The organism is Streptomyces sp. NPDC047917, assembly GCF_043204345.1.
Classification (GTDB): domain Bacteria; phylum Actinomycetota; class Actinomycetes; order Streptomycetales; family Streptomycetaceae; genus Streptomyces; species Streptomyces sanglieri.
Genome location: NZ_JBIDCA010000006.1, coordinates 422,598 through 480,076 on the forward strand (window position 1 = coordinate 422,598; position 57,479 = coordinate 480,076).

General features: G+C 72.5%; 46 protein-coding genes (1 of these 46 only partly in view). 16 read left to right on the plus strand and 30 right to left on the minus strand.

Going from position 1 to position 57,479, the window contains the following annotated elements:
• Positions 1-338 precede the first annotated feature (338 nt).
• The 6 genes from ACGF8B_RS17215 to ACGF8B_RS17240 all read right to left on the minus strand — a co-directional run bounded on the left by ACGF8B_RS17215 (position 339) and on the right by ACGF8B_RS17240 (position 8,204).
• Positions 339-1,604, minus strand: coding sequence for an MFS transporter (locus tag ACGF8B_RS17215; protein WP_392739299.1), 1,266 nt, complete (start codon positions 1,602-1,604; stop codon positions 339-341).
• Positions 1,601-3,046 (minus strand): CitMHS family transporter, encoded by a 1,446-nt coding sequence (locus ACGF8B_RS17220; protein ID WP_392739128.1) that lies wholly within the window; start codon positions 3,044-3,046, stop codon positions 1,601-1,603. The genes ACGF8B_RS17215 and ACGF8B_RS17220 overlap by 4 nt, the downstream gene beginning before the upstream one ends.
• Positions 3,047-3,217: 171 nt before the next feature.
• Positions 3,218-3,838, minus strand: a complete 621-nt coding sequence (locus tag ACGF8B_RS17225) for a TetR family transcriptional regulator (RefSeq protein WP_392739129.1) — start codon at positions 3,836-3,838, stop codon at positions 3,218-3,220.
• Between the two features lie 120 nt (positions 3,839-3,958).
• Positions 3,959-5,242: a hypothetical protein gene (locus ACGF8B_RS17230; RefSeq protein WP_392739131.1), complete on the minus strand. Its 1,284-nt coding sequence runs from the start codon at positions 5,240-5,242 to the stop codon at positions 3,959-3,961.
• Entirely contained in the window at positions 5,239-6,042 is an 804-nt protein-coding gene (locus ACGF8B_RS17235; protein ID WP_392739301.1) for a hypothetical protein, read from the minus strand. The genes ACGF8B_RS17230 and ACGF8B_RS17235 overlap by 4 nt, the downstream gene beginning before the upstream one ends.
• A gap of 74 nt (positions 6,043-6,116) precedes the next feature.
• Complete coding sequence (locus ACGF8B_RS17240) at positions 6,117-8,204, minus strand: right-handed parallel beta-helix repeat-containing protein (protein WP_392739133.1); 2,088 nt, start codon at positions 8,202-8,204, stop codon at positions 6,117-6,119.
• A 155-nt stretch (positions 8,205-8,359) separates the two neighbouring features.
• On the opposite strand from ACGF8B_RS17240, the gene hmgA reads away from it, so the two are divergent.
• From hmgA to ACGF8B_RS17255, 3 genes are read left to right on the plus strand one after another with little or no spacing between them, the layout of a single operon-like run.
• Positions 8,360-9,688, plus strand: coding sequence for a homogentisate 1,2-dioxygenase (gene hmgA, locus ACGF8B_RS17245; RefSeq protein ID WP_392739135.1), 1,329 nt, complete (start codon positions 8,360-8,362; stop codon positions 9,686-9,688).
• Positions 9,689-9,740: 52 nt separating this feature from the next.
• Entirely contained in the window at positions 9,741-10,517 is a 777-nt protein-coding gene (locus ACGF8B_RS17250) for a GntR family transcriptional regulator (RefSeq protein WP_392739137.1), read from the plus strand.
• Positions 10,518-10,549: 32 nt separating this feature from the next.
• The gene (locus ACGF8B_RS17255) at positions 10,550-11,824 is read left to right on the plus strand and encodes a type ISP restriction/modification enzyme (RefSeq protein ID WP_392739139.1); all 1,275 of its coding nucleotides are present in this window, start codon (positions 10,550-10,552) and stop codon (positions 11,822-11,824) included.
• A gap of 17 nt (positions 11,825-11,841) precedes the next feature.
• Here the strand turns inward: ACGF8B_RS17255 and ACGF8B_RS17260 are convergent, their stop codons facing one another.
• Complete coding sequence (locus tag ACGF8B_RS17260) at positions 11,842-12,549, minus strand: TetR/AcrR family transcriptional regulator (protein WP_392739141.1); 708 nt, start codon at positions 12,547-12,549, stop codon at positions 11,842-11,844.
• 64 nt (positions 12,550-12,613) lie between these two features.
• Here ACGF8B_RS17260 and ACGF8B_RS17265 point away from each other — a divergent pair, with 64 nt between their 5' ends.
• Positions 12,614-13,591, plus strand: coding sequence for an ATP-binding cassette domain-containing protein (locus ACGF8B_RS17265; RefSeq protein ID WP_392739142.1), 978 nt, complete (start codon positions 12,614-12,616; stop codon positions 13,589-13,591).
• Positions 13,592-13,662: 71 nt separating this feature from the next.
• Entirely contained in the window at positions 13,663-14,415 is a 753-nt protein-coding gene (locus ACGF8B_RS17270; RefSeq protein ID WP_392739303.1) for an ABC transporter permease, read from the plus strand.
• A gap of 15 nt (positions 14,416-14,430) precedes the next feature.
• Here ACGF8B_RS17270 and ACGF8B_RS17275 read toward each other — a convergent pair whose 3' ends face one another.
• The 3 genes from ACGF8B_RS17275 to ACGF8B_RS17285 all read right to left on the minus strand — a co-directional run bounded on the left by ACGF8B_RS17275 (position 14,431) and on the right by ACGF8B_RS17285 (position 16,654).
• On the minus strand, positions 14,431-15,039 hold the full coding sequence (locus ACGF8B_RS17275; protein ID WP_392739144.1) for a TetR/AcrR family transcriptional regulator: 609 nt from the start codon (positions 15,037-15,039) through the stop codon (positions 14,431-14,433).
• Between the two features lie 240 nt (positions 15,040-15,279).
• Entirely contained in the window at positions 15,280-15,543 is a 264-nt protein-coding gene (locus tag ACGF8B_RS17280) for a hypothetical protein (RefSeq protein WP_206433474.1), read from the minus strand.
• A gap of 301 nt (positions 15,544-15,844) precedes the next feature.
• Positions 15,845-16,654: an SGNH/GDSL hydrolase family protein gene (locus ACGF8B_RS17285; RefSeq protein WP_392739146.1), complete on the minus strand. Its 810-nt coding sequence runs from the start codon at positions 16,652-16,654 to the stop codon at positions 15,845-15,847.
• Between the two features lie 229 nt (positions 16,655-16,883).
• On the opposite strand from ACGF8B_RS17285, the gene ACGF8B_RS17290 reads away from it, so the two are divergent.
• Positions 16,884-17,978, plus strand: coding sequence for a DUF5925 domain-containing protein (locus ACGF8B_RS17290; protein WP_392739148.1), 1,095 nt, complete (start codon positions 16,884-16,886; stop codon positions 17,976-17,978).
• Between the two features lie 36 nt (positions 17,979-18,014).
• Here ACGF8B_RS17290 and ACGF8B_RS17295 read toward each other — a convergent pair whose 3' ends face one another.
• Positions 18,015-18,404, minus strand: a complete 390-nt coding sequence (locus ACGF8B_RS17295; protein ID WP_392739150.1) for a GntR family transcriptional regulator — start codon at positions 18,402-18,404, stop codon at positions 18,015-18,017.
• 80 nt (positions 18,405-18,484) lie between these two features.
• Between ACGF8B_RS17295 and ACGF8B_RS17300 the strand changes: the two genes are divergently transcribed.
• Positions 18,485-19,405, plus strand: a complete 921-nt coding sequence (locus ACGF8B_RS17300; RefSeq protein ID WP_392739152.1) for a GNAT family N-acetyltransferase — start codon at positions 18,485-18,487, stop codon at positions 19,403-19,405.
• Entirely contained in the window at positions 19,386-19,880 is a 495-nt protein-coding gene (locus ACGF8B_RS17305; protein WP_392739154.1) for a DUF402 domain-containing protein, read from the plus strand. Before ACGF8B_RS17300 ends, ACGF8B_RS17305 begins: the two co-directional genes overlap by 20 nt.
• Before the next feature lie 68 nt (positions 19,881-19,948).
• Here the strand turns inward: ACGF8B_RS17305 and ACGF8B_RS17310 are convergent, their stop codons facing one another.
• The 3 genes from ACGF8B_RS17310 to ACGF8B_RS17320 are packed head-to-tail and all read right to left on the minus strand — an operon-like array spanning position 19,949 to position 24,005.
• Positions 19,949-21,733, minus strand: coding sequence for a glycoside hydrolase family 3 protein (locus ACGF8B_RS17310; RefSeq protein ID WP_392739156.1), 1,785 nt, complete (start codon positions 21,731-21,733; stop codon positions 19,949-19,951).
• Positions 21,734-21,761: 28 nt separating this feature from the next.
• The gene (locus tag ACGF8B_RS17315; RefSeq protein ID WP_392739158.1) at positions 21,762-23,168 is read right to left on the minus strand and encodes an MFS transporter; all 1,407 of its coding nucleotides are present in this window, start codon (positions 23,166-23,168) and stop codon (positions 21,762-21,764) included.
• A gap of 39 nt (positions 23,169-23,207) precedes the next feature.
• Positions 23,208-24,005 (minus strand): tyrosine-protein phosphatase, encoded by a 798-nt coding sequence (locus ACGF8B_RS17320; RefSeq protein WP_392739159.1) that lies wholly within the window; start codon positions 24,003-24,005, stop codon positions 23,208-23,210.
• A gap of 229 nt (positions 24,006-24,234) precedes the next feature.
• Between ACGF8B_RS17320 and ACGF8B_RS17325 the strand changes: the two genes are divergently transcribed.
• Entirely contained in the window at positions 24,235-25,041 is an 807-nt protein-coding gene (locus tag ACGF8B_RS17325; RefSeq protein ID WP_392739161.1) for a GntR family transcriptional regulator, read from the plus strand.
• Positions 25,042-25,066: 25 nt separating this feature from the next.
• Here ACGF8B_RS17325 and ACGF8B_RS17330 read toward each other — a convergent pair whose 3' ends face one another.
• The 4 genes from ACGF8B_RS17330 to ACGF8B_RS17345 form a co-directional block, all read right to left on the minus strand.
• The gene (locus ACGF8B_RS17330; RefSeq protein ID WP_392739163.1) at positions 25,067-26,614 is read right to left on the minus strand and encodes a methyltransferase domain-containing protein; all 1,548 of its coding nucleotides are present in this window, start codon (positions 26,612-26,614) and stop codon (positions 25,067-25,069) included.
• Between the two features lie 95 nt (positions 26,615-26,709).
• Positions 26,710-27,603, minus strand: a complete 894-nt coding sequence (locus tag ACGF8B_RS17335; protein ID WP_392739165.1) for an esterase/lipase family protein — start codon at positions 27,601-27,603, stop codon at positions 26,710-26,712.
• Positions 27,604-27,785: 182 nt separating this feature from the next.
• Positions 27,786-28,826: a hypothetical protein gene (locus ACGF8B_RS17340; RefSeq protein WP_392739167.1), complete on the minus strand. Its 1,041-nt coding sequence runs from the start codon at positions 28,824-28,826 to the stop codon at positions 27,786-27,788.
• The gene (locus tag ACGF8B_RS17345; protein ID WP_392739168.1) at positions 28,823-32,359 is read right to left on the minus strand and encodes a DNA polymerase III subunit alpha; all 3,537 of its coding nucleotides are present in this window, start codon (positions 32,357-32,359) and stop codon (positions 28,823-28,825) included. The genes ACGF8B_RS17340 and ACGF8B_RS17345 overlap by 4 nt, the downstream gene beginning before the upstream one ends.
• Positions 32,360-32,548: 189 nt before the next feature.
• Between ACGF8B_RS17345 and ACGF8B_RS17350 the strand changes: the two genes are divergently transcribed.
• On the plus strand, positions 32,549-33,589 hold the full coding sequence (locus tag ACGF8B_RS17350) for a DUF3533 domain-containing protein (RefSeq protein WP_392739170.1): 1,041 nt from the start codon (positions 32,549-32,551) through the stop codon (positions 33,587-33,589).
• A gap of 89 nt (positions 33,590-33,678) precedes the next feature.
• Here ACGF8B_RS17350 and ACGF8B_RS17355 read toward each other — a convergent pair whose 3' ends face one another.
• Positions 33,679-34,716, minus strand: a complete 1,038-nt coding sequence (locus ACGF8B_RS17355; RefSeq protein ID WP_392739171.1) for a hypothetical protein — start codon at positions 34,714-34,716, stop codon at positions 33,679-33,681.
• Positions 34,717-34,913: 197 nt separating this feature from the next.
• On the opposite strand from ACGF8B_RS17355, the gene ACGF8B_RS17360 reads away from it, so the two are divergent.
• From ACGF8B_RS17360 to ACGF8B_RS17380, 5 genes are all read left to right on the plus strand, one after another.
• Entirely contained in the window at positions 34,914-36,323 is a 1,410-nt protein-coding gene (locus tag ACGF8B_RS17360) for a hypothetical protein (protein WP_392739173.1), read from the plus strand.
• Between the two features lie 63 nt (positions 36,324-36,386).
• On the plus strand, positions 36,387-37,655 hold the full coding sequence (locus ACGF8B_RS17365) for an AAA family ATPase (protein ID WP_392739175.1): 1,269 nt from the start codon (positions 36,387-36,389) through the stop codon (positions 37,653-37,655).
• Positions 37,652-38,896 carry a VWA-like domain-containing protein gene (locus tag ACGF8B_RS17370; RefSeq protein WP_392739176.1) on the plus strand — a complete coding sequence of 415 codons (1,245 nt, stop codon included), beginning with the start codon at positions 37,652-37,654 and terminating at the stop codon, positions 38,894-38,896. The genes ACGF8B_RS17365 and ACGF8B_RS17370 overlap by 4 nt, the downstream gene beginning before the upstream one ends.
• 183 nt (positions 38,897-39,079) lie before the next feature.
• Positions 39,080-39,577, plus strand: a complete 498-nt coding sequence (locus ACGF8B_RS17375) for a phospholipase (protein WP_392739178.1) — start codon at positions 39,080-39,082, stop codon at positions 39,575-39,577.
• 189 nt (positions 39,578-39,766) lie between these two features.
• Positions 39,767-40,642: an alpha/beta fold hydrolase gene (locus tag ACGF8B_RS17380; RefSeq protein WP_266916898.1), complete on the plus strand. Its 876-nt coding sequence runs from the start codon at positions 39,767-39,769 to the stop codon at positions 40,640-40,642.
• A gap of 133 nt (positions 40,643-40,775) precedes the next feature.
• On the opposite strand, the gene fxsT is transcribed toward ACGF8B_RS17380, so the two are convergent.
• The 4 genes from fxsT to fxsA form a co-directional block, all read right to left on the minus strand.
• Complete coding sequence (gene fxsT, locus ACGF8B_RS17385) at positions 40,776-44,705, minus strand: FxSxx-COOH system tetratricopeptide repeat protein (protein WP_392739181.1); 3,930 nt, start codon at positions 44,703-44,705, stop codon at positions 40,776-40,778.
• Positions 44,689-46,050 carry an FxsC protein gene (gene fsxC, locus ACGF8B_RS17390; protein ID WP_392739183.1) on the minus strand — a complete coding sequence of 454 codons (1,362 nt, stop codon included), beginning with the start codon at positions 46,048-46,050 and terminating at the stop codon, positions 44,689-44,691. The genes fxsT and fsxC overlap by 17 nt, the downstream gene beginning before the upstream one ends.
• 204 nt (positions 46,051-46,254) lie before the next feature.
• On the minus strand, positions 46,255-48,501 hold the full coding sequence (fxsBH, locus tag ACGF8B_RS17395) for a radical SAM/SPASM protein FxsBH, inactivated beta-hydroxylase extension form (RefSeq protein ID WP_392739185.1): 2,247 nt from the start codon (positions 48,499-48,501) through the stop codon (positions 46,255-46,257).
• 67 nt (positions 48,502-48,568) lie between these two features.
• Positions 48,569-48,736: an FxSxx-COOH cyclophane-containing RiPP peptide gene (gene fxsA, locus ACGF8B_RS17400; RefSeq protein WP_392739186.1), complete on the minus strand. Its 168-nt coding sequence runs from the start codon at positions 48,734-48,736 to the stop codon at positions 48,569-48,571.
• 226 nt (positions 48,737-48,962) lie between these two features.
• On the opposite strand from fxsA, the gene ACGF8B_RS17405 reads away from it, so the two are divergent.
• Positions 48,963-49,889 carry a DUF4231 domain-containing protein gene (locus ACGF8B_RS17405; RefSeq protein WP_392739187.1) on the plus strand — a complete coding sequence of 309 codons (927 nt, stop codon included), beginning with the start codon at positions 48,963-48,965 and terminating at the stop codon, positions 49,887-49,889.
• A 648-nt stretch (positions 49,890-50,537) separates the two neighbouring features.
• On the opposite strand, the gene ACGF8B_RS17410 is transcribed toward ACGF8B_RS17405, so the two are convergent.
• The 7 genes from ACGF8B_RS17410 to ACGF8B_RS17440 form a co-directional block, all read right to left on the minus strand.
• Positions 50,538-51,017, minus strand: a complete 480-nt coding sequence (locus ACGF8B_RS17410; protein ID WP_342280408.1) for a hypothetical protein — start codon at positions 51,015-51,017, stop codon at positions 50,538-50,540.
• A 212-nt stretch (positions 51,018-51,229) separates the two neighbouring features.
• On the minus strand, positions 51,230-52,129 hold the full coding sequence (locus tag ACGF8B_RS17415) for a S1 family peptidase (RefSeq protein ID WP_392739189.1): 900 nt from the start codon (positions 52,127-52,129) through the stop codon (positions 51,230-51,232).
• A 253-nt stretch (positions 52,130-52,382) separates the two neighbouring features.
• The gene (locus ACGF8B_RS17420) at positions 52,383-53,198 is read right to left on the minus strand and encodes a DUF1684 domain-containing protein (protein WP_392739190.1); all 816 of its coding nucleotides are present in this window, start codon (positions 53,196-53,198) and stop codon (positions 52,383-52,385) included.
• A gap of 4 nt (positions 53,199-53,202) precedes the next feature.
• Positions 53,203-54,483, minus strand: coding sequence for an NtaA/DmoA family FMN-dependent monooxygenase (locus ACGF8B_RS17425; RefSeq protein ID WP_392739305.1), 1,281 nt, complete (start codon positions 54,481-54,483; stop codon positions 53,203-53,205).
• A 17-nt stretch (positions 54,484-54,500) separates the two neighbouring features.
• Positions 54,501-55,568, minus strand: coding sequence for an LLM class flavin-dependent oxidoreductase (locus ACGF8B_RS17430; protein WP_392739192.1), 1,068 nt, complete (start codon positions 55,566-55,568; stop codon positions 54,501-54,503).
• Positions 55,569-55,686: 118 nt separating this feature from the next.
• Positions 55,687-56,439 (minus strand): amino acid ABC transporter ATP-binding protein, encoded by a 753-nt coding sequence (locus ACGF8B_RS17435; protein WP_392739307.1) that lies wholly within the window; start codon positions 56,437-56,439, stop codon positions 55,687-55,689.
• A 308-nt stretch (positions 56,440-56,747) separates the two neighbouring features.
• On the minus strand, positions 56,748-57,479 hold the final stretch of the coding sequence (locus tag ACGF8B_RS17440) for an FAD/NAD(P)-binding protein (RefSeq protein ID WP_392739193.1). It continues 1,113 nt past the right edge of the window; 732 of the gene's 1,845 nt are visible here — the last part of the coding sequence; its start codon lies beyond the right edge, outside the window — the gene reads right to left on this strand; the stop codon is at positions 56,748-56,750.

Here is a 57,479-nt window from a genome sequence, read left to right on the forward strand (position 1 = left end):
CGGGGCGGGCGAACCGGGCTAGCCGGTGGCAGGCGGGGGTGCGGGCGCCCCCCGGGTCGCGGTAAACGTGGGGTTTCCCGCCCGCGGGGGGGGGGGGGGGGGGGGGCGCCGCCGCCCCCCCCCGCCCCCACGCTGAGGACCAGGAAGAGGGCGACCCGGCGCCGGTGCGGGCGGGCGAACGCGGCGATGCGCCGCAGGGTGTTCCGGTCGAAGGGGCGTCGGTCCGCTTGCGCGTTCATGACGTTGTGGAGCTGTGTCCACGCTGTGGTTTCCATGCTCATGGGAGGAACGTACGACCTCCAGTGGACTTGAGGTCAACGGCCGGGCGTCGGCGGGGGTCAGGCACGGTTCCGGTCGGTGGGATGCCGCCGGGGCCGCGGCGGTGCCGGTACGTGCGGGGCGGTACCGGCCTTCTCCTCCCGCCGACCGCTCCGTACGCCGAGCCCCGCCGCCGCGAGGAGGAGGGCGCCGAGCATGACGAAGGGGGCCGCGGTGCCCGCCACCCCGGCGATCAGTCCGGCCGAGGCGGGGGCCGCGACCTGCCCCAGGCGGTTCCCGGTGAGGCGGAGGGCGAGCGCGGTGGAGCGGGCCTCCGGCGGGGCGGCCCGGACGACGGTGGTCATCGAGAGCGGCTGCCCGACGCCGAGGCAGAAGCCGAGCACGGCGAGCATCACGGCCAGCACCGCCACGGGGACGGGCAGGGCGATGCCCGCGCACAGCACCCCGGCCAGCAGGCAGGTGGTGGTGAGCAGCGCGGTGCGGCCGAGGACCCGGAGCATCGGCGTCATCACCAGCCGGCAGGCGATGGTGGCGGCGGCGCGCAGGCTGAGCAGCAGGCCGACGGTGGCGGGGGCGATGCCCCGGTGCTCGCCGACGACGGGCAGGTACGCGGTGAGGATGTCGGTCGCGGAGAGCACGGCGAGGCTGATGAAGATCCCGGCCGGAACCCCGCGGGCCCGCAGGATGCGGCCGACGGGGACCTTCGCGGCCGGCTCCGTCCGGTGGGCGGCGGGTGCGGAGCGGTGCTCGATGCGCCGGAGCGAGCCGAGGGAGACGGCGACGACGGCCGCCGCGACGAGCAGGGCGAGTGCACTGGTACGGGCCATGGCGCCGTCCCGCTCGGAGATCAGATACCCGGCGGCGATCGGTCCGATGAGCTGGCCGAGGGAGGCTCCGATGGTGAAGTGCCCGAAGTTGCGGTCCTGTTCGGCCGGTCCGGACTGCCGGGCGACGATCGACTGGGCGCCGATGACGAAACAGAGGTGGCCCAGACCCATCACCCCGCTCCAGGCCGCCATCGCGGTCAGCGAGCCGGCCCGGCCGCTCAGGGCGCAGCCGCCCGCGATCAGCACGACGCCGAAGGGCAGCAGGGGCGCGCACCGGCCGTGGTCGGTCCGGCGCCCGAGCGGTACGGCGGCGAAGAGCGGGAGGAGCGCGTACACCCCGGTGATCACGCCGATGGCACGCTCGTCCGCACCGAGCGAGAGAGCCCGGTAGGAGACGGCGGGCCGCGCCATCGACACCGCCCCCTGCGCGAAGGTGAAGGCGATGACGAGGCGCAGCAGCCAGCTCCTGCCGGGTTCCTGGAGGGGGCGCACGGTCAGATGATGCCGAACAGGAGTCCGGCGCAGAGCACCACCAGCGAGGTGAGCGCCGCCCACTTGACGGTGAACCTGGTGTGGTCGCCGAATTCGACCTTCGCCATGCCGACGAGTACGTAGACGGCCGGGACCAGCGGGGACGACATGTGCAGGGGCTGGCCGACCAGGGAGGCGCGGGCGATCTCCAGCGGGGAGACCCCGTGGGCGGCGCCCGCCTCGGCGAGCACCGGGACGACACCGAAGTAGAAGCCGTCGTTCGACATGAAGTACGTCAGCGGGATGCTGAGGATGCCGGTGACGATCGCCATGTGCGGGCCCATGCCGTCGGGGATCGCGCCGACGAGCCAGTCGGCCATGTGCTGGACCATGCCCGTGCCGGAGAGGACGCCGGTGAAGACGGCGGCGGCGAAGACCATGCCGGAGACGTTGAGGACGTTGTCGGCGTGGGCGGCGATCCGGGCCCGCTGGTCGGGCATGTGGGGGAAGTTGACGGTGAGGGCGAGGGCCGCGCCGAGCAGGAAGAGCACCGGGATCGGCATCAGTTCCATGATCATCGCGGTGAGCAGGGCGATGGTGAGGCCGGCGTTGAACCAGTAGAGCTTCGGGCGCAGGGTGGCCCGGTCCGGGTCCAGGCCCTTGAAGCCCTCGTCCGTGTCCGTGTCCTCGTCCGTGGCCCGGTGCTCCGCCGCGTCGCCGCCCGCTCCCGTGCCCACACCCGTTCCGGCTCCGCCGGAGTTCCTGCGGATGCGGTCGCCGCTCCCGCCCGCCCCGACGAGCACGGTCTCCGGCTCCACGGCCGTGCCGGTGGCCGGCGCCTCGTCGAGGGTGAGCATGCCGAGGCGCTTGCGCTCGCGCCGGCCCAGCACGACGGCGAGGAGGAGTACGGCGACCAGGCCGATGCCGAGCGCCGGGATCATCGGTACGAAGATGTCGCCCGCGTCCAGCTTGAGCGCGGTGGCGGCGCGGGCGGTGGGGCCGCCCCAGGGGAGGGTGTTCATGACGCCGTTCGCCGTGGCGGCGACGCCGGTCATCACGACCAGGCTCATCCTGAGGCGCTTGTAGAGCGGATACATCGCCGAGACGGTGATCATGAAGGTGGTGGAGCCGTCGCCGTCGAGGGAGACGATGGCGGCGAGCACCGCCGTACCGACGACGATCCGCATCGGGTCGGCCTTGCAGAAGCGCAGGATGCCGCGCACGATCGGGTCGAAGAGGCCGACGTCGATCATCACACCGAAGTAGACGATGGCGAACATCAGCATCGCGGCGGTCGGGGCCAGATTGCCGACGCCGTCGATGACGTAGTCACCGAGCTTCGCGCCCTGTCCGACCGCGACGCAGAACAGCGCGGGGATCAGGACCAACGCCGCGATCGGCGACATCTTCTTCAGCATGATCAGGACCAGGAAGGTCGCAATCATGGCGAAGCCGAGGATTGTCAGCATGTGGACACCTATCGCTCACCCTTGAACTCCCGCCGGACTCGGCGGTGCGGATGACGTTAGGGCGCGATTCGAAGCGTTAACAAGACGTTGACATGCGAGCAATACGAGCAAAACCCCAGGTCAACGCGGGGGTCACCGAGGGAGCACAACGGGCCGCCGGTGCCTGCGCGGTCACTCCAGCACGCGTGCCAGATAGGCCCGGAGCATGATGCGGGTCTCGGCGACGATGGCCCGGTCGCCCGACGGATCGGTACGGAAGGCGAGTTGGAGGAGGGCGTCGGCGGCCTCGACGCAGACCAGGACGGTGCGCGAGAGATCCTCGTCGGGGGCGCCGCCCAGATGCCCGGCGAGCAGTTCGGCGAGCCGGCCGGCGACCCGCTGGTTGGCGGCGTTGGCGGGGTCCTCCTCGGGGGCCACCGCGCCGAAGTCGACCAGGGCGAATCCGGCCACGGAGCGCTTCATGGCCAGGTATTCGTCCAGCACGGCATCGATGGCGCTGCGCCAGTCCGTGGCCGGGATGGCGGCCAGGCGGCCGGTGATGCGTTCGGCGTAGCTGTCCAGATTGCGCTGGGCCAGCGCGTCGGTCAGCGCCCTCTTGTTGGAGAAGAACCGGTACACGGAGCCGATGGGCACCCCTGCGCGGAGGGCCACGGCGCGGGTGGACAGCTGCTCGTAGCCGGTCTCGTCGAGGAGTTCGGCGCAGGCGTCGAGTATCCGGGCGAGGCGCTCGGCACTGCGCTGCTGTACGGGGGCGCGGCGGAGGTTCGTGTTCGCATGGGGCACGGGCTCCATGATGCCGTGGGTCTCCTCTGCGGCGGATGGCCGGTGGGTTCCGCGTGCCCGGCGGCCGGGTGGCCGCCGGTTCTCCGGATGCCCGGCGGGTGGGTGGCCGCCCGGTTTCCGGCGCGGCTCTCAGGCGATGAGCAGCGACAGACCGCCGATGGTGTACGTGATCATCAGGACCAGCAGCGGGAGTTGTCCCGCGACGGCGCGGCCGGGCGGGAAGAGGCGTACGGAGCGGTCGTGGGCGGCGATGACGCCGAGTACGTGGCCGAGGACGATCGCGGCGACCTGGAGCGTGGCGACACCACCGGGACCCAGGGGCGATTCGGGCGGGGCCGGGTTGTCGGCGCCGAGTGCCACCATGACCGTGCGTGGCCCCTCGGTGACGAAGAGTGTGAAGTAGTGGGCGATCAGATAGCCGAGGGCGATCGGTACGAGCGAGTGGGCGAAGGCGGTGAGGGGGTGGTGCAGCCGGCCGGAGATCAGCCGGACGGCACCGGCGCACAGGGTGTAGAGGGCGGCGACGAGCGCGACGGCGCCCAGGAGTCCCAGGGTGGCGGTGGTGGTGCGGCCCAGGGACGAGGTCTGGACGGTGGTGATCCAGGACGGGGCGTCGGAGAAGCCGTCGTAGGCGGTGGAGCCGAGCATGACGCAGACGGTGGCGACGAGTCCGGGGGTCGGCGGGGTGGCGTCGAGTCCGTTGAACGGGGAGCGGAACACGAGGCGGCGGTCGGCGGGGCGGCGGCCGAGCGGGGAGAGCCGGGCGAGGAGCCCCGAGTAGACCTCGAAGGCGTCCCCCCGGTCGAACCATCCGGCGCCGTACCGGGCGGCGCCCGCGAGGTGGACGCCGGCGTAGCCGCCGAGGAAGACGAGGAGGGCGTCGGCCGACGCGGGATCGGGGGCGACGAGTTCGAGCCAGGTGAAGGCGAGGAGCCCGGCGGCGGCGGGCCACAGCCCGAGCCGTACGGGAAGGGGGCGGCCCGCGGCGGGGTCGCGTCCCATGGCACGGCGGACGAGGAGGTGGACGGTGCGCAGTGGGTTGAGCAGCCGCCAGACGGGGCCGAGGAGGAGCGAGGCGGGGACCAGTCCGACCCACAGGAGTACGTACACGGCGCCGGGGGCCGGGTTGCGGTCCGGGTCGTCGGGGCCGAGGAGGAGCTGGAGTGTGACGTACAGGGCGGCGGCGAGGCCGAGTGCCCGCAGGGCGATACGGGTGGGGCGGGCGTCGGCGAGGCGCTGGAGGGCGGACGGGACCGGCCGGCCCGCCCGGTCGCCGCGGAACCGGGAGGCGGACCAGAGCAGGCCGAGCGCGAGGAAGGAGACGAAGAGGGCGGCGAAGGCGCCGGCGAAGGCGTAGAAGGGGGACAGCGGAAGGTCGTGCTGGGCCCCGATGCCGTGGGCGAGGACGCTCACCGTACGACGAGCTGGGTCAGGAGCAGGTCGGACTCGTGGGTCTCGACCTCGAAGAGCCCGCTGCGGTCGGCGGTGAAGGTCAGGGTGACGGTCCTGCCCGCGGGCAGGGCGGCTTCCTTGTCGTAGCCGTGGACGTGGAGGTGGTCGGCGCGGTCGCTGCGCACCCGGAGCTGGACGGTCCGGCCCTTCTTGATCTCGGTGCGGCCGGGTTCGGGGCTGACCTTGCCGTGGGAGACGGTGATCTCGACGAGTGTCGTGTCGGGCCGGGGTGTTGCGGCTCCGGTCTTCCCGGGGGCGGATGTGGCCTCGGAGAGGGAGGTGGTGGCCTGGACGGGGGCGGAGTTCACGGCCCAGGCGGTGTGGTCGTCGGCGTAGAGCCGTGCGGTGAGTTCGGTGCCGCCCTTTCCCGCGCCGCGGACGAGGGAGGCGGGAAGGTGGTACCAGGAGCCGTACATCCGGGCGAGGGGGCGGCCGTCGAGGAACAGCCGGGCGTGGCCGCGTCCGAGGAGCGCGGCGCCGCCCACGCTGTCCGGGGTGAACCGGAAGTTCCGTACGGTGAGGTGGACGTTCCAGCCGTCCTCCGAGTCCGGCCGCACGGCGACCGTCACCGAGGGGGCGCCCTCGGCGTCGACCTGGCGCAGCCGGTTGCCGGAGCCGTCGTCGGCGGTGAGCAGCCGGCCGACGCTGCCGCCGGCCTGCTCATGGCTGGTGCCGGGCTTGTGGTGGGTGGTGGCCCGCCCGCCGCAGGCGCTCGCCCCGAACACGAGGGCGGCCGCGGTGAGCGCGGTGACCGCGGCCACGACGGGCCGGGCGGTCCGGCCGGGTCGGACGGTGCGGCGCGGTCGGGCGGTCCGCAGGGGCCTGTGGGAACGCTTCACGACGCGTCTCCTTCCGGGGCAGGGGCAGAGGCGGGGGCGGGGGCGGCAGCCTGCGCGGAACCCGTGGTACCGGGGGCGTCCGAGGCATCGCGCTCGCCGTGCCGGGCGGCGGCGATCACGGCCCACACCACCCAGACCACGCCGAGCAGTCCACGCACCCAGGCCGGGCTGAGCGGGATCCACGGGATCATGAACACGGCCTTGTCCACGGCGTCCAGCAGCGTGAGCCCGCCCAGCACCACCGTGGTCCAGCCCAGCCAGGGCCGCTCCCGCCGGAGCACCAGACCGGTCCCGGTCCACCACACCCCGGTCAGCAGCAGCGCCAGCGCGGGCACGTAGGAGGCGGCCAGCCCCATCGTCGATCCGGCCACATCGAGCGCGAGGCCGATCAGACCGAGCCCGGTGACCACCGTGGCGAGCCGGCTGCCGCGCAGTCTGCGCCACCACAGCACCCCGCCGACCAGCGCGAGCACCACCGCGACCGTCAGCGCCACCTGCACCTCGATGCGCTGGATGCCCCGCGCCCCGTACCAGTCGCAGCCGGCCGGCAGCCGGCGCGCCTGCACGTTGTAGTCGGCGCAGACCAGCAGTTGAGCGAGCTTGACCGGTTCGCCGACCAGCCGGTCGGTGTTCCCGGTCACCGAGCCGCGCCCGGCACCGCAGGCCGGCAGGGCACGCGGGGAGGACGGACCGGCGTCCGACTGCCAGCAGTTGCCCTCGCCCTGGCCGTCCCACCACACATCGGTGCGGTTGGGCCGGGAGTTGCCCGCCTTGTCCTTGCCGAGGTGGTTGCCCGCGTACCGGTTGTGGTGCGAGGTGTCGGTCTGCTTGGACAGCGCGCCCTCGCCGCGGATGAAGGCGGGAACGGCGGTCAGGACGAAGGCGGCGCGCTTCTGTCCGTAGATCCAGTTGTTCTCGTACCGGTTCCAGTTGCCGCCCGCGGTGATGATGCCGGAGCCGGGCGGCATGGAGATCTGCGGGCAGACGACGCCCTCCTCGTAGCCGCGGTCCACAGGTGGTTTGGCGCAGGTGCCGTCGGCGACGTAGGGGTAGTAGTCGGCGTTGTTGTCGTGGATCAGGTTGCGTTCGAAGCGGGCGTGGTTCTGTGGCAGTCCGGGGTGGCCGGGGAAGGCGCTGTCCATCGAGGCGCCGCCCATGTTGTGGTCGAACTCGTTGTCGTGGACGTAGACGGAGTCGCCCGCGGTGCCGGAGTAGCCGACCATGTTGTGGTGGCTGCGGCAGCCGGTGATCTCGATGGAGTAGCGCGGCACGTCGTAGCCGTAGCCGTCGTTGATGTTCGACGCGCTCCCCGGGTAGATGCCCGAGTCGCCGTTCCCGTACGACTCGCAGTTCTTGTACAGCCCGTGGTCACTGGCGAAGGTCAGGAAGCCGTACTCGTCGTTCCACCGGGTGAGGACGGAATCGATGACGAAGCCGTCCTGGGCCAGGACGTACAGGGAGTTGAAGGTGGTGCGCTGGGCGGTGAAGTTGCGGAAGTAGATCCCGTCGGAGCCGTCCGCGCGGATCGCGTTGAGCTTCTGGTACTTGGCGTCGATGACCACGTCCGTGCGCTCGGCGCCGGTGCCCTCGATCTGGAGGTCCTTCTTGCCGAGGATCGCCACCAGGTTCTGGTTGTGCGGGCACCGCGCCTGCTGGGCGTACGACAGGATCTGGTAGCCGAGCTGGGAGTTGGGCGCCTTCAGCCGGGTGCACTCCCCCGTCGGCTTGGGCAGCGAGGGCTCCTCCTCGTACAGGCCGGGCAGGACGGCGATGTTCATGCCGGGCCGGTCCACCGCGTCGACGGCCTGTTGCAGGTGCCGGTAGCCGGACTTCCGGCACCGTTCGAAGAGCTTCAGGTTCCGGGTCCGCAGCGCCTCCGGGAAGCCGGACACCCGGCGCTCGAAGTCCGCCCGGTCGCTCTTGCAGACCAGCAGGTCGGGCTCGCCCGTGCGGTACACGGGGACGCTGCCGGTCCCGTCGGGCAGGGTGACCGGACGTTCTTCGTGCGCCTGGGCGGCCGGGGCCGCGAGGAGGGCGGCGGCGAGCGCCGCCAGAACCACCAAAAGTCTTCGTGTCCACGACATGTGCGGGAGAGTAGAGCATTGTTCAACTTTTGGAACCCCCCTGCGCACCACGCATTTGAACCGCCGGACACCCGGGTGCGTCACAGATGCCGTTGACTCACCCCCATTCGATTCCTACGGTTACCCATAGGATTCCTTCGGCACCGGGAGCGCACATGAGCGGCATCGAGCAGGCGAGGAAGACGGCGGAAGCGCTGGAGCATTCCGCCGGTTTCGGCAATCAGCACAGCTCGGAGGCGGTGGCGGGCGCACTGCCGCACGGCCGCAACTCCCCCCAGCGGGCACCCCTGGGGCTCTACGCGGAGCAGCTGAGCGGCTCCGCGTTCACCGAACCGCGCGCCCACAACCGCCGTTCCTGGCTCTACCGGATCCGCCCGTCGGCCGCGCACCCGCCGTTCGTCCGGATCGGCAACGGCGCGATCCGCACCGCCCCGTTCACCGAGTCCGTGCCGGACCCCAACCGGCTGCGCTGGGATCCGCTTCCCGAGCCCGCGGCCGGAACGGACTTCCTGGCCGGCCTGTGGACCCTCGGCGGCAACGGCGACGCGACGCAGCGCACCGGCATGGCCGTGCACCTCTACCACGCCGACTCGTCCATGACGGACCGGGTGTTCAGCGACTCGGACGGCGAACTGCTGATCGTCCCGGAACACGGCGGCCTGCTGCTCCGTACCGAACTGGGCCTGCTGCGCGCCGAGCCGGGGCATGTCGCCCTGATTCCGCGCGGGGTCCGGTTCCGCGTGGAACTGCTGGACGCGACCGCCCGCGGCTACGTCTGCGAGAACTACGGCCAGCCGTTCACCCTCCCCGACCTCGGCCCGATCGGTGCCAACGGCCTGGCGAACGCCCGGGACTTCCTCGCCCCTGTCGCCGCGTACGAGGACGACGACCGCCCGGTGGAAGTGATCAACAAGTTCTGCGGGAACCTCTGGTCGGCGACGTACGGCCATTCCCCGCTCGACGTGGTCGCCTGGCACGGCAACCACACCCCGTACGTCTACGATCTGCACCGCTTCAACGTCATCGGCTCGATCAGCTACGACCACCCCGACCCGTCGATCTTCACGGTGCTGACGTCGCCGTCCGACACGCCCGGTCTGGCCGGGGTCGACTTCGTCGTCTTCGCGCCGCGCTGGCTGGTCGGCGAGGACACCTTCCGGCCGCCGTACTTCCACCGCAATGTGATGAGCGAGTACATGGGCCTGATCGAGGGCGCGTACGACGCGAAGACGGCGGGCAAGGGCGGCTTCGTCCCGGGCGGCGGTTCGCTCCACAACATGATGTCGGCGCACGGCCCGGACCGGGAGACCTTCGACCGGGCCAGCGAGGCGGAGCTGAAGCCGCAGAAGATCGACGACGGCCTCGCCTTCATGTTCGAGACCCGCTGGCCGGTGACGGCGACGGAGCAGGCGGCCGGCGCCGGCCATCTCCAGCACGGCTACGACGACGTGTGGCAGGGTCTGAGCCGCAACTTCCGGCCGTAGGCGACCGGGCAACCGTCCCCGGTCCGGCCCGGTCCGAACGAAAGGCCCCCAGGTGCCTCAGACGCCCAAGATCCCCCCGGGGCCGGCCTTCGCCCCCGACTCACTGGTCCTGAACCGCAAGCTGCCGCTGTGGTACCAGGTCTCGCAGTCGTTGCGCGCCTCGATACTGGGCCGTGCCAGGGACGCCTCGGCGCGGCTGCCGACCGAGGAGCAGCTCGCCGCGCACTACGGCGTCAGCGTCCTGACGATGCGCCAGGCGCTCAAGGAGCTGGAGACCGAAGGGCTGATCAGCAGGCACCGGCGGCGCGGCACGTTCATCGAGCCGCGCGCCCGCCGGGTGTCGCCGGTCCGGCTGCTGGGTTCGATCGACGCGATCGTGGCCCAGCAGTCGGGCGAGCGGACCGCGGTGCTCGGCCACGGCCCGGTCGCCGTGCCGGACGAGCTCACCGAGTACTTCCCCGACTGCGCGGAGCTGGTCAGCTACCGCCGGCTGCGCCGCGACGGCGACAGCGACGAGCCCACCAACTGGGCGGAGAACGTGGTGCGTCCCGACATCGCGGCCCGTCTGGACGTCGCCGATCTCGAACGCTGGCCGATGACCAAGGTGCTGCGCGACCGGGTCGGTGTCCAGATCTCGCGCATCACCGACACGGTCGAGGCGCGCCTCGCCGACCCGGCCACCGCCGAACTCCTCCAGGTCCCGCTGCTGAGCCCGATCCTGTTCTACACGGGCGTGACGTACGACGAGGGCGGCCGGGTGGCCGACGTGGCGCGGATCCGCTACCGGGGCGACCGGTTCTCCTTCTCGGTCACCGTGGAGGCGCACTGACGCACTGCCCCGTGCCGCGGGGCGCGGCTACGATGCCCGGGAGGGCGGGCGGACGTGGCGACGGGGAGGACGACACGGTGGCGGCACGGGCGGCGGGCGGCTGCGACGATGCCCGGGACACGCGAGCCCCGCTCCTGGACGAGCTGATGCCCTGGTCCGTACGGCCGCTGCGCACCGGCCGCCCCTGGGTGATCGCCCCCGACGCCGCCTCCCTCCGGGCGCGCTGGGACCGGCTGGTACGGGCCCCGGACGACGAACGCGAGCGGCTGTTCCGGGCGACCCGCTCCCGTACCCCGCGGACCCCGGTGGCGGCGCTGCCCGGACAGGCCACCGGCACCGGCCGGTTCGCCCGCGAGGAGGGGCCGTGCCCGGAGCCGGTACGGATCGCGCACGGCCCGTTCGACGAGCAGTGGCTGCTCCCCGACCACCGGCTGATCGATGCCGCCCGCCCCGAGCTGTGGCGGGTCGCCGACGGGCACCAGCTCTTCGCCGTGGAGCACGGGTACGTGCCCCGGGACACCGGGCCCGCCCTGTCCGTGACGGCACTGCTGCCGGACGGCCACTCCCCGGCGGGCCGGCCCGGCCGGATCCGGCCGCTGTTCCGGCGCCCGGACGGCCGCGAGCCCAATCTGGCCCCCGGGCTGCTGACCCTGCTGCGGGCCCGCCACGGGGACTCGGTGACGGCCCGTGCCGTGCTGGCCTGGGCGCTCGCGGCGGCCCGCCACTCGCCGGCCGGCTGCGTGGTCCCGCTGCCCGCCGACACCGCGCGCTGGACGGCCGGGGTGGAGCTGGGCCAGGAGCTGTTGCGGCTGCAACTGCGGGGTGCGCGCGGCACGGAGCGCCCACGGCTGCCCGGCGGGCGCCGGCCCTATGTGCGGGCCGCGGTTCCGCCCGTACCGGACGGCCTGGCGTACGACCCGGACAGCGAGACGCTCACGGTGGGGACGGGCCGCATCTCGCCCGTGCCGCCCGGGGCGTGGGGGTTCCGGGTGGGCGGGGTCCGGATGCTGGAGCTCTGGTTCGGGCGGCGGTCGGCGGCGGGCGCGCTGGACATGGACGGCCTGGAGGCGGTCCGGCCGCACGCCTGGCCCCAGGAGTGGACCTCCCAGCTGCTGGAACTGATCACCCTGCTCGCCCTGCTCGACGCACTCCGCCCCCGCCAGGAGGTCCTGGCCGACGGGCCGGGGATCACGGCCGCCGAGCTCCGGGCGGCGGGCGTGCTGCCCGTCGCGACCGCCGCCCGGCGGCCCGCCTCGGTGCTCGGTCATCAGGAGGAGGGCCCGGACGGACAGTTCGCGCTGCTGTGAGTGGACACCGGGCGGGGCTACCGGGCGAAGGAGTCCAGCACCCGGTGGAGCGCCCGGTCGAAGACCCCGTCCAGATCGATCGGCCCGGAGTCCTCGGCGAACCCCGCCGCCATCCGGGGATACTTCCCGGTCGCGATCTGGCTGATCAGATAGCCGGTGCGGGCCTCGTGCTCCTGCTCCTCGGTCCAGGGCAGCGACCGGCTGCGCTCCGCCGTGGCGATCTCGTTGGCCACATAGGTGGTGACCACGCCGTTCACCATGGCGATCAGCTCCATCTTCTCGCCGAACCGCGCGTCGACCCCGTCCAGACAGCTGAGCGCGTACTCCAGGTACCGCAGGGAGTTCGGGCTGAAGCCGTACACGGGTGACATCAGCCGGGGCACCCAGGTGTGGCGGTGCATCATCGCGCGGGTCTGGTGGGCGAGCGCGACGAGGTCGGCGCGCCAGTCGCCGGACGGCTCCGGGAATTCGTAGTCGCCGCTGACCGCGTCGAGCATCAGCTCGTACAGATCCTCCTTGCGCGGCACGTAGTTGTAGAGCGACATCGTGCCGCAGCCGAGCTCCGCCGCGACCTTGCGCATCGACACCGCGTCGAAGCCCTCCGCATCGGCGATACGGACGGCCGCCGCCGCGATGTCCGCCCGGCTGAACGCGGGCCGGGGGCCCCGGCCCGCACGCTCGGGGCGGGCCCAGATCACTTCGGGTACAGCGGGTCGCCCCACCATCGATCATCACCTCGCCCACCATCGTAGTTACGTACACCGTACGTAGTGCGGTACGGTGGGCCGCATGACAACTACGTACGCTGTACTTAGTGAAGGTCTGGAGAAGCGATACGGCGATGTCCACGCGCTGCGGGGGCTCGATCTCGCGGTCGCCGAGGGTGCCGTCTGCGGAGTGCTGGGGCCGAACGGCGCGGGCAAGACCACCGCCGTCCGGGTGCTCACCACGTTGACCGCGCCGGACGGCGGCAGCGCCCGGGTGGCCGGCCACGACGTGGTGCGCGAGGCCGGCGCGGTGCGCGCCGCCATCGGGGTCACCGGGCAGGACGCCTCGGTCGACGGCGAGCTCTCCGGCCGGCAGAACCTGCGGCTCTTCGCCAGGCTGCAACGGTTCCGCGGCGGCTCGGCACGCACCCGCGCCGACGAGCTCCTGGAGCGTTTCGAGCTGGCCGAGGCGGCCGACCGCCCGGCCCGCACCTACTCGGGCGGCATGCGCCGCCGCCTCGACCTCGCCGCCAGCCTGCTGACCCGCCCGCGGGTCCTCTTCCTGGACGAGCCGACCACCGGCCTCGACCCGCACAGCCGCAACCAGATCTGGGCGGCGGTACGGGAGCTGGCCGGCCGGGGCACGACCGTGCTGCTCACCACGCAGTATCTGGAGGAGGCCGATCAGCTGGCCGACGACATCGTGCTGATCGACCGGGGCCGGGCCGCCCACCGCGGCACCCCCGCCGAGCTGAAGTCCCGCATCGGCAGCTACGCCGAGGTGGTGGTCGCCCACGAGTCGGCGCTGGTCCCGGCGGCCGGCGTGCTCGACCAGCTCACCGGCGTCGAACCGGTGCTCGACCACGAGCGCCGCACCGTGGGCGCCGTCGCGACCGACGCCACGCTCACCCTCCCGCGCATCGTCCGCGAACTCGACGCCGCGGGCGTGCCGCTGGTCGACGCGAGCCTGCGCCCGCCCACGCTCGACGAGGTCTTCCTCCGTCTGACCGACCGCGGCGACGGCCGCACCTCCCCGCCCGTGAAGGAGACGGCAGCATGAGCAGCACGACACCGGTCCACGAGCGGCCCGCCACGTCCGCGGCCGGCACCCCCGTCGCCGACGGCCTGGCCATGCTGGGCCGCCATCTGCAGCGGATCAAGGCTGCCCCGGGCGTGGTGATCCTGACCCAGACCATGCCGATCACCATGCTGCTGTTCTTCGGGTACGTCTTCGGCAGTGCGCTGGCCGTGCCCGGCCAGGAGTACCGGGCGTTCCTGGTGCCGGGCCTGATGGCCGCGACGGCGGCGGGCGGCATCATGACCGGGATGTTCCAGTCCGCGCAGGACTGCCATCGCGGGGTGATGGACCGCTTCCGCGCGCTGCCGATGAGCCGGGCCGCCGTGCCGTTCGGCCAGACCGCCGCCGATCTGCTGACCACGGCCGTCGGCCTGGTCCCGCTGGTGCTGGTCGGGCTCGCGGTCGGCTGGCGGATCGAGGGCGGCCCGCTCGCCGCCCTGGGCGCCTTCGGGCTGCTGCTGCTGTTCCGCTTCGCCACGTCCTGGGTGGGCTGCTGGCTGGGCCTGCTGATCCGCAACGAGGAGGCGGCCGGACAGCTGGGCAGTACCACCTTCGTCCTGCCACTGCTGTCGAGCGCGTACATCCCGACCGGCAATCTGCCGCACTGGCTGCGCACGATCGCGGAGTGGAACCCGATCAGCGCCGTGGCCGCGGCCGTCCGGGACCTGTTCGGCAACGCGTCCCCGGCCGCCGACGCCGCCTGGCCGGTCACCCACCCGGTGGCCGGGACGCTCGCCTGGTCGGCGGTGCTCCTCGCGGTGTTCGTCCCGCTGTCCGTACGCCGGTACGCGCGCGGCGGCGAGTGACCGTCACCGGCCCGTTCACCGGGGCAGCGCGCAGGGCCGGTCCAGGGCGCCGAGCAGGCTGATGAAGCTCGACTCCAGGAAGGCCCCCAGCTCGCCCGGTACGTCCGGCCCACCGCGCGGCCAGCTGGTCACGGCCTCCTCCGCGAACGCCGTCCAGGCGCGGGCGGCGACGGCCAGCCGCGGTGAGTCCGGCATCCCGAGCCGGCGCTGCCCCTCCGCCACCCGCCGGGCGAGGGTGTCCCTGGTCGCCTCGACGATGTCCTCCACCGCGGGGTGACTGCCCGCGGCACCGCGGACCAGGGCGAGATAGACCCTGCGGTGCTCCAGCACGTACCGCACGAAACCGGCGATGAACGATCGCAGCCAGGGAACGGGCCCCAGCGAGGGGTCCGGTTCCGTGGCCGCGACGAAGTCGTCGCACTCCTGCCGCACCACGGCGCGGTAGAAGTCGCGCTTGGAGTCGAAGTAGTGGAAGAGCAGCCCGCGTGAGATCCCGGCCCGCCGCGCCACGTCGTCCGTGGAGAGTTCGTCCAGCGAGCGGTCGGTGAGCATGTCCAGGCCGATGGCGACCAGCTGGGCCCGCCGTTCGTCGGGGCTCAGTCGCGCGGCTCGCTTTCCGGACATGCATACAGTCTAGAAGTGCTTCGGCGCCGAAGTATTTCCGAAGGTCCCGGCCGTCGCCCTCCGATGCCCCGCAAACACACCGAAGCGCTGCCGCGGGCCCTGGGGATGACGGGAGGGCGTACAGCAGCGCAGCGCCGGGACGGTGCGGTCACCGCGGCCCCGAGCGGGGGGCCGGGCGACGGACCCTGGCCGGGGAGCCCGGGCGGTGGACCGGTCGAGCGGTCGTGACGGGCCGTCGGGTCAGCGGCGGCTGCCGAAGAGCGAACGCCTCAGCCGTCGCAGCGGCGCGAAGAGCGAGACCCGCGCACTCTTGCTCCGACGGCGGTGGGCGGCATCGCGCGAGGTGAGCTCGCGCATCAGCAGGGTCGCCTCCGCAGCCTCCCGCTGTGGCACGGCAGGTCCGCCGAGCACCGCGAGATGGCGGTCGAGGCGCGAACTCGTCGCACCGCTCCCGCATGTGATGGCAGGCACACGCGGCCTGCTCCGCATCGCTATCTGTTCCATGTCACTCCCCACCCGTACGAGGGCACCCGGCCCGGGCAGGTTAACCCTATCGCCCCGCGACGACACTCGTGTATCCCGGTGGCGGGATTACGCACACACATACGGAGGTTGACACCTCACTCGTGAATCTGCCCGATTTCAGGGCGAGTTGGACAGAACGGAAACGGACGAAGACGCTCCGCCCGCGGTCCCGCACCGGGACCGCGGGCCGTCCGGGCACCACGCCGGACGGAGACCCCTGCGAACGGGGCCTCCCGCCCGACCGGCGCGCGGACGGGGCCCGGCGCACGGGCCGGCGGGATCAGGCCGCCGAACCGAAGGCGGGCAGGTATCCGCCCGACTGTCCGGCGGCGGTGGGGTGATAGGACTCACCGATGTTCAGCCAGTTCACGCTGTGCAGCCAGACACTGCCGGAGCAGATCTCGTGACCGGTGAACTTCCCCGCGACATCGGCGAAGGCGAAGCCGTGGTCGGCCGCGCGCTTGGCGGTCGTCGAGTTGAGAAGGTCGGCCGCACCGTTGATCGCGGTGCGCACCTTGTCGCTCAGGCCGACGGCGCAGCTGCCGCCGATCTTGTAGAAGCGGGGGTAGCCGAGCACGACGACACGGGCGGACGGCGCCTTGGCGTGGATCGCCGTGTACACCGAGTCGAGGTTGCCGGGCAGGGTGGACTCGACATAGCCGCGGGCCGTGGCGATCCGGTCGAGGCAGGTGGCCTCCGACTGGAGGACACAGGTCGTCATGACATCGGCGAAGCCCGCGTCATTGCCGCCGATGGAGATCGAGACCAGATCGGTCGAGGAGTTCAGCGGGCCGAGCTGACCGGCCTTCACATCACCCGTACGAGCACCCGAGCAGGCGGTGAAGGAGAACGAGGCGGGCGAGTTGGCGGCGGCCCAGAGGGCGGGATATGCCTTGGTGCTGCGCTTGCAGCCGCCACTGGCACTGTCGTAACTGCCGGACCCCACACCCGAGGAGTACGAGTCGCCGAGGGCGACGTAGTCGACGGCCCGGACGGAGGTGGCGGCACCGGCGGCGGCCGCACCGGTCAGGGCGAGTACGGCACCGAGCAGGAGCGAGGACGAGAGCGTCGCGAGTCTGGACAGTTTCATGGAACCTCCCTGGGGCCGACCGGCGGGATCTCCGCCCGGTCCGCCGAGACCGTGGTAGCAGCACCGGCACCCTCGCCGGTAGTGTGCATGCCAACTTTTTCTTTGCAGGGCCGAGCTCCCCCACGCGCCCCTTGAGCGCCCGTCATGTCCGGTGCCGCTGCCGGAAAAGGGGGAGGAAGACAGTGAAACCCGGGTGCGCCGGGTATCCCCGTGCCGGATCATGGGCGCCATGTCCGCCACCCCTGAGTCCGCTCTGCCGATCCGGCTCACCGTCGACGACAGCGATTCCCCGTCCGACGTGGTCGACGCGCTGTTCCTCGGCCGTTTCGCGACCGGCGAGCAGCCGTACTCGCACAGCTCCTCGCTGGAACGCGTCAAGGCCGGGGCGACGTTGCTGCCGCCGGCCGCCAAGGTGCTGCGCACCGCCCGCGACGACAACCGCAGCGCCACGCTCGCCGAGGGCGACGGCTGGACGCTGCTCGTCTCACGGTGGAGCCGCGGCGCCGACATCACGATCACCGCGACCAGTCCGGAGCTGGCCGAGCGGATCCTCGAACGGGCGACGGACGGCGCCCTGGACGAGCCGGAACCCCAGCCCGAGAACGTGACGATGGGCTTCTGGTACGTCTCCCCGCATCGCGGCCCGCACCGCACCACCCGGCAGATCTCCGCCGGCACCTGGGACGAGGTCCGGGGCAACTACACGGCGCCGGTGGCCGATGCCATGGACCGGCTGATGAAGGTGACGCCCGACGACATCGCGGGCCGGCTGCTCCTGCTGCACGGCCCGCCGGGCACCGGCAAGACGTCCGCGCTGCGCACGCTGGCCCGCTCGTGGCGGGACTGGTGCCAGGTCGACTGCGTGCTCGACCCCGAGCGGCTCTTCAACGACGTCGGCTATCTGATGGACATCGCGATCGGCGAGGACGAGGGCACGGCCAAGGGCCGGTGGCGGCTGCTGCTGCTGGAGGACTGCGACGAGCTGATCCGCGGCGAGGCCAAGCACACCGCGGGCCAGGCGCTGTCCCGGCTGCTGAACCTCACCGACGGGCTGCTCGGCCAGGGACGCAACGTGCTGGTGGGCGTCACCACCAACGAGGATCTGGAGCGGCTCCACCCGGCCGTGGTCAGGCCCGGCCGCTGCCTCGCCAGGATCGAGGTCGGGTCACTGACCCGCAACGAGGCGGTGACCTGGCTGGGCACGGAGGAAGGGCTCGGCCGCGAGGGCGCGACGCTCGCCGAGCTGTACGCGCTGCGGCGCGGCAGCGGTCCCGCCTCGGTGCCCAAGCAGGAGTCCGGGGCGGACGCGGGCCTGTACCTCTGAGCCGGCCGGCCCGCCGCCCCGTCCCGGCTCGGTCCGTCACGTCCCGGCTGAGTCCGTCCCGTACGCCGCGCGTACCGCGTCGCGCACCAGGGACAGTGCCTCGTCCCGGGACAGGCCCAGCCGCCGCGCCTGGTCCGCGTACTCCTGTGCCGCGGCGGCCGCATGACGGTCCGCCGCGTCACCGGCGGCGGCGACGAACGTGCCGTTGCGGCCGCGGGTCTCGATCACCCCGTCGGCCTCCAGCGCGCGGTACGCCTTCGCGACGGTGTTGGCGGCGAGGCCCAGCTCCTCGGCGAAGCCGCGTACCGTCGGAAGTCTGAAACCGACGGGCAGCGCGCCGGAGCGGGCCAGTTCGGAGATCTGCGTGCGCAGTTGCTCGTACGGGGCGGTACCGGCGTCCGGATCAAGAACGATCTTCAGGGTCACGCGCCGATTCTCCCCCACGTCCGCCGCGGCGTCGGAAATTCGGGGGCGGCCGGTTGCGGCCCCCGCGTAACGTCCGGCCCATGACTGTCATTGTTCGTGACTTCCTCCCGGCCGACGCGGAAGGCTGGGTACGGGTCTGGCGGGCCGCCCTGCCGTATGTGGTGACGACCCCCGAGTCCGTCGTCTTCCGGCTGGCCTCCGCCCACCCCGGCAAGCGCTACCGGATGCTGGTCGCCGAGGTGGACGGGGAGCTCGTCGGAACCGCGCAGGCCGGCCTCGCCCACGACAGCCCCGAACCCGGCCAGGGCTTCTGCAACACGTACACGCACCCGGACCGCACCGGGCTCGGCGCGGGCGCGCTGCTGGTGCGCACGGCCGAGGAGCACCTGGCGCGGGAGGGCGCGACCACGGTCTACACCTGGGTGCTCGACACCCCGTCGAACCGGGCCTTCGCCGACAGTCGCGGCTATGTGCCGAGCCGGTCGGCGTACTTCTCCCGGCTCGGTCTGGCGGACGGAGCGCTGCCGCCCCGTCAGGAGCCGCCGCCGGGCGTGGAGCTGCGTACCGCCGCGGACTTCGCGGACGACCCCCGTCCGCTCTTCGAGGCGGACGCCGAGACCACGGCCGACGAGCCGAGCGACACCCCGGCCGTGCTGGACGACTACGAGGACTGGCTGAACCACACCTGGCGTGCTCCCGGGCTCGACCGCGAACTCACCTCGGTCGTGGTGGCGGACGGCGAGGTGGCGGCGTTCAGCGCGGCGGAGACCGACGGCCTGAGCCGTTACTGGTCGGGGATGACCGGCACCCGCAGGGCGTACCGCGGCCGGGGCCTGGCCAAGCTCGCCAAGAACGACTCGCTGCACCGGGCGCGCGCCGCCGGATACACGGACGCGTACACCGCCAACGACGCCGACAACGCACCGATGCTGGCCGTCAACCGATGGTTCGGCTACGAGATCTGTGCCACGAATGTGCGCCATGTCCGCAAGCTCGGCTGAGGCCGCCGTGGTGGTCGCCCTGGTGAAGGCCGGGCGGACCAAGATCCGGTATCCCGCGGACGTGGTACGCGACGACGGGGTCCGGGTGACGGTGCGCGCGCCGTGGGCGGCGCCGGGCGTCCGTGACTTCGGCTTCGTGCGGTTCGAGCCGGGCGATGTGTTCACCGAGCACTACTGGCGCGACCGCTGGTTCGCCGTGAAGGAGGTCCGCACCGGCGCGGGCCGGCTCAAGGGCTGGTACTGCGACATCACCCGACCCGCGGTGCTGCGGGACGGGGAGCTGCTGGTGGAGGACCTGGACCTGGATCTGTGGGTGTCGGCGGACGGCTCGTCCGTACTGCGGCTGGACGAGGACGAGTTCGAGGAGAGCGGGCTGGCCGGACGCGATCCGGCGGCGGCCGGGGCGGCGCAGCGGGCGCTGGACGAGCTGGAGCGCCTGGCCCGCACCGAGGGGCTGGCGGGGCTGCTGGCCTGACCGGCGCGCGTTCCGGCTTCCGGGCGGACCGCCGCGGGTTCGCCCGGAAGCCGGTTCCGCCCCCTCGGTCAGCCGCCGGCGCGACGGCCGCAGCGGAACAGGGGGTTCGGCATGCTGAACGGGACGTCCCCGAAGGAGGCCTCGACCTCGGCCATCGAGGACGGCAGGTCGAAGGGCAGCACCCCCTCCGCGTCGCGGCGCCCGAACACGACGTCCAGCACCAGATCGTCGTCAGCCCCGAAGCTCCCGGTCAGCAGGGCGGCGGCGGAGGAGAGCCCGGTGAGGACGGCGGGGCGGTCGAGGAAGACGTCGACGGCGGTGGGCACCGTGGCGCACAGCGCCTCCAGCCGCCGGATCTCCTCGGGCGGGAATTCCAGGGAGCCGGAGTGGAAGTGCCGCTCCAGCGGTGACTCCCGCCGCTCGTAGGGGGCCTGGAGCCGTACGACGGCGAGGTCGGCCTCCTCGGGGCGGTCGACGACCCGGGCGTAGCGGGCCGCCACGGCCGGGTCCACGTTCTCCACGTACACGGCGGGCGACGCCGGGATCCGGTTCAGCGCGCCGCGGCGGGGAGTGAGCCGGACCAGCGAGCGGCGCTGGGCCCGCCGGCCCAGCTCGCGGGTCGCGGGGCTGCCGACGAGCGCCTCGGCGGCCTCGGGGTCCGCATAGGGGTCCTCGAAGAGGCCGAGCCGGAACTTGTCGCGCAGGATGCGGCGGGCGGAGGCGTCGATGCGGTCCTCCGTCACCGATCCGTCCAGGACGGCATCGGTCAGCAGGGTGGTCCTGGTCTCGCCGCCGAGCTGGTCGACCCCGGCGTCCAGCAGTCTCAGCAGCTGTTCGGTGAGGGAGAGGTGTTCCACGCCCCAGTTGCGCGGGGGCAGTTCCCCCAGCCCCGGGATGTCCAGGCCGGTGAGCACGTTGAAGTCGCTGCACACCACGCCGTCGAAGCCGAGGCGTTCGCGCAGCAGCCCGGTGATCGCCTCCCGGCTGAAGCTCGCGCCGACCTCCGGAAGTCCGCTGCCGCCGGGGATCGAGTAGCAGGTCATCATCTGTGCGGTACCGGCTCCGAGGGCCGCCTCGAAGGGCTTCAGGTGCTGTTCGAGGTTGTTGCCGGAGAACGCCTGCCACTTGCCGCGGGCGAAGTGCGAGTCCTCCCCGTCCGCCTGGGGGCCGTGACCGGGGAAGTGCTTGGTCATGCAGGCGACACCGGATGCGAGGGAGTCGCCCTGCATGCCCCGGACGTAGGCGGCCAGCATCCGTCCGGCGCGGTCCGCGTCCTCGCCGAAGGTGCCGCTGATCCGGGCCCAGCGCGGTTCGGTGGCCAGATCCGCCATCGGGTGCAGGGCCAGCCGGATCCCGACGGCCCGCAGTTCGCCGGCGACGGCGCGGGCGAACTCCTCGACCAGGGCGGGGTCGTCGGTGGCGGCGAGCCCGATCGGTTCGGGGCCCGGACTGAATCCGCCGCCGGTGTGGCCGGTGGCGGGGTTGGACACGACTCCGTGCCGGGGGTCGGAGGAGAGGGTGACGGGTATCCCCAGGCGGGTGGCCGCGGCAAGGTCCTGGACGTGGTTGTTCCAGCGGGCCATCTCCCCCGGGGAGGGCACCTGCATCATCGCGAAGTGGTTGATGTGCCGCTCGCCGATCAGCTCCGCGCCGGAGCGGTACGGTCCCCGGTCGCCGGCGAGCATCCGCCCGTGGCACAGGAGACCGGCCTTCTCCTCCAGGGTCATCCGGGCCAGCAGATCGGTGACCCGGTCCTCCACCGGGAGCCTCGGGTCCTCGTACGGCTCCATGGTGCCGTTGTGGTTCAGGTCGCGGAAGAGTGTTCCGTCGTGATGGCGTACGCGTTCGGGCACGGAGCGGTCTCCTGTCGGGCGGTGGCGGTCAGTCACGGACGAGCCTCGGGTGCCGGATCAGCGGGGTCAGGGCGGTGGCGAGCAGTGCGGCGACGGCGCCGCCGAGGAAGAGCGCGAAGTAGTTCTTCTCCGCCGACGCCCCGACCGGGTCGCTGCCGAGGGCCAGGAGCACGGGGGCGAGCACCGGGGCGAGGGTCTGGGGCAGCGCCTTGGCGATGTTGAACACCCCCAGGTAGCGGGCCGAGTCGCCGCCGTCCGGCATCACCCGCAGGACCAGGGCGAGGTCGACGGCGTAGAAGGCGCCCAGTCCGACGGCGGCCACCGCGGTGGCGAGATAGACCGGCCACACGGACGCGGAGAACATCTTGATCACCATGGCCGTGGTCATCAGTGTTCCGGAGCCGACGACGAGCGCCCGGTAGGCGCCCGTGCGCGAGGCGACCCGGCCGAAGACGGCGGCGGCGAGCACGTTCCCGGCCAGCGAGACCAGGCCGGTGGCGGAGACCAGTGCGGCGGCCTCGGAGACCGACATGTCCAGCCGGGCCATCAGGAAGTACAGCCCGTAGGCGCCGATCAGTGCGTTGGCGAACTGGAGCAGAAAACGCTGGCACCACACCACGGTGAAGGCCGGGGAGGTGCGCGGGTCGAACAGCAGGCTGCCGAGGACGCTGCGCAGGTTCACCGCCTTCCCGGTGCGGGCCGCGTCGCCGGGGACGGCGGGCTCGCGCAGCAGGAGCCAGGCGAGTACGGCACCGAGGGCGCCGATCGCCGCAGGGATCAGGAACAGTGCGGTGGTGTTGCCGGGAATCGTGCCGACCAGGACGAGCCCGGGGACGACCCCGGCGAATCCGGCGGCGCCGAACAGCCCGGACATGGTGGCCTGTTGCGCCGGCGGCACCCGGTCCGCGATCACGGCGGAGAGTGCGGCGAGCGCGGCGTTGTAGGCGGCCTGGGCGAGGAGCCAGCCGAGGACGAGCTGGGTGGTCGAGTGGGCGGTGGCCATCACCGCTCCGGCGGGCAGTCCCACCACGAGACCGCCGGCGATCCACGGCCTGCGCCGGCCGAAGCGGCCCGTGGTGCGGTCCGAGAGATGTCCGAAGACGGGATTGAGCAGCAGGGCGGCGATGGCGCCCACCGCCATGACGGTGGCGAGCACCTGTTCCTTGCGGTCGGGTGCGATCTCCTGGACCTTGAGGCCGAGGGTGGCCACGAGGGGCGTCGCGAGCGCGAAGGTGATCATCAGCTCGGTGACGATCAGCGTCACGAGGAGGCGGCGCGGCGCGGTGGGCCTGATGTCCGCCGCAAGCTCGTCCGGCACGGGCGCCTTCGGTACGGGGGCGTCCGGCACGGGGACGTCCGGCACGGGCGTCTTCGGTACGGGGGCGTCCGGCACGGGCGTCTTCGGTACGGGCGCCTTCGGCCTGGTTTCGGTCATGGTCTGTGTCCCTGGGGGCTGTTGCTCGGTGGCGGGGTGTCAGAGCCCGGAAGGGGCGGCGGGGACGGACTGCCGGGCCGGGGCGGCCTTGGTCCGGAACGAGGCGATCACGGCCGGGTCGGCACCGCAGCCGCGCAGGAACTCCTCGGTGCCGCCGTGGCGGGCGCGGATGCCGTCCATGAAGGCGCGGATCGCCCCGGCGGGTGCCTCCAGCAGCGCGGGCGGAATCTCCTGGCCGCCGTGGGCCGTCGCGCTCCCGGTGTTCGCGGCCGCGTCCTTGGCGTTGAGCGCGCCGAGGCCCGTGGTGCCGGCCAGCGCGGAGAAGATCCGGGGCAGGGCCTCGGCCGTGCGGGCGTAGTCGTCGGCGATCCCGTCCGCCGGGACGCCGGCCAGGTCGAGCAGCAGGGCGGTGATCAGCCCGGTGCGGTCCTTGCCGGCGGCGCAGTGCACCAGGGCCGCGCCGGGGGCCGTGACCGCCGTGACCGCGTCCGCGATCGCCCCGGGCGAGCTCTCGGCCAGGGTGAGGTAGAAGCGGCCGAGGTCTTCGGCGGTGCGCAGCGAGCGGGGGTCCATCGTCGCCATTTCGGCGGTGGCGTCCAGCGGGGCCCACCGGACCCGGATGCCGGCCTCCTCGGCCGCCGCCCAGTCCGCGTCCGAGCGCTCGGTGCCGCCGCGCAGGTCCACGATCGTGCGGACGTCCCGTGCCAGCAGTTCGCGGACGGTGTCCTGATCCGCGACCGGGAAGGGCCGCGCGGAGCGGAAGAGGATTCCGGGGCACATCCGGTTACGGTGGGAATCGGCCGTCAGAGCGGGGTCGCGGAAGTTCAGCAGGGGCACGGGGACCTCACGGGTGGTGCGGGGGCGGTCGGTGGTCTGGTCGTCACCGCCGTCGTCGCCCGGAAAAGGGCTCCACGGGGAGACATCTAGATGTCTAGATGCCTTGGGTGCGACTGTCCGGCCCTGCGGGTGACCGGCGCATGAACATCGGTGAAATGACCGGGTCGCGACGCCCGGCGGTGCCGGATCCCCGTCCCGGACGGCCCGCGGGGCTTCGTACTATCCAGGGGTGCCGAACCACCGAAGGACCAGTCCGCGCTATCTGCAGTTGGCCCGACTCATCCAGGAACGCATCGACGCCGGAGAGTTCCCGGCCGGCTCCCGGCTGCCGAGCGAGCCCGAGATGTGCGCCGAGTTCGGCGTCAACCGGCTGACCGTCCGTGAGGCCGTCGCGGAGCTGGAGCGGGCCGCCACCATCGAGATCCGCCGGGGCGTCGGCACCTTCGTGCGCCCGCCCGTCGCCCGGGTGTCGATCGCGGTCGACCCCCGCAGCCAGCGGTTCGACATGGGCAGTACGCACACCTCGCTGCCCGAATCCACCGCCGGACAGGGCATGGACGTGCAGGAGACGATCACCGCCGCCCTGCCCGCGGGCACCGCCACCACCGATGAGGAGGCGGCCCGCCATCTGGGCCGGCCCGTCGCCGTCCTGTCCCGGGTGGAGAGCGTGTTCTCCATCGGCCCGGAGTCCTGGGGCATCAGCACCTACTGGATGCCGTCCGCCCTGCTGCCCCGGGAACTCGCAGCCCCCGGGCCGGTGGAGAACCTGGTCCGCACCCTGGCCGACAGCGCGGGCATCACCCTGGAGTACGACTGGCGCGCCTTCAGCGCCATCGGGGCCGACATCGGCGACGCCGACATCCTGGGCGTACCGGCCGGGAGCCCCCTGCTGGTCCGCGAGGGCGTCAGCTGCACCCCCGACGGCGAGCCGGTGCTCTACGTCCGCCGGCGCATCCAGGGCGAACGCGCCCGCTTCGTACTGAACTTCCGCGACCCCGGCCCGCCCCCGCCGCAGACCCCGGCGCCCCCGGCCTGATCCGGCCGAAGGACCCACGGGCTCGTCAGTCCCGGGGCCGCGCCCACACATCGGTGTACGGCGCCGGTTCCCGAGGGGCCGGGCGCGGCTGGTGGAATCCGGCGACCAGCTCCACCTCGTACCCCGCGGCGTCCTCCAGGTAGGCGGCGATGTGCCCCTCGCCGCCCGCGTGCGGGTAGCGGTCCGCGAAGAGCGGCCGCCAGCCGTGTTCCGGGGCCCTTTCCACCAGGGCGTCGAGGGTGGCCCGGTCGCGGACGTGGAACGCGAGGTGGTTGAGCCCGGGGCGGTGCCGGTCGTGCGGGCCCGGGGCCAGATCAGGCGACTGCTCGACCACGACATAGCTGTCGCCGCGCCGCCAGCTCCGCCCGTGCTCCCAGCGCTGGTACGGGACATGGCCCAGCTCGCCGAGGAGCCAGCCCCACCCCTGCTCGGCCACCGCCAGATCGGGCACCCACAGCTCGATGTGGTGCACCTCGCCGGTGCCGGACCGGGCGGCGGGCAGCGGAACGGCGCGGCGGACGCCGTCCGGCTCGTACGCCACGGTGTCGCCGTCCTCGTGCCAGTGGATCAGGAAGTGCTCCCCCGCCCGGTAGCCCTCGATCCCCGCCCGGCAGTAGGCGACGACATCGTCCGGGAGGGCGTCCAGCGGGAACCAGGCCAGCTCGGAGCACTTGTCGGGTTCGCGGTTGTACGGCGGACGGTCCGGGTCGTACTCCGCCTCGAAGAACCAGCCCGTCCTGGGGCTGCCGCCGGGGCCGCGGTGCTGCATGACCAGGGCGACCCGCAGCTCGTCCGGCCCCAGTTCGACGCCGATCTCCTCGGCCGCCTCGCGGATCATCGCCTCGCGGACGTCCTCGCCGTCCTCGACGTGTCCGGACGGGCCGTTGAACAGGCCGTCCGCGTAACCCGTGCCGGCCCGGCGGGCGAGCAGGACCTCGGGGCCCCGGCGGAGGATCAGGTGGACGTCGACGACCTCGGTGTGCCGGTGCGGCGGCTCGGCGCGGGCCACCAGGGCGTAGCGCTCGTCGTCGACCCGCCTGCCCCACAGGTCCGGATCGTCGGAGAGCCGCTCGTGGTGGACGCGTTCGGTGAACTCCGAGAGCAGTCCGGTCAATTGCCCGGCGGGGAGGCCGACACCGTTCCAGACGCCCTCGACCAGGATCAGCCGGCCGCCGGGCCGCAGCAGGGTGAACCAGTGGCGCAGGGCCGCAGCAGGGTCGGGCAGCAGCCACACGACGTGCCTGACCATGATCACGTCGAACCGCTGATTGCCGACCGGTGGCCGGGCCGCGTCCCCGAGCAGGAGGGCGGTGCCCGTCCCGGCGAGCTTGGTCCGGGCCTGCTCCACCATGCGCGGGGAGCGGTCGACGGCGGTGACCCGGTGGCCCTGCCCGGCGACGAGGAGGGCCAGGCTCCCGGTACCGCACCCCAGGTCGAGCACCTCGGAACGCCCGTCGGGCAGCCAGCTCTCCAGCCGCTGCGCCCAGGCGTGCCGGACCACCGGGTCGAGCAGCCCGTGGTCGGGCTCCTCGTCGAAGGAGTCGGCGGCGGAGTCCCAGTCGATCGTCGTCATGGGTAGATCGTGCCAGCCGCCGCCGACGGCGGTACGAGGGATCCGTCGGCCCGCACGCCCGGACCCCTCGTACCGCGACTGCCTGCGTGTCCGTGCTATCCGACGGCCGAGGCGCAGGTGGTGGGAGTGGCGTGCGCCGGGTCCAGGGAGTTCGCCACCTCGTGGTAGGCGATCCGGTCGACGGTGCCGATCGCCACGTGCTCGGAGAAGTCGACCGGGCACAGGTCCTGGAGCAGGACGTTGCGTACGTCCGGCCCGTCCAGGAACTGTGTGCGGTACGGGGTCACGACCTCGTCGTACCTGGTCGCGATGACGGTGTAGTGCACGCCGGGCACGGTGTCGGGGAGCGAGTTGAGCTCGGTGATGAACGGGGAGCCCGCCACCTGGTCGGCGAGACCGGGGGTGTGGGCGTTCAGCAGGTCCTCGGCCCCGGGGAAGTACGGCAGCAGCTTCGTCAGGCCGAGCAGGGTGGTGCCGTGGTTGTCGGGCGCGAGCCCGATCATGGCGTTCACCTTGGCGGCCCCGCCGAGGAACTTCAGGTAGTAGTTCGGCATCATGCCGCCCTGGGAGTGGCCCACGAGGTCGGCCTTGGCCGCTCCGGTGGCGGCGAGCACCTTGTCGACGAACGCGGAGAGCTGTCCGGCGGACTTGTCGACCGGGCCGAGTCCGTTGAAGAGCGGCACACCGGGCAGCTGCCCGTAGTCGAGCGAGTAGACGCAGTAGCCCCGGTTGACCAGGTATGGGGCGAGGACCAGCCAGTTGTCGATCGAGTTCCCGAAGGTTCCGTGGACCAGGACGACGGGGCGGGGATGGGCTGCGGAGGGCTTGCAGGAGTAGTCGTTCCAGCCACGGGAGGTGGCTGTCGCGGCTGTGGGGGCGGCTGCAGCGGCAGCGGCCGTGGGGGTGGCGGCTGCGGCGACGGCGAGGAGCAGTGCGGCGAGGGTTCTCCGCGCGCGTGGGGTGCGCGACGCACGTGTCCAGGGCAGCATCGTGTGGTCTCCTTGCGGCTCAAGGGAGTTGCGATGTCTGTACACCCTGCGGCCCGGACCACAGTTCTGACTGCTGATTCATCCGTGTTCCCGGGCCAAATTACGCGTGAGTAAGGTGGCCTGGGAAGTTACGCGTCGGTAAAAAGTGATGATCCGTCGATCGGGCGAACCCGAGGGGGCGATCAGGCCGCGAGCCGCCCCGGCATCACGGCCCGGGGGCCGAACCTGTCCCGCAGCCGGTCCGCCACCGCCTCGATCCGCCGCGCCCGCTCGTCCACCGGGTCGAACGACAGCTGGTGCGCGGCCCGCTCACCGTCCATCAGTCCCTCCGCGCGCAGCGTGATCCCCCGCACCCGGGCCCGTTGCAGGGCGAACGAGTCGTGGATCCGGTACGCGAGCGCGGTGAGCGCCGCGGAGTGGGCGGTGGGTTCCCGGAGCGTACGGCTGCGGGTCAGCGTCGAGTATCCGGTCCGGTCGGCATAGCGCACGCCGACCGCGAGGCCGCGGCAGACCTGCCCGTCCCCTCGCATCCTGGCCCCCAGCTCCTCGGTGAGCGACATGAGCGCGCGGCGCTGCCGTTCCCGGTCCAGCTCGTCGCGGGGGAAGGACCGTTCGGCGGCGATCGACCGGGCCGCGGCGCCCGGCAGGACCGCCGTGCGGTCGATGCCGTGTGCCCGCTCCCACAGTTCGCGCCCGGTCCGTACGCCGGTGATCCGCTGGAGGGTGCCGAGCGGGGCGGCCGCGATCCGGCCGACGGAGTCGAGCCCGTACGCGCACAGGGTGCGGGCCGTCGCCGCGCCGACGCCGTCCAGTGCCGCGGCCGGCCGGTCCGCGAGGAACTCCGCCGCCCCGCCCCCGGGCACCACGAAGGTCGTCCCGGGCGCGGCCCGGCGGGCCGCCATCCTGGCCAGCATCGGGTTCTCCGCCGCCCCGACGGCGCAGTCCACGCCGTGCAGGGCGAGCGCGCGGATCCGGATCACCGAGGCCAGCCCCCGCACGTCCAGCCCGAAGTAGCGCAGCGCGCCGCGCACATCGGCGAGCGCCCCGTCGGGCGGGGCCGCCTCGACCACCGGGGTGAGCGCGCCGAGCAGGGCGAGCAGCCCCTCGAAACCGGCGCTGTCCGGGAGGCCGCCGCCGACCTTGCGGAACCGCAGGGACAGGATGCCCGGCACCTTGGGTGCGGTGCTCGTTCCGCGGTCCCCGGGCTCCGGTGCGGTGCTCATCCCGCGCTCCCCGGGCTCTGGTGCCACAGCTTCCTGCCGGTGGCGACGCCTTCGCCGGGCGGCTGGAGATCGGACCAGGGGTTCATCTCGTATCCGGTGGGCAGCTGGATGCGACGGCCGTTGCCGGCGGGACCGCCCTTCTCGCCCTCTCTGCCCTCTCTGCCCTCTCTGCCCTCTCCGGCCTCTCCGGCCTCTCCGGCCTCTCCGGCCGAGGGCTCGCGCGCCAGCCGGTCCGCGACCGCGTCGAGTCCGCCGGTACGCCGCAGCTCGGCCAGCTCCGCCAGGTTCCAGGCCGCCGCGCCGACCACGCTCAGGCTCCGCGGGCCGCGTCGCTGCACCACTCCGCGCACCAGCAGCAGCCAGGAGTGGAAGACGGTGTGCGCGCAGGCGGCGTGGCTGTCGTCGAAGAAGGCCAGGTCGACCAGGCCCGTGCCGTCGTCCAGGGTGGTGAAGACGACCCGGCGGCCGGAGCGGACCGGTGGGGTCTGGGTGGCCGCCTTGGCGCCCGCGACCAGCACGGTGTCCCCGTGCCGTGCCTCGCGCAGCCGCTTGGCGGAGACCGTGCCGAGCTCCTTCAGGAAGGCGTGGTGATCGTCCATCAGGTGGCGGGAGACATCCATGCTCAGGACGCCCAGCTCGGCGCTGAGGCGTTCCGCCTCGTCCAGGTCGGGCAGGCCGATGGAGCCGGTCCGGTGTCCGCCGCCGAGCGGCAGCTGCGCGCCCGGTCCGCCGCCGGGGCCCGCGCCCCGCTGGGCGCGGTGCAGTTCGGACAGGTGCAGCAGCAGATCGCGCCGGTTGCCGCCGAACGCGTCCAACGCGCCCACCCGGGCCAGCCGTTCGGCGGCCGGCCTGCCCGGCCTGGCGCGCTGCCAGAAGTCGAGCAGCGAGGTGTAGGGCTGTCCGGCCTCGATCCGGGCGACCTCGGCCGCGCCGATGCCGTGGACGTCCGAGAGCGCGAGCCGCACCCCCCAGACACCCTCCCCGCCCTCATCATCGGACACCAGTTCGATTCGATGGGTGGCCGCCGACCGGTTCACGTCCAGTCCCAGCACCGGCACCCCCCGCCGCCGCGCGTCCGCGAGCAGCAGCCGCTTCGGGTACATCCCGGGGTCATGGGTGAGCAGCCCGGCGTAGAAGGCCGCCGGGTGGTGCGCCTTGAGCCAGGCCGACTGGTACGTCGGTACGGCGAAGGCGACCGCGTGCGCCTTGCAGAAGCCGTAGCTGCCGAACGCCTCGATGATCTCCCAGGTGCGGGCCGTCACTTCGGCGTCGTATCCCTTCTCCGTCGCCCGCAGCGCGAACCACGTCCTGATCCGGTCCTGCGATTCGGGGTCGGAGAGCCCGCGCCGCACCCGGTCGGCCTCGTCCCGGCCGCAGCCGGTCATGATGTCGACCATCTCGATGATCTGCTCGTGGAAGACGACCACCCCGTACGTCTCGCGCAGCGGCCCTTCCAGATCGGGGTGCGGGTAGCGCACGGGGGCCCGGCCGTGCCGGGCCTCGATGAATGGCCGCACCATGTCGGCGGCGACCGGTCCGGGGCGGAACAGCGAGATGTCGACCACCAGATCGTGGAAGCCGGCCGGCTGGAGCCTGCCGACCAGGTCGCGCTGGCCCGGCGACTCGATCTGGAAGCAGCCCAGCGTCTCGGCGCTCCTGATCATCCGGTACGTCTCCGGGTCGTCCGGCTCCACGGCGTCCAGGTCCACGGCCCGCCCCGAGGCCCGTCCGATCTCCGCGACCGCGTGCGCCATCGCCGACTGCATCCGCACACCCAGCACATCGAGCTTGAGCAGACCCAGGTCCTCCACGTCCTCCTTGTCGAACTGCACCATCGGGAAGCCGTCGCCACTGGTGGGCACGGTGGGCACCCGGCGCAGCAGCGTGGCGTCCGACAGGAGCACCCCGCACGGGTGCATGGCGATGCCGCGCGGCAGTGCGTCCAGCGCCTCCACCAGCTCCCAGAGCCGTCCGTACCGGTCCTTCTCCCGTGCCACTTCGCGCAGTTCGGGCAGTTCTTCCATGGCCGCGCGGGCGTCGCGGGCCCGGATGTGCGGGAAGGCCTTGGCGAGCCGGTCGGTCTCGGCCGGGTCCATGGAGAGCGCGGCGCCCACGTCCCGGATGGCGTGGCGCACCCGGTAGGTCTCCGGCATGGCGACGGTCGCGACCCGCTCGGTGCCGAAGCGGTCGATGATCGCGCGGTAGACGTCGAGCCTGCGGGCGGACTCCACGTCGATGTCGATGTCCGGCAGCACGAAGCGGCGCCTGGAGAGGAAGCGTTCCATCAGCAGCCCGTGCTCGACCGGATCGGCGTGTGCGATCCCGAGGAGATGGTTGACCAGAGATCCCGCACCGGAGCCCCGGGCGGCGACCCGCACCTTCATCCCCCTTGCGTCGTCCACCACTTGGGCGACCGTCAGGAAGTAGGAGGCGAAGCCGTGGTACGCGATGACGTCCAGTTCCTGGTGCATCCGCTCCCAGTAGTCGCGCCTGCGGTCGTAGCCGCGCAGCACCATGCCGGCGGCGGCACGGGAGGCCAGCACCCGCTGGGCGGTGCGCCGCCCGGCGCCGACGAGTTCCGGTTCGGGGAAGTGGACCGAACCGAGACCGAGGTGGTCCTCGGGGTCGACGACGCAGGCGTCGGCGGTGCGCCGGGTCTCCCCGAGCAGCCGCGCCCCGGCGTCCTCGCCCAGACCGGCGGCGGAGGCGATCCGCCCGGCGGTCCGGGCCATCGCGCGGGCGTCCTTCAGCCAGCGCTCCCCGCTGTCGAGCGGGGCCCGGCGGGGGTCGACGGGGACCAGCCGGCGGGCCGCGTCCAGCACATCGGCGACCGGGCCCTGCCCGGCGTCGGCGTACCGTACGGCGTTGGTCAGCACGGCCCGCACCCCCTGCTCGGCGGCGAGGCCGACGGTACGGGCAGCGAGCCGCAGCGAGCCGGGTCCGGTGCCTTCACGCCCGTGGTGGACGGCTTCGAGGCGCAGGTCGTCGCCGTAGATCTCCCGCCAGCCGGCGAGCAGTGCCGCGGCCCGGTCCGGGCGGCCGGCGGCCAGCGCCCTGCCGACGTCGGAGGCGGGGCCGAGCAGCACGGTGAGCCCTTGGGCGGGCAGGTCGGCCCGGCCGACCAGGGGCCGCCCCGCACCGTCGGGCGCGGGGGCGTGGGCGGCGGTGACGAGACGGCACAGCTCCGCCCAGCCCCGGGCGCCGTCCCGGGCGAGAAAGGTGACCCGGGGCGCGGATTCGTCGATGAAGGCGCCGCCGCGGACCGGGGTCCGCGGCCGCCGCGCGGGCGCGCCGCTTCCCGGGCGCTCCGCCGTCGCGGGCCCCACCGCGAGCTCCACCCCGAAGAGCGGCCGTATCCCGGCCTTCTCGCAGGCCCTGGCGAAGCGGACCGCACCCGCGAGGGTGTCCCGGTCGGTCAGCGCCAGCGCGTCCATTCCCCGCTCGGCGGCGCGCTCCGCCAGCCGCTCCGGGTGCGAGGCCCCGTACCGCAGGGAGAACCCGGAAACGGTATGCAGATGCGTGAACCCTGGCATCTGCACCTCCTGGACCGTTCCGTACTCACCACCCCCTCCGCTCCACCATAGACCAAGTTTCGAACATTCGTGCGATACCCCGTGTCCGGAACCTCTCCGGCTCCCGGACCCGCGACCCGCGAGGCGCCCGGTCAGCCATTCGGCCCTGCCCCGCCTGCACGAACTACCGGCGCCCCGGAGCGTGGGGGCATGACTTTCGCTGACGAGGTGAAGAACGCCGTCACTCCACGGGCCGCACTGCTCGTCATCGGTGTGCTCGGACTGCAGCTGCTGTTCATCGCGTCCTACGTCGGGGCGCTGCACAAACCGAAGCCGACCGATGTACCCTTCGGCGTCGTCGCACCGCGGCAGATCTCCGCACAGCTCCTCACCGAGCTGAAGAATCTTCCCGGCGGCCCGCTGGACCCCCGCGAGGTCGCCGACGCGGCCACCGCCCGCGAGCAGGTCCTCGACCGCAGGATCGACGGCGCCCTGCTGGTCGACCCCAGGGGCACGACCGACACCGTGCTGGTCGCCTCCGGCGGCGGCACCTCGATGGCCACCACCCTGACCAAGATCCTCACGGAGGTCGACCGGACCCGGCAGCGCACGGTGCGGACCGTGGACCTGGCCCCGGCCTCCGGCCAGGACTTCAACGGGATCTCGTCGTTCTACCTGGTCGTGGGCTGGTGCGTCGGCGGCTACCTCTGCGCCTCGATCCTGGCGATCAGCGCGGGCGCCAAGCCCGCCAACCGCCGGCGCGCGGTGATCCGGACCGGCGTCATGGCGCTGTACTCGATCGTGGGCGGGATCGGCGGCGCGATCATCATCGGCCCGATCCTCGGCGCCCTGCCCGGAAGCTTCTGGGGCCTGTCCGGCCTGGGCGCGCTGACCGTCTTCGCGGTCGGCATGATCACCCTCGCCCTCCAGGCCCTCACCGGCATCGTCGGCATCGGCCTGGCCGTCCTGATCGTGGTGATCGCGGGCAACCCGAGCGCCGGCGGCGCCTACCCGCTGCCGATGCTCCCGGACTTCTGGCGGGCGATCGGCCCCGCGCTGCCGCCCGGGGCGGGCACCTGGGTGGCCCGCTCGATCGCCTACTTCAGGGGCAACGCGGTCACCGGCTCCCTGCTGGTGCTGTCCGCATGGGCGGTGGTGGGCACGGCCATCACCCTCCTGGTCGCCGCCCGCCGCAGCCCGGAGGAACTCAGCGGCGAGCGGCCGCCGTTCGGCTCGACGCCGCTCTCCTGACCGTCCCGGCCCGTCCCCTTCCGCGCGTGGAAACGGCCGCCCTCCCGCATGGGGCGGCGGCCGCTCTCACACCGTCCGGGCCGGGCCCGTCATCTCAGCGTCCCCGCCAGCTTCTCCAGCCTGCGGGCGAGTTCGTCCCCCTGGCCCGCGACCTTGGTGGCCTTGCCGGACCAGAAGTCCGGGCCCGTCAGCCGCCCGTACCGCTCGATCCACGACGCGGCCTCACGGTCCATCCGCTCGGCCTTCGTCCGTACGTCGGCGTCCGCCGGCGCCGCGAGCACGTTCAGCTCGTCCACCAGGCGCTGGACCTTCCGCACCAACGGGCTGGTGCGCCGCCCGGGCCGGCGGTCCGCCCCGGTGGCGGGCGGCGGACCGGGAGCGGCCACCGGAGGAACCGGGGACGCCTCCACGGCGGGGCGACGGCTCGCACGCCCCAGACCCCGCATACCTGGGACCCGCAACCCCTCGGGCGTCATCGCGCAGGCGTCGAGCGGCACCCAGTCGGTACTGCGCCGCGCTTCCTCCGCCCTGATCCGGATGCGCCGCGCCACCCCCTGCGTCTCGCAGCGGAAGCGCAGCACCCAGCCGTTCGCCGCGTACATCTCCGCCACGGTCTCCGGGTGCGCGGACCCCGGCCCGAAGACCCAGTCCAGGCCTGCCGCGTCGCGTGCCGACTCCTCACACGCCGAACGCCATTCGGGGTGCGACAGCCTCCGGAACTGGAACCGCACCCGCTGCCGGCTGTCACGGACCCGGAGGTCGACGGCGTCCCCCGGGCCCGAGCCCAGATCACGCAGCACGGCCCGTGCGTCGATACCGCTGCCGCGGGCCCAGAGGGCGAGGTCCTGCTTGACGAAGAGATGGTCCGCGCTGTCCGCGCCGTTGGCACGGCGATGGCAGGAGGCGTTCGGCGCGTGGGCGAAGTGGCAGACCTTGTCCACATAGAGCCGGTCGGACAGCTTGCCGCCGCAGCCCCCGAGCTGGGTGCCGCACCAGTACGTGTACGCCGGATGACGCCGGCGCAGCCGCCGGAGCTCGTCGGCCTCCTGCGGCAGCACGATGCCCAGGCCCGACGAGGCGCTCCCGATGACCGCGGTCTGCACCAGCCGGCGATCCGATTCAGACATGCCGTCCTGCCCCTGCCCCCGAAACTCAGCAATCCGCTCCCACCCGCACAAACATTGAAGCATGCACATAATTCACAACGAAGATCGGTCCGGACCGAAACACCTGGCGGATCGGGGCAGCGGGAGCTACGCTGCCCGGCGATGACAACTCACTCTGTTAGCAGATTGGGGGCCCCGTCCGCGCAAGGTGAGTGCTGATGCTCACTCAGGACGCGAACAGGGATTCCCGCCTTTCCTTCTGGGCGCGCGTGCGAGAGTTCGCCGTGCCGCCCTCCATGATCGAGACCGCGACCGCCCGCCGCCAGGTCGGCGACTGGGCTGGGGCATGCGCCGCCGCGGGTGTCGATGTCGATCTCGGCCTCCGCTCCGTGGCGCGCGCCCACGGCCGCGAACTCGCGTCCCGGATCCGGGACGACCTCCGCCATCTGGCTCCTGACCTGCTGCGCTGGCATCTGCCTCGGATCGCTCCCCGTGGGCTGCTGCGGCCGGGCCTGACGATCACGCTGGCCCGGTACGACGCCGAGGGGCCCGGCGGTGTGCGTCCGGTGCGTCTGGTGGTACGGACTCCGCCCGCCTGGGCGGATGCCGGGCAGCGGATCGGGCTCGCGCTGTGGGACGGGTCGGACTCCGGCACCGAGGCCCGCCGCCATCCGCACCACCGCCCGAACCCTCGGTTCCGCCTCGATCTGCACCGCCATCTGTGGGACGCGCGCAGGGCCGGTGAGCTGCGGATCCGGTCCGGGGCGACCGGTCCGCCGTCCTCCGGCGACCGCCCCGCGATACCGCCGCAGGTGCCGGAGGCGGTGCCGTCCGGGTACAGCTGCGCCGTCGACCGGTGGGCGGACGAGGCGGGGATCCTGCTCCGGGCCGAGGGACGGTCCGCCGGGACCGTCGCCGTGCGGTTCGGGGCCCGGCGCCGGCTGCTCCTGGACCTGGTGGCGGAGGGGGACGGCCCCGGGCCGCCCGTGCTGCGGATCGCCGCGGCGACCACGGCCGCGGACGGCGGTGCCTCCGCGCTGCCGGTACTGCCCGACGCGGCGACCTGGGTGCTGCCCGACCTCGACCTGCTCCGTACCGGGTCGATCGAGGCCGGGCGGCTGCACCCGCTGGTCCTCGCGGCCCTGGTGCCGGATCACACGGCGGTCGCTCCGGCCCGGCCTCCGAGCCCGGTGGGGCAGCCACGCCTCGTGGACTGCCGGGGAGCCCAACACCGGATCGGTCCGGTCGACGGGGTACTGGCCCCGCTGGACCACGACCCCGCCGAGATCCGCCGGGAGGAGCTGCTGGTCGCACTGACCGGCACTCCCCTCCCCTGCCTCCAGGCCATCGACGAGGCGCACCGCCGCCCGGACTGCCTCACCGGTGTACGCGAACGCCTCGACCACGGCGACATCGCCGGTGCGCTGGCCGTCGTCGAGGGTCTGCTGGGCCCCGGCGCGCTGCTGCGCAGCGGCGAACTGCGGGACGAGCTGGAGGCGGCGGCGCGGCGGCGGATCACCTACGGGCTGTTCCGGGCGGGCCTGGTCGAAGGGCCGGACCGCCTCCACCCGTACCGCAGCCGGCCCCGTGACCGTCGCTCGCACCCGCGCCACGTGATCCGTCGCTGACCCGAATTCCGCACTTCTCCCGTACGCCTTACGCCTCACCACGAACCCACAGGTGATTCAGACATGCCCACACGCACCCCTTCCGCCCCGTCCGGCCCTCGCTCCGGCCACGCCTCCCAGCTCGACATCGCCGGTGAACTGACGGCCCTGCTGCGCGACACCACCACCGAACCCCGCCCCGACATCCAGCTGGAGGCCCTGGCCCTGGCCGTGGCCGCCGATCTGCCCGTACTCCTGTGGGGCGAGCCCGGCATCGGCAAGACCGCCGCGCTCACGCAGCTCGCCGTGTCCCTGGACCTCCCGCTGACCACGGTCATCGCCAGCGTCCATGAGCCGTCCGACTTCTCGGGGCTGCCCGTCCTGGGGGACGACCCCGCGGAACAGGGCGTCCCGATGGCCCCGCCGGACTGGGCGGTGCGGCTGGTACGGGCGGGCCGGGGGCTGCTGTTCCTGGACGAGCTGTCCACCGCGCCGCCCGCCGTTCAGGCCGCCCTCCTGCGTCTCGTGCTGGAGCGGCGGATCGGCGCCCTGCGACTGCCGCCCGGGGTGCGGATCGTGGCCGCCGCCAATCCTCGTTCCTCGGCGGCCGACGGCTGGGAGCTGAGTCCACCGCTGGCCAACCGGTTCGTGCATCTCCAGTGGACCCACGACCACGAGGTGGTGGTGCGCGGCCTCGCCGGGACCTGGCCCCGGGCGACACTGCCCCGGCTCGAACCCGAACGGCTGCCGGAGGCCGTGGACTTCGCACGCCGGGCGGTGTGCGGGCTCCTCTCCGCCCGGCCGACGCTCGTGCACCGGCTGCCCAGCGGCGAGACGCGCCGGGGCGGTCCCTGGCCGTCGCCCCGCAGCTGGGACATGACGCTGTGTCTCATCGCGTTCGCGACCGCCGCCGGTTCCTCCCGGGATGTGCTCTCCCTGCTGGTCCGGGGCACCGTGGGGGACGGTCCGGGGCTGGAGCTGCTGGCGAGCCTGGACCGGATGGACCTGCCGGACCCCGAGGCGCTGCTCGCCGACCCGGCGGGCGCCGAACTGCCCGAGCGGGGGGATCTGCGCCAGGCGGTGCTCGACGGCGTGGTGGCGGCCGTCCGCAACCGCCCGGAGAAGTCCCGCTGGGACGCGGCATGGTCGCTCCTGGTCCGGGCGCTGGAGACCGGCACCCCGGACGTGGTGGTCGTCCCGGCGACCACGCTCGCCTCGCTGCGCCGGCAGGACTGGGACGTTCCGGCGTCGATCGAGCAGCTCGCCGGAGCGGTGTCCCTGTCCCGACGCGCCGACCTGGCGGCGGCCCGTACCGCGGACCGGGCCGCCGCGGCCGCGAAGGCCGGCCGATGACACCCGGCGCACCGGGGGCGCTGGACCTCGACAAGCTCCTCGCCGCCCGCCTCCAGGCCGTCCGGGCCCGCCCCTATCTGGCGACGGCCCTGTTCGCCCTGCGCGTCGTGGAGTCCCGGCGGGTTTTGACGATGGCCGTCGACCGGCACTGGCGGTGCTACGTCTCGCCCGGCTTCGTGGACCGGACCCCGGTGGAGGAGCTGGCCGGGGTGTGGGTGCACGAGGTCTCGCACCTGCTGCGCGACCATCACGGGCGCGGCGACCGGGTCGCCCGGCAGCAGGGGCTGACCGGCCCCGCGGAACGGCTGCGGATGAACATCGCCGCCGACTGCGAGATCAACGACGACGTGTTCGGCGAGGGACTGGTCCGGCCGGAGGGCGCCGTGGATCCGGACGCCCTGGGGCTCCCCCGGGGGCAGCTCATGGAGGACTACCTGCGCCAGTTCCGGCTCGGGCCGCACACTCAGGACCTGGCCTGGCTGGACTGCGGCAGCGGCGCCGACGGGCTCGACCGGGAGTGGGACCTGGGGCCGGACGGCGCGCACGGCCTCAGCGAACAGGAACGGGACGCGGTCCGGTTCAGGGTGGCGCAGGGCATCACCGGCCGCCCGGGGAACGCCTCGAAGGGGTGGCAGCGGTGGGCGGAGGAGGCGTTCCATCCGCCGCAGCCGTGGCGGGATCTGCTGGGTGCGGCGGTCCGTTCGGCCGCCTCCGGGTCCGGCGCGGGCGAGGACTACACGTACGGCCGCCCGTCTCGGCGCTCGGCCGGTGTGCCCGGCGCCGTTCTGCCGAGCCTGCGGCGCAGACCGCCCCGGGTCTGCGTGGTCATCGACACGTCCGCGTCGGTCAGTGACACCGAGCTGGGCAGCGCGCTCCTGGAGGTCGCCGCGATCTCCCGTGCCGTCGGCGGCCGTCGCGACCTGATCACCGTCCTCCCGTGCGACGCGGCGGCCCGGGTCGCGCACCCGTTGTGCCGCGCCGAGGGGATCCCGCTGGTGGGCGGCGGGGGTACGGATCTGCGCACCGGCTTCGCCAGGGCCCTGCGGACGCAACCGAGGCCCGATGTCGTCGTGGTCCTGACCGACGGTCAGACCCCCTGGCCGAGTACGCAGCCGGCCTGCCGGACGGTGGTGGGTCTGTTCCCCCGGTCGTGGGACGAGGACGATCCGTACCACGTTCCGGGCTCCCCGCCCGAGTGGGCCCGCACGGTGGTCATCGGCACGGCTCCCGCGGGCCGGTGAATCCTGGCGGGGCGGCGGCCCCCTCCCACGGCCGCCGCCCGGCCCTGATGCACCGCCACGCCCTGATCCGCCGAACGGACCCCGGGCACGACAAGCGCGTGGCATCCTGCTGAAGCGATCTCGTGAGATCACGAGGAGCGAGCACGATCAGCCCAACTCCCCTTTTTTCTCAGGAGGTTGCTCATGCGTCGCCGATTCATCGTCCCGCTTGCCACGGTCGCCCTGTCGCTCCCGCTCGCCCTGCTCCCTGCCACCTCCGCCTCGGCCGCCCCCGCCGACAAGCCCCAAGTCCTCAGCTCCTGGACCCAGACGAGCGCCTCCAGCTACAACGCCTGGAACAGTGCCCGCAACAACCAGGGCGCCTGGGCCGCGTACGGCTTCGACTGGTCGACGGACTACTGCAGCAGTTCGCCCGACAACCCGTTCGGCTTCCCCTTCCAGAACGCCTGCGCCCGCCATGATTTCGGCTACCGCAACCACAAGGCGGCCGGCATCTTCTCCGCCAACAAGTCACGCATCGACTCCGCGTTCTACGAGGACCTCAAGCGCGTGTGTGCCGCGTACTCCGGAGCGAAGCTCGCCGCGTGCAACAGCACGGCATGGACGTACTACCACGCCGTGGACATCTTCGGCCTGGCACCGGCGAAGGCGGGCTCCGCCGGATTCGGCCGGGCCGCCTGACCACCACCGGCGGCACCCGGCGGGCTCACGACCGCCGCGCAACAGCTGATCCGGACGCCCGTCCCACCATCCGCCGCCCTCCAGCGGGTTTCCAACTCGCCGACTCGGTAAGAGCTCTGATGAGCCATCATCGAATCGGGCGGGAAAAGACGGGCACTCGGTGCCCGCACCTTACGGAGGAGGCGCCAAGTGCGTAGTCAGGTGCGCGCGGCGGACGGGCGGCATCTGGTGGTTGAGCGTCTCGGGGATCCCCGCGGCAGACCGGTCTTCCTGCTGCACGGAATGCCCGGCAGCAGGCTCGGTCCGGCTCCGCGCGGCATGGTCCTGTACCAGCGCAAGACCCAGCTGATCACCTACGACCGGCCGGGCTACGGCGAGTCCGACCGGCTGCCGGGGCGCTGTGTCGCCGACGCCGTTCAGGACGTGCGGGCCATCGCGGACCATCTCGGGCTCGAACGGTTCGCCGTGGTGGGCCGGTCCGGTGGTGCGCCGCACGCCCTGGCCTGCGCGGCGCTGATGCCCGAGCGGGTGACCCGTACCGCCGCGCTGGTCGGGCTGGCCCCGTGGGGGGCCGACGGGCTCGACTGGTTCGACGGGATGGCCGCCTCCAACGTGCTGGCGTACTCCACGGCGGCGGCCGATCCGGACGGGCTCGCGGAGTCGTTCATCTCGCGGTCCGCGGTCATCCGGAAGAACCCGGTCCGGCTCATCGACGATCTGCGCCAGGAGCTGACCGACTCCGACCGGATGGTGGTCAACGACGTCGGGGTCCGCACCATGCTGCTGCGCAACTACCGCGAGGGGCTGCGTACTTCGGCCTGGGGCTGGATCGACGACGCGATCGCGTTCAGCAATCCGTGGGGCTTCGACCCGGCGGACATCACCGGTCCGGTGATGCTGTGGCACGGCGAGAAGGACGTGTTCTCGCCGGTGGGCCACTCGCGTTGGCTGGCCGAGCGCATCCCCAACTCCACCGTCGTGGTGGAACCGGCGGCAGCGCACTTCGACGCGCTGCACGCGCTGCCCAGGATCCTCAACTGGCTGCTGGACCCGCCCGCCGAATAGCGGGCGGACCCGGCGGCCCGGGGGGGGGGGGGGGGGACTCCCCCCCGCGGGGGGGCCCCCCCCCCCCCCCGGCGGGGGGGGGGGCGGGGCCGCGGGGGGCCCCCCCCCCCCCCCCCCCCCCCCCCCCCGGGGCTCACACCGCCGTCGGTTCCAGTTCGCGTTCGAACCGGTCGTCGTCCCGGGCGATCCGGGTCATCGGATGGTCGTCGCCGAGCTGACGGGCCAGCTCCTCGACCGTCTCGGACCTCAGCCGCAGCGCCTCGTCCTTTCGCCCCATCGCGTCGAGCGTGACCGCCATGTTCGACGTCATGGCCAGGGTCTCCGGGTGATGCGCCCCCAGTACCCTCCTGAGCTGCCCGGACACCTTCTCCTCGGTCTCCAGTACCAGATCGAGGTCGCCCCGCTCCGCCGTCGCGTTCGCCAGGTTCATCACGCAGAACAGGGTGTTGGGGTGCTCCGGCCCGTACACCTCCCGCATCGCGGCGACCACTCTGGTCAGCACCCGCACCGACTCCTCGGGCGCACCGCTCCCCGACTGGTAGACGCCCAGATTGTTCAGCGCGGCGAGGGTGTACGGGTGTTTCTCGCCCGGCACCTTCATGTACTGGTCGACGACCTCCTGTGCGGTGTCCCTGGCCTCGGTCGCCTCGCCGGCCGCGAACAGGTCGGCCGCCAGATTCAGATCGCAGGCCAGCGACTCCGGGTTGGCTGAGGTGTACTTGGCCCGGTACCTGGCGCGGGTGGCCACCGTCAGCCGGCGGGCGTCCTCCAGTCTGCCCGCGCGGCGCAGCGACACCGCAAGGCTCTTCGCCGCGCTCAGCGTGCCCGGGAAGGCCCGGCCGAGCGTGGCCTTGTAGCTGTCGTACGTACGGCTGAGGATGCCGACCGAGTCCTCGTACCGTCCGACGTCCCGCAGGTCACGGGCCAGGTTCATGGCCGAGGAGAGGCTGTAGGGGTGTTCCGCGCCGAGCACCTCGACGCGCCGGTCGAAGACGTCCTGGTCGATCTCGCGGGCCTTGGCGTACTGCCCGATCGACCGCAGGGTGAACGCCAGGTTGTTGGCCGCCGCCAGCGTCCTCGGATGCGATTCGTGGAAGATCTGGTTGAACCCGTCGGTGGCCTCGGTCGCCAGCTCGATCGCCCTGGTGTATTCCCCGAGCGTGCCGAGGTCGGTCGCCAGACTGCTGGTACTCATGTACGTGTGGGGGTGCTCCGCGCCCAGCACCTCCCGCTGCGTCTCCAGGGTGATCTCGTCGAGCTCCCTGGCCTCCACGTAACGGCCGCGCGATCGGTAGATGTTGGAGAGATGGAAGCAGAGGTAGAGGTACTGGATGTCCCGCTCCCCCAGCGTCTGGCGCCAGATCTCGCGGAGCTCCTCGCAGAGCGTGGTGGCGGTCCGGAAGTCACCGCGCTTCCAGAGGTAGCGGACCCGGTCGATCAGGAGCCTGCGGGCCTCGGGCTCCTTGCAGTTGCGGGCGTCGGACGGGCCGAGGTGCGGCCAGATGGTGGCGAACTGCGGCCAGGTCGACGGGTTGTCGATCGGTTCGTCGTCGTCGGGCCGGGCGCCCGCCAGGATGCGGTGGACGGCGTGCCGGGCGTCCCGCTGCTCCTCCTCGGTCAGCTGTGCCCGGATGACCGCCTGGACGAGCCGGTGCACCTGGATGGAGTTGGACACCTGGTCGACCTTGGCGAGGGCGAACCGGCCGATCTCCCGGATGACCCGGCCCAGCACCAGCTTCTCCTGGAGCGAGGCGTCGTACGGCTTCAGCGCCTCGATCATCTCCTTGCTGTACAGGAGGTTCCCCGAGATGGGCTCGGGCGCGAAGAAGGCGCAGAGCTGGAGCAGCCGCACCGCGGCGGGCGAGCGCTCCTTGAGCCGCTGGATGGAGATGTTCCAGGTCGCGGCGACCGGCTCCGGGTATCCGGCCGGCTGGTTGAGCGCCAGGACCTCGGGGGCCTGCTGGGCCAGCTGTTCGAGGTAGGTGTCGATCGGGGTGGCGGTCTCCGCGATCCAGGCCGCCGCCTGCTCGACGGCCAGCGGCAGGTCACCGACGGCGGTGGCCACCTGGGCGGCGTCCTCGTCGCTCAGTCCGGGGGCCCGGCGCTGGAGGTGTTCGATGGACTCCTCGCGCAGGAAGACGTCGACCGGCAGCGCGTCGCCGTGCTGGGACCACGCCTGGTTCCGCGAGGTGACCAGGATGTGGCCCGAGCCGCCCTGCGGGAAGTAGCGCCGCAGCCGTTCGGGGTCGTCGGCGTTGTCGAAGACCAGCAGCCAGCGGTCCGAGGGCACGCCCCGCCGCAGCAGGTCCACGGCCTCCTGGGAGGCGGCCGCCATGTCGTCGCCGCCCTGGGCGCCGAGCCGGACCGCCAGCTCGGCGAGCGCGGCCACCACGTCGTCGGTCTGCTCGGAAGATATCCACCAGACCAGGTCGTAGTCGGCCATGAAGCGGTGCACGTACTCCAGGGCCACCTGGGTCTTGCCGACGCCGCCGAGTCCGTACAGGGTCTGCGGCTGCGGCAGCACCACGGCCATGCCGCCGCCGAGCTGGTCGCGCATCCGTTCCAGGACCAGGGAGCGGCCGGTGAAGCCGGGGTTGCGGGGCGGGGCGTTCCAGATCCTGGGGACGGTGCCCGGGAAGCGCGGTCCGGGCGAGACCGCGTCGGTGAGCTGTACGGGCCGGTCCAGGGCGCGCAGCAGGGCTGCGGTGGCGTGCACCTCGTCGAGCCGGAAGAGGTCGACGGGATTGCGGTCGATGTAGGGCGCGGAGAGCCGTACGTCACCGACCCTGAGCGGCAGCAGATGGCGCCGGCCGCCGCCGGGGTCCTCCGCGACGGCCCGGTCCCAGAGGTTCACCGCGCGCTGGGACTTGAGGTAGGCGCTGGAGAGCAGCACCACGGTACGGGCGGCGTTCTCGGCGGGCGCCGGGTCCGCGGACTCCCGCTGGGCGGACACGTCGCGCGGGACGACACGGAACCCGGCCCGGGTGAGCACGGACTCGATCCAGTCGGCCCACATCCGGTTCTCCGCCACATAGCTGAGGAAGAGATCGGCCGGCAGCGCGGGCCTGCGCCGGGTGAACGCGTCCCGGATGCGCAGCCGTACCTCTTCGCCGACCGGTGGCATCGAGGTGATCTGCTGGTCGGTGATGACGGAGGTGAGCCGTTCGAAGGCGGAGAGCAGCGAGTTGGTGAGGCCGGCCTCGTCGCCGAAGGTGGCGAGGGTCTCCTCGTACGCGTAGTAGGGGCGGTAGGGGATCTCCACCGCGCCCCAGTAGGCGGTGAGTTCGTCACCGGACAGGTCGCGCGGCAGCCGGTCGAACTTCAGCCGGGCCAGCGCCCGTCCGGCGTCCGCCTTCTCCTTCTCGCCCTCGTCGATGCGCATCGGGACGGGGAAGATGGAGATGGGGCGGCCGGTGTAGCGCTCGGAGATCTGCCGGGCGACGGAGGCGGCGCCGTCGATGGACTGGTCGCTGAGCGTGAAGCAGTCGACGAGGACGTCGGGGAGGTGGACCGTGCAGATGTCGGCGATGTCGCTGAGGCCGGTCCGGCTGTCGATGAGGACGTAGTCGTAGTTGGCCTTCATGTCGTCGCGCAGGGCGTCGAAGAAGTGCCCGCCGCCGAGCCGGTCGTAGAAGTTGTCCCAGTCGAAGGTGGAGACGGTCGCGGAGTACTCGCGGTTCTGCCGCCCGGCGGAGACGAAGTCGAGCGTGCCGCCCTGCGGGAACTCCCAGCCGAGCGCCTCGGGGGTGAGGGAGACGGCGTGCGGCTGGATCCGGGCGTAGTCGCGGTGCCAGTCGTCGGCGCGCTGGACGGGGCTGGTGGCGGCCCACGCGTACTCGGTGATCAGGTCGATGACGCCGGTGGTGGCACCGAGTGTCGACGGGTCGAGGAACGGGTGGAAGAAACGGTGGAGCCCCGGCGCCTCCAGGTCCCAGTCGACGGCCAGTACCCGTTTTCCGTTGGCGGCGAGTATCCAGGCCGTGTTGGCCAGGGCCATGGTGCGCCCGGTGCCGCCCTTGTACGAGTAGAAGGTGACGATGCGCCCGTCACGACTGGCCGTCATCCGTGTCCTCCGCATCCGTCGCAGGGTCGTGTGTCTCGGGGGTGTGGTTCGTCTGTGCCATCGGCCCCAGCAGCCGTGTCCGTTCGGTGTGTCCGCCGCCGGTGGCCGGTGGGTACACCGCCGCGTGTCTCAGGTACTGCTGGGCCGCCACCTCGACGACCTGCGGCAGGAGCTGCCCGAAGGCCTCCATGCTGGGGACGCCCTTGGCGGCGGCCCGGCAGTAGGCCCGTCCCTGGCGCATCTTGGTCGGCATGGTCTGTTCGAGCTTCTCGGTCAGTTCGGCCTCGGCCGCCATGCTCTCGTGGTCCTCCCGGTTCCACGGCACGATCATCGTCACCCACGGGCGGTTCTCGGCGTCGAAGGCGGCGAGCCGACGGCACCGGTCCTCGTCCTGCAGGGCCCAGCGGTCCACGAGCAGGATCTCCGGCCTGCTGGGCGGCTGTTTGCCTTCCCCGTGCCCGGTCTCCTCGTCGAAGGAGGAGATGGTCGCCTGGTAGTTGAGGGAGCGCACCAGGTCCTCGGCGACGTAGGCCAGGGGACGCGCTGCGGCCGGGTGGTAGGGGTTCCAGTCCTGCGGACTGTCGCCGTAGTAGTCGGGATTGCGGCCTGCGGGCAGGTCGTGCCGGGTGGCGGCGGCGATGGTGACCTGCATGGGACGGGGGGCGCCCACCGAGCTGTTGGGCGGGCCGAAGGCGCTGGGCGCCAGCCGGTAGTCGACGGGGCGGCCGGTGCCGATCCTTATGGTGTCGGCGACATTGACGATGCGCTTGGCGAGTTCGTACACCGCGCGCTCGTACTCCTCGGCGAAGAGCCGGAGTTTGATGAGCCCGTAGAGGCCGTCACTGACGTAACGGTCCCCGAAATCACGGTGGTTGAACTGTAACCGTTCGGCGGGGCCGGGGAGCTGGCTCGGGGGTACCGGCACCCAGAGGGCCGGGACGATCGCCTCGGCCCGCTGGTTGGAGCGGGCCCGGTGGTGGATGGCGCGCTGGGCGAAGGCGTACCACTCCTTGCCGCACATCTCGCTCGCGAAGTAGCGCGGCGAGAACAGCGGAACGAACACCCGGCAGGTGGCGAGCACCTCACCGAGCCGTTCGGACCAGCCCTCGCCGGAGCGTATCTCGCGGTCGATGAACCCCGCGGGCGCGCCCGCGGGCAGATCCGTCATGGCCAGCACGTGGTCACAGAGATCCTTGAAGAGGCGTTCGACCCACATATCGGGGTCCGTTCCTCGGCCGTAGCCCGGTGTATGGGCATAACTCAAGAAGAAGTACGGCCGATGGTCCGCCGCTCGCTGCTGCGTTGTTGCGTGCACACGACCCCCGTCCTGTGTGAGCACCCGCATCCGGGGACTGAAGTGAATGCGAGCGAATTCATCATTCCGGAGCGGACGTTGCTCCACCCCCATGGCGTTCGGTCATTCAACGCCGGTTTTCAGTCATACGTTCCCGGGTCCGGCCGAACATTTCCTTGATCGAATTCGGTCTGCGGCTGTTCCTCCCAGTTGTCCCGTGTGCACCGGCGTTCCGTCCGAACCGGAATTCGAGCCTCAGATCTCTTTTCGCATCAGGTCCAGCAGCCGTTTTCCACTCACCGTCAGCTCGGCAGCACCCTCCAACGTGTCGAGGGCCTGCGGTACGCCCTCCAGGCAGCGCGGCTCGAATGCGCCCAACGCCATCCGCTCATAGGTCTCGGCCAGCAACCGGGAAAACGGAACTGGTTCTTCCTTCCAAGGAATCCGATGTTCCCAGGAGCCGTCCGCCGCGTAAAGATCCGTGACATCGGCCAGCGCCTGCAATTCGGCCCGCCGCGATCCGCGCAGCAGTGCGAGCGCCAGTTCCTCGGCGCTGCCGTACGCGGCGATACCCAGCGCGCCGCGGCCGTGCCGGCCCACGGCGGGTTCGGCGGGGGCGAGGCCGGTGAGCGGGGTGAGGGTGGTGAGGCGTCCGGCCGCCTCCGCGGCGCGCAGCGGCGCCCTCTCCCCGATCAGCGCCCAGGCGTCGCCGATCCTGCCCGACAGGTCCGCGGCGGCGCGGTCGTCGAGCGCGGCCGCGGCCGGCGCGGCGAAGCAGTCGCGGTACGGGTCGAGGTCGTCGAGCACCAGATCGAGCGCCGGGCCGGACGCCCCACCGGGCACCACCAGTCGGCGCACCGGACGCCAGCCGGGGCCGGCGGCCGGCGACAGCGTGATCCGCCGTTCGGCCGGATCCCCCTCGTTCCGCCGGACCAGGAGGCCGCCCTCGACGGCACGCACCCGCGCCGTGCCGCGCTCCCCCGGTCCGCCGACCCGCAACTCGCCGAGGCCCGGCAGGACCAGCCTGCCGTCCGTGTAGCCCACATCCGCCCAGAGGTCGAGGCCGGCCCGTACGGCGGCGGCCGCGAGATACGCGGGCAGCCGCAGCGCGTCGCGCACCGACCCCGGCCCTTCACGGAGCGCCTCCAGGGCGCGGAGCAGCCAGGTGCGGGTGTACGGGAGGGACAGCACCTCGTCCAGGCCGCGGGCCCCCTCCTCGGAGGCCTCGACGGCGGCGGCCAGCTCCCAGGCCCGGGTCCATCGCTCGTCGTCCCGCTCCTCGACGTCGGCGTTCAGCCGGGCCAGCAGCATTCGGGTGAGGTCTCGCTGGGAGCCGGCCAGTTCGGCCGGATCGGTCAGCTCGGGCGCGACGAGGGACGCGGCCGTGCGTGCCTCGATGCCGCGCACCAGGGCGGCCAGGTCCTCGCAGTACACGGAGGGGTTGTCGAACTCGCCGGACGGCCCGGTGGAGCGGTACCGGTGGGTGTAGAGGCCGCCACCGCACGAGCGCACGACGGGACAGCGGCGGCAGGCCTCGCTGACACCGGCCAGCCCGAGCTGACGGGCCCGCACCCCGGGGTGGGCCGCCACCTCGTCGAAGGTGTGGGTGAAGACGTCGAAGCCGGTGGCCGCGGCCCCTTCGTAGGCGCTCTTGAGCGAGTCGACCTGCTCCAGCTGGCCGTCGGTCTCGACGACGACGAGGTCGGTCGGGGCGAGCCCCAGCGACTCGGTGAGGCTGGGGCCGCCGCTCAGTGTCGACAGCACCGAGGAGAAGAGCCGCACCGGCACCGGGCGCCCCTGCTCCTGCCAGCGGTCGAAGACCGCGAGGAGCCAGTCGGCGTAGGCGGTGGGCGAACCGTCCGGGCGGGGCGGCGGGTCGTCCCAGGTGGCGTGCGGGAGCAGGAAGTCGATGAGCGGCGGATCGAGCTCGGTGAGCGCGTCGAGGACCGCGATCGGATCGTTCTCGATGTCGACCGTGCACAGGAGCCCGAGATCGAGGTGGCGGTAGCGCTCCTGCCGGAGCAGTTCGACGGCCTTGAGGACCAGGGGGTGACTGCTGCGTCCGTCCGCGTAGCGGCGGTGCCGGTCGTTGGCCGCCCGGTCGCCGTCGAGGGAGATGCCGACCCTGACGTCGAACTCGTCGAAGATGTCGAGATACCGCGGACTGAGCTGGAGTCCGTTGGTATGGATACGGAGGTCGAGTTCCGCGACGCCGTCGAAGGCGGAGGTGAGCACTTCGCAGACTCGCCGCAATCGGGCGGGCCCCGCCAGTAGAGGCTCCCCTCCGTGCAGGATCACTGACACGGAGGGCAGTGCATGTGCCTTGGCATGCTCGGCCAAGCGTTGAGCAGTCCGGAAAATGACATCATCAGAGATTGTCCTGGGCCGGGTTCGCCAGCTCTGATCTGCATGTTCATAGACATAGCAATGGTCACAGGCGAGATCGCACCTGCTGTGAACCTTGAGAACGACTTCGCGGAAAGGGACCAGGGGTCCTGTCATTCCACCAGTCTAGCCAGCCCGAAGGGGTGCTCGGAGCTTCGGTTCACGAGGCGTTCGGCGGGTTGTTTCAGAGTGCCGAGTTGAAGGTCGACGCCTGGGTGGGGCGACCGTCCGACACGGCGTGCACGCGGGCGAGCTTCCGGGCAGCGGCACTGCCGCGGACGTCGATCTGGGCGAGCGGCACACGGCTCTTCTTCGCAACGGCGAAGGCGAGGGAGGATTCAGAGGTGTTCACGGCCGTCCTTGAGGGGATTTGTTCCGATGGAATGGTTCCGGACAGGAATGCAGCAACAGTATCTGCACCATTGCAGTGTCCGGCGGCACGACTTTACTCTCATGACCTCGATTGGCAACTGAGGACGACCACTTGGAACAAGAGCGTCACACGAGGCCGTCCCGAATCGAACGGAACCATCGATTCCGCCATTGAGGTGACGACATAACCGCAGACGGGAGTGAACATGACGGCGCTTCCCGGGCCGCTCCAGAGCATGGTCTTCAGGAACGCCGACCTTCCGGCGCTCTTCCACCACACGGACGAGATCGCCATCGCGAGGCAGCGGGAGGCGGTGAACACCACCCGCGTCCAGCTGATTCTCCTGGTCACGGGGGCCGCGCCGGCCGCGGTCCCCTGGCACGCCGAGCTGGGTGACTCGTTTCAACTCACCGATGCCGTCAGCGTGTTGGCCTACCTGGGTGTCCTGATCACGACGTACCTCTCCGCCCGGCGCAAAGCAAAGTCGCATTGGCAACTGAACCGCTCGGCAGCAGAGTTCATCAAGTCGATGTGCTGGCGTTACTCGGTGCACGGGTCACCTTTCGACACCGGTACCCAACACCCGGAGGCGGTGTTCGCGAACCGCCTCGAAGAGGGCCTCCAGGAACTTCGCAAGGTGGGATGGGCCGACCCCCGCGATCTGACGGCCGATTCGGGCGGGCTGATCACCGAATCGATGCGCGCGTTACGGGACAAGGCGTTCACCGTACGCAAGGAGACGTACGTGCGGGACCGCCTTATCGAGCAGAGAAGTTGGTACCGCAGGCGCCAGGAGGTGTCCCGGCGCGCCACCCTGGTCTGGTCGACCACCATCGCCACGCTGACCGCGTTCGCGCTGGTCCTCGCTCTGCTGCGGACGTTCTCCGTCACCCAGTCCTTCGCCCTGACAGGGGTGTTGTCGGCCGCGGCGGCCTCGTGTCTGGCGTGGAGCGAGATGCGCCGCCACCACCCGCTGATCTCGGCCCACTCGCTGGTGGAGGAGGACCTGGAGGCGATGCAGGTGGCGATGGAGACCACACTGACCGAGCGTCAGTGGCCGGGGGCGGTGTTCGAGACCGAGCGCATCGTCTCCCCGCAGCACACCGACTGGCTGGCCCGGCACCAGATGTGATGTGACGTCCGTGATGCGGGTCGGGGCGGTGCGCCGGCCCGCATCACAGGTCGTCACGGATCTGAATGCCCATTCGGATTCCGCGCCGACGCGCAGACGTGCCGAAATTGCCGGCGCGGGCAATTGAGGAACGGGGAGCGCGAAATTCGGAATGCGGAATGGGGTGCCTGGTTTTCCACCCCCGCGCCCCGGGATTGACGGGCGGCGCGTTTGCACGGGGTCCGCGAGCCCGGGCGCGTGCGACCGGCATGCGATTCGGGCTCACGCTTCCCCCTTCGCACCGCCACCTCCCAGGTCCGCCGGAGCGAACCCCTGTCAGCCACGTGATGCCGGACCGGAGCAAGGCCGCCGGAGCGGGCAGTCGCGTCCCGGTGAGCAGGGGCGCCTTTCTCCGAACGGTTCCGCACGCCAAAACGGTGACCGAAGTGCCTTTATTCTCCGGGGAGTTCAACGACCATCGGTCTCCATCCGGTGATCACTAACGGCCAGGAACGAAAGTCCGGGGTGATCCGCCGGGGTGATCACCCGAGGCGAAGTCGCACGGGCGGCCCGACCGCCGGGCGCAGCTCATCGGCCCGGCATCCCGATGTATCGACCCGGCCACCGATGTGACGTGGCGCCGGTGCCGCGGGCCGGCCGCGTCCGCGGTCAGCCACGTTCCACGCCCTCGCGCCAGATCACCGTGACCGGGCGGCCCAGGCTGCGGGCGTACGTCACGATGTCGCCCGTGCCGCCCAGGCCGCGGGCCGGCCTGCCGTCCCACACCGCGAGCAGCCGGTCGCAGTGGTCGGCGATGTACGCGCCGGCCGCATAGTACGCCTCGTCGGTGGAGTGCGGGTAGCCGAGCCGGACCTCGCGGGCCGCCCGGTCCTTGAGGGCCCGGTAGCGGGCGAGTTCGGCGGCGTCCTCGAAGCAGGACTCGTAGTCGCCGCTCGGGATCACCACGGTGAGGTCGGCGCCGCAGGACAGCGCGAGGTCGGCGAAGATCTGGTCCGCCCCCACCGCCAGGCTGGAGAGGGCCTCCAGGGAGCCTTCGAGGCCGCAGAGCGCCGCCCGTAACCCCGACAGCACATGGGCGTGGGCCTCCTGCGGGATGGTGCGATGACCGGTCACTCCGATGCGTTTCACGGACCTGGAACCCCCTGAGGTGTCTGCCGGGGGTTTGCGGAGGTCGCCCCTCCGGCTGGCTCAGCACCCGCCCCCGTTGCTCCTGCGTGACCGACCTGCCCCACATCCTCTCAAAAGCCGCGGGGTGAGCGGGAGCCCCCGCCCGGCATTCGGGCAGGGGCTCCTTCTCGGTCGGCAGGGTGTTCGAGCACCGGACCGGGGGTGCGCCGGTGTCAGTAGACGCTGACCCCGTACGCGCTGAGCGCCTCGGTGACCGGCTGGAAGTACGTCGTGCCGCCCGAGGAGCAGTCGCCGCTGCCGCCGGAGGTGAGGCCGATCGCCTTGGAACCGGAGTAGAGCGGACCGCCGGAGTCGCCGGGCTCCGCGCAGACATTGGTCTTGATCATGCCGTAGACGATGTCCCCGCCGCCGTAGTTGACCGTGGCGTTGAGGCCCGTGACCGAGCCGCTGTGGGTGCCGGTGGTCGAGCCGCGCCGGGTGACGGACATGCCGACGGTGGCGTTGGCAGCGCTGGTGATGTCGACGCTGCCGACGGTGCCCTCGTGGGAGACCGAGGCGTTGTCGTACCGGACCAGGCCGTAGTCGTTGGTCGGGAAGCTGGAGCCGACCGTCGGACCGATGCTGGTCGAGTTCGACGAGTTGGTGTACCAGGGCGGGTTGCCGTCGGTGCAGTGACCGGCGGTCAGGAAGTAGTAGGTGCTGCCACTGCGGACGTTGAAGCCGAGGGAGCAGCGCCAGCCGGGCGCGTAGATCGCGTCGCCGCCGGAGAGCAGCTTGCTGATCTTCCCGGTGGTGCGCTCGATCTTCAGGGCGCCCGCGTTGACCCCGGCGGACTGCTTGATCTGTTCGATCTCGGCTTTCGAGACCGTGCGGTCGACGGTGACCACGAGCTTCTTGCTCACCGGGTCGACGTTCCACGCGGTTCCCGCCACGTCGGCGCCGAGGACGGCGTCGCCCGCGGCGGAGAGCTGCGCGGCGCTGAAGGTGGTGTTGGTGTCGGCCTGGGCGGCGGGGACGGCGAGAGCCGCGACGGCGACGAGGCCGGCGGCGATGGCGACGGCCCTGGTGCGTCTCGCGGTACCGCTGAGGGGGGTGGTGCGCTTGATCCTCACTTTTCATTCCTCCCGAGGGGAAGTCGGGGGTCCGCCTGTGGGGTGGTCGGACCCGTGAGGCGCAGTCGTTCGCACGGCCGTGAGCCCGCTCCGCGGACATGCCGTGCTCCTGACAAGCGCTGCTCGGGAGTATTCAAGGCGTCAACTTCTGGCGCAAGAGGGCCCTCTGGCCTGAACTTGCCCCGGCCGCACGGCAACGGCCCCGGCAGCAGGGACGCTGCCGGGGCCGCCGCTCCTGAGACATGACGTCGGGTCAGCCGTCGATGCGGTCGCGCTCCCCCGCCTCGACGGCGACGGAAAGGGTGTTGCCGGGCGGCGGGAAGGGGCAGATGAAGTGGTCCGCGAAGGCGCACGGCGGCAGCAGCGCGCGGTTGAGGTCGACCGTCACGCTGCCGTCCTCGGCGGGTGCCGCGGGCCGCAGGAACCTGAAGCGGTAGCTGCTGTTCCCGCTGGTGGCGTCGGCGAAGACCGCCCAGAGCGAGCCGTCGGGCTCGACCGCGACGTGCAGCGTGTGCTCCGTACCGTCGATCTCGAAGGCGATCTCACCGGCGAGCCCGAGGCCGCGCTCGACCCCGTCGGCGTTCTCGACCCGGACCGTGCGGGCGCTGCCGTAGGGGCGGAAGGTTCCCGGGAGCGCCCAGCGGGCGTCGTACGGGGTGGCGTCGATGGCCCGGAAGGCCCGCCGTGCCGGGGAGTCCGGGTCGAAGTCCCGTACCGCCCAGAGCCCTTCGCGGCTCAGCACGACCAGCCGCCGCTCACCGTGCGCGACCCGGGACCCGTCGATCGGGCCCCGGTCGGCGGTGAGGCGGACCTGACCGGTGAAGGGCTCGCCGTCGACGGTCAGCCCGTCCGCGGCCGAGGCGCTGAGCACCAGCTCGTCGCCGTCCTCCCGCCATTGCCCGGGTACTCCGGGGATGCGGCCCTCCGGGTGGTCGGAGAGCCAGTGGGTGCCGGTGAGGGAGAGCGGTCCGTAGGGTCCGGCGACCGTGGCGGTCCGCTCCTCGTGCCAGTGCTTCCAGTCCTGTGCCGCCTGCTCGGATCCGTGCGGCTGCTGTGCGTCCGTGCTCATGCGGTCAACCCTTCCATACCGGCTCGGCGAGCCCGAGATGCGACCGCAGCGTGGGACCGCCGTATTCGGAGCGGAACACGCCGCGCTCCTGGAGGAGCGGGACGACCCGGTCGACGAAGTCGTCCAGACCGCCGGGGGTGAGATGCGGTACGAGGATGAATCCGTCGGCGGCGTCGGCGGCGACGAACGCGGTGAGCTGCTCCGCGACCGTCCGGGGGCTGCCGATGAAGGACTGCCGGCCGGTCGTCTCGATGACGGTCTGCCGGATGGACAGCCCCTTCTCCTCGGACAGCGCCCGCCAGCGCGCCGCGACGGCAAGGGGGTCACCGTGCCCGACCCGGCCCTGGACCAGCGAGGAGCCGGGGTCCGGGTCGATGTCCGGCAGCGGCCCGTCGGGGTCGTAGGCGGACAGGTCGCGGCCCCACACCTGTTCCAGGGCCAGCAGCGCGTTCTGCGGGGAGACCTGCCGGCGGCGGATCCCGGCCGCCCGCTCCTGGGCCTCGGCGTCGCTGTCGCCGAGTACGAAGGTGACCCCGGGCATGATCTTCAGCTGGTCGGGTTCCCGGCCGTACTTCGCCAGCCGCGCCTTGACGTCGGCGTAGAAGGCACGGCCCGACTCCAGGGTGCCGTGCCGGGTGAAGACGATGTCGGCGGTGGACGCGGCGAACTCGCGGCCGTCCGGGGAGTCACCGGCCTGGATCACCACCGGATGGCCCTGCGGGGAGCGCGGGACGGTGAACTCGCCCTCGATGGCGAAGTGCTGCCCCCGGTGCGCGAACGGACGCGGGGTGCCGTCGGGGGTCCAGGTGTCCCACAGTTCGCGGGCGGTGGCGACGAACTCGGCGGCCCTGGTGTACCGGTCGGCCCGGTCGAGGTAGCCGCCGCGCCGGAAGTTCTCCCCGGTGAAGGCGTCGAAGGAGGTGACGACGTTCCAGGCCGCCCGGCCCTCGCTGAGATGGTCGAGGGTGGCCAGGCGGCGGGCCAGCTCGTACGGCTCGTTGAAGGTGGCGTTGACGGTGGCGGCGAGGCCGAGCCGGTCGGTGACGGCCGCCAGCGCGGCCAGCACGGTGAGGGATTCGGGACGGCCGAGCACGTCCAGGTCGTGGATGCGGCCGTTGTGCTCGCGCAGCCTCAGCCCCTCGGCGAGGAAGAAGAAGTCGAACCTGCCGCGCTCCGCGGTGCGGGCGAGATGCTCGAAGGAGGAGAAGTCGATCTGGCTCCCGGCGCGGGGGTCCGCCCAGACCGTGGTGTTGTTGACGCCCGGGAAGTGGGCGGCAAGATGCATCTGCCTCGTCGCGGTGCTCATGCCCGTCCTCCTTCGAGGGCGTACCGGTTGGCGGGGCGGGCCAGCCCCAGGTGTTCGCGGAGGGTGCCGCCGGGATAGAAGGTGCGGAACAGGCTGCGGTGCTGGAGCAGCGCCACGGTGCCGTTGACGATCCGTTCGAGGTCGCGCCCTGGGCTGATGGGCGTGAGGTGGAAGCCGTCCGCCGCGCCGCCGCGGTGCCATCGGGTGATCAGTTCGGCGAGGTCGACCGGGCCGCCCCGGTAGTACGAGCCGCCCGCGGCGAGCGGTGGCCCGCTCTCCAGTCCCGGTTCCGGGGCGGTCTCGGCGTCGCCCAGGTCGACGGTGAGCGCGACCAGGACCCGGAGCGCGCCGGGGTCGCGTCCGTACGCCGCGGCGCGCCGGCGCAGATCGGTACGGGCCCCGGCGGCCTGCTCGGGGGTGGTGGCCCGGACCAGCACGACGTCCGCGTGGCGGGCGGCGGTCTCCCGGGCCGGTCCGCTCGTCCCGTCGACGACGGTGACCGGGTGCCCCTGCGGGGGCCGGGGCACGATGGCCGGGCCCCGGACGGAGAAGGCGGCGCCCTCGAAGTCGATGTGGTGCAGCTTGTCCCGGTCGACGAAGCGGCCGGTGGCGACGTCCCTGATCTCCGCGTCGTCCTCCCAGCTGTCCCACAGCCGGGCACTCACCTCGGCGCTGTCACCGGCCTCGCGCCACAGCTCGTCGGCGGGCGCCGCCGGGCGCCGACCGAACAGCCGGGCCTCGGCCCCGGTGGTCGACACATCGACGTACCAGCCCGCCCTGCCGCGGCTCACCCAGTCCAGGGTGGCCACGGCGGACGCCACGTGGAACGGCTCGGTGTGGGTGGTGGTGACGGTGGGCACCAGGCCGATCCGGCCGGTGGCGGGCGCGACCCGGGAGAGCACCGCGAGCGCGTCGGGGCCGGGTCTGGCGAAGGAGTCGCCGAGCGTGACGAAGTCCAGGGCGCCGTGCTCGGCGAGCCGGGCGAGGCCGGTGTGGTGCCCGGGGTCGTAGCGCGGCGGGCCGCCGATCTCGGCGGCCAGGTGCAGGGGGGCGGTTGCAGGCATGGTGGTACCTCTCCAGGGCTTTCTCAGGTGTTCTCTCGGGGATCCCGCCGGACTCCGGCTCCCGGGCGGGCCGGGCGGGCCGGGCGGGCCGGGCGGGCCGAGCTCGGACGGGGCGGGATCACAGGACCTTGGACAGGAAGGCGCGGGTGCGCTCGTGGGTCGGACGGTCGAGCACGTCGCCGGGGGCGCCCTGTTCGACGATCCGTCCCTCGTCCATGAAGACGACGGTGTCGGCGACCTCGCGGGCGAAGCCGATCTCGTGCGTGACGACGATCATGGTGGTGCCCTGGAGGGCCAGGTCCTTGATGACGTCGAGGACCTCGCCGACCAGTTCGGGGTCGAGCGCCGAGGTCGGCTCGTCGAAGAGCAGCAGTCTCGGTTCGAGGGCCAGCGCGCGGGCGATGGCCACCCGCTGCTGCTGTCCGCCGGAGAGCTGCCCGGGGTAGGCCGTCGCCCGGTCGGCGAGCCCGACCCGGGCGAGCAGCTTCTCCGCGGCGGCGACGGCTTGCTTCTTCGGCCGGCCGAGGGCGGCGACCGGGGCCTCGACGAGGTTCTCCAGCACGGTCAGGTGCGGGAAGAGGTTGAAGTTCTGGAAGACGAAGCCGATCCGGGTGCGCCGGCGCAGCACCTCGCGCTCGGGCAGCTCGTACAGCTTGTCGCCGTCCCTGCGGTAGCCGACCGGGGTGCCGTCGACGCCGATCCAGCCGTGGTCGACCTTCTCCAGGTGGTTGATGGTGCGCAGCAGTGTGGACTTGCCGGAGCCGGACGGGCCGAGGACGACGGTGACCTCTCCGGTGCGTACGGACAGGTCGATGCCGCGCAGCACTTCGAGGCTGCCGAAGCTCTTGCGCACGGAGCGGATCTCGACCATGGCGTCGGTGGTTGTGGTGGTGGTGCTCATCGCGTGGCCCCCTTGGCGTAGTGACGTCCGGCGTGGTGCCGGGGGCCGCGGAGCGCGGTGCTCGGAGGGACGTACCGGAGCGTCGCGGCCATCGGTGGCGGCGCGGCCCTGCCGACGCGTCCGCGGACGGTCCGGACCCGGGTGGGTGTGTGGTGGTCGTCGGGAGCGGTGGGACGTGGTCCGGTCGCTTTGTCGATGGGGTGATCACTGGTGAGGGACATGAGGGTCCTTGGGCCGCGGTGTACGGGGGCGGAGCGGGGCCGTGCGCGAGGTCGCGGTCAGCCCGCGGTACAGGCGAGGTCCCGCAGGAGGGTGAGCGCCGTACGGGCGGTGGCGTCGTTCTGCCGGAAGGCCGGCCCGCCGGTGCGCGGCCGGGTGAACGCCCCGCCGGCGCGGGCGGTGGTGAACGGGCCGAGTGCGAAGCGGCGTGGGTGCGGCCGGCCGTCGCGGCCCAGGATCCGGCCGCTGTCGGGGGCCACCGAGAGCAGCCCGGTGGCGGTGGCGGCGGCCCCGTCCTCGTACAGTTCCCGGAGCAGTGGGCTGCGGGTGCGCTCCAGCGTGGGGTCCGGCAGCCGGGCCTCGATCAGGGTGCGGGCCGCTATCCGCTGCCCCGGCACGGTGGCGCTGCCCGCGAGGAAGAGGCCCCGCCGTTCGTCGGTCCCTACGGTCATTCCGGCGCCGAGGAAGCGGACGACACCGGCCCGGGAGAGCGCGAGGAGCTGGTGCAGCCGGGGTCCCGGCGGGCCGGAGGCGAGATGGCTGAAGAAGCCGTGCCACCAGCCGCCGAGGTCGCCGAGCCGGGTCAACTGCCCGTAGACGGAGAGCAGTCCGAGGAACACGGCGAGGTCCGGGCTGTGGCCGGGGTCGTGGCGGCGTTCCAGATCGGCGGTGATGTAGCCGCGCAGCCCGTCCTGGAGTGCGTCGAACGAGGGGTGGCGCACTCCGTCCAGGGGGTGGTCGAGCGCTTCGAGGTCGAGCCGGTCCGCAGGGTCGGGGACGGCGGCGGCGAC

Bases quoted from the DNA above. Each gene is read 5' to 3' on its own strand.
- ACGF8B_RS17300 (WP_392739152.1), top strand. From the start codon at position 18,485: ATGACTGTCATTGTTCGTGACTTCCTCCCGGCCGACGCGGAAGGCTGG.
- ACGF8B_RS17330 (WP_392739163.1), bottom strand. From the start codon at position 26,614: ATGACGACGATCGACTGGGACTCCGCCGCCGACTCCTTCGACGAGGAG.
- ACGF8B_RS17290 (WP_392739148.1), top strand. From the start codon at position 16,884: ATGTCCGCCACCCCTGAGTCCGCTCTGCCGATCCGGCTCACCGTCGAC.
- ACGF8B_RS17435 (WP_392739307.1), bottom strand. From the start codon at position 56,439: ATGGTCGAGATCCGCTCCGTGCGCAAGAGCTTCGGCAGCCTCGAAGTG.
- hmgA (WP_392739135.1), top strand. From the start codon at position 8,360: ATGAGCGGCATCGAGCAGGCGAGGAAGACGGCGGAAGCGCTGGAGCAT.
- ACGF8B_RS17255 (WP_392739139.1), top strand. From the start codon at position 10,550: ATGCCCGGGAGGGCGGGCGGACGTGGCGACGGGGAGGACGACACGGTG.
- fxsT (WP_392739181.1), bottom strand. From the start codon at position 44,705: ATGACGGCCAGTCGTGACGGGCGCATCGTCACCTTCTACTCGTACAAG.
- ACGF8B_RS17305 (WP_392739154.1), top strand. From the start codon at position 19,386: ATGTCCGCAAGCTCGGCTGAGGCCGCCGTGGTGGTCGCCCTGGTGAAG.
- ACGF8B_RS17335 (WP_392739165.1), bottom strand. From the start codon at position 27,603: ATGCTGCCCTGGACACGTGCGTCGCGCACCCCACGCGCGCGGAGAACC.
- ACGF8B_RS17340 (WP_392739167.1), bottom strand. From the start codon at position 28,826: ATGAGCACCGCACCGGAGCCCGGGGACCGCGGAACGAGCACCGCACCC.
- fsxC (WP_392739183.1), bottom strand. From the start codon at position 46,050: ATGCGGGTGCTCACACAGGACGGGGGTCGTGTGCACGCAACAACGCAG.
- ACGF8B_RS17375 (WP_392739178.1), top strand. From the start codon at position 39,080: ATGCGTCGCCGATTCATCGTCCCGCTTGCCACGGTCGCCCTGTCGCTC.
- ACGF8B_RS17430 (WP_392739192.1), bottom strand. From the start codon at position 55,568: ATGCCTGCAACCGCCCCCCTGCACCTGGCCGCCGAGATCGGCGGCCCG.
- ACGF8B_RS17345 (WP_392739168.1), bottom strand. From the start codon at position 32,359: ATGCCAGGGTTCACGCATCTGCATACCGTTTCCGGGTTCTCCCTGCGG.
- ACGF8B_RS17365 (WP_392739175.1), top strand. From the start codon at position 36,387: ATGCCCACACGCACCCCTTCCGCCCCGTCCGGCCCTCGCTCCGGCCAC.
- ACGF8B_RS17405 (WP_392739187.1), top strand. From the start codon at position 48,963: ATGACGGCGCTTCCCGGGCCGCTCCAGAGCATGGTCTTCAGGAACGCC.
- ACGF8B_RS17260 (WP_392739141.1), bottom strand. From the start codon at position 12,549: ATGGTGGGGCGACCCGCTGTACCCGAAGTGATCTGGGCCCGCCCCGAG.
- ACGF8B_RS17285 (WP_392739146.1), bottom strand. From the start codon at position 16,654: ATGAAACTGTCCAGACTCGCGACGCTCTCGTCCTCGCTCCTGCTCGGT.
- ACGF8B_RS17275 (WP_392739144.1), bottom strand. From the start codon at position 15,039: ATGTCCGGAAAGCGAGCCGCGCGACTGAGCCCCGACGAACGGCGGGCC.
- ACGF8B_RS17420 (WP_392739190.1), bottom strand. From the start codon at position 53,198: ATGAGCACGGACGCACAGCAGCCGCACGGATCCGAGCAGGCGGCACAG.
- ACGF8B_RS17315 (WP_392739158.1), bottom strand. From the start codon at position 23,168: ATGACCGAAACCAGGCCGAAGGCGCCCGTACCGAAGACGCCCGTGCCG.
- ACGF8B_RS17350 (WP_392739170.1), top strand. From the start codon at position 32,549: ATGACTTTCGCTGACGAGGTGAAGAACGCCGTCACTCCACGGGCCGCA.
- fxsBH (WP_392739185.1), bottom strand. From the start codon at position 48,501: ATGACAGGACCCCTGGTCCCTTTCCGCGAAGTCGTTCTCAAGGTTCAC.
- ACGF8B_RS17280 (WP_206433474.1), bottom strand. From the start codon at position 15,543: ATGGAACAGATAGCGATGCGGAGCAGGCCGCGTGTGCCTGCCATCACA.
- ACGF8B_RS17240 (WP_392739133.1), bottom strand. From the start codon at position 8,204: ATGTCGTGGACACGAAGACTTTTGGTGGTTCTGGCGGCGCTCGCCGCC.
- ACGF8B_RS17265 (WP_392739142.1), top strand. From the start codon at position 12,614: ATGACAACTACGTACGCTGTACTTAGTGAAGGTCTGGAGAAGCGATAC.
- ACGF8B_RS17225 (WP_392739129.1), bottom strand. From the start codon at position 3,838: ATGGAGCCCGTGCCCCATGCGAACACGAACCTCCGCCGCGCCCCCGTA.
- ACGF8B_RS17270 (WP_392739303.1), top strand. From the start codon at position 13,663: ATGCTGGGCCGCCATCTGCAGCGGATCAAGGCTGCCCCGGGCGTGGTG.
- ACGF8B_RS17220 (WP_392739128.1), bottom strand. From the start codon at position 3,046: ATGCTGACAATCCTCGGCTTCGCCATGATTGCGACCTTCCTGGTCCTG.
- ACGF8B_RS17425 (WP_392739305.1), bottom strand. From the start codon at position 54,483: ATGCATCTTGCCGCCCACTTCCCGGGCGTCAACAACACCACGGTCTGG.
- ACGF8B_RS17360 (WP_392739173.1), top strand. From the start codon at position 34,914: ATGCTCACTCAGGACGCGAACAGGGATTCCCGCCTTTCCTTCTGGGCG.
- ACGF8B_RS17370 (WP_392739176.1), top strand. From the start codon at position 37,652: ATGACACCCGGCGCACCGGGGGCGCTGGACCTCGACAAGCTCCTCGCC.
- ACGF8B_RS17355 (WP_392739171.1), bottom strand. From the start codon at position 34,716: ATGTCTGAATCGGATCGCCGGCTGGTGCAGACCGCGGTCATCGGGAGC.